The sequence below is a fragment of the Variovorax sp. Root318D1 genome (genome assembly GCF_001424835.1).
GTDB lineage: Bacteria > Pseudomonadota > Gammaproteobacteria > Burkholderiales > Burkholderiaceae_C > Variovorax.
In genome coordinates this window covers 1-55784 of sequence record NZ_LMCQ01000023.1, presented here as the reverse complement: position 1 = coordinate 55784, position 55784 = coordinate 1, and the positions used below count along the sequence as shown (strand labels likewise).

The window sequence follows — 55784 nt, the reverse complement described above, 5'->3', positions numbered from 1 at the left end:
GCAGCGCGGGCCGCCAGGTCTGCTTGCGCTCGGGCCGGTGGTCGGCCTCGGCGGCAGGCACCACCACCTGCTGCGGTCCGAGCCGCACGCTGAGCCGCTCGACCATCTCGTGCAGCTTGTCGCCCTTGCGGTTGTCCTCGGGCAGGAAGCTGGTGCTGGCGCCGGCCCACGGATCGGTTTCGAGCGTGCGCAACCGGAGCCAGCTGACAGGCGCTGCGAGCGTGGTGAGGGCGAGCTTTTCGGACAGCAGCCGGCGCAGGTGCGCCATGTCCTGCGTGGGCTCGGCCGTGCGCACGGTGACCTGCTGGTGCGGCGGCAGGTTGACGCCGTTGAAGCGCTTGAGATCGAGCGTCCATTGCAGCTCGAGCGCACGGGCGCCGCGCTGGCGGGCACGCAGCCAGATCTGCAGCGCCGAGAGCAGGCGGTTGGCCGACCACATCAGCTCGGGCGCGGTCTCGGCCAGCGCGGGCAGTTCCAGCTTCTGCTCGAACACGTCGGGCAGAGTGAGCCAGCTGTGGCTTTCGGGACGCAGGCCCCAGGCGGTGTCGAGCGCTTCGCGCAGCACCGCGCCAAAGCGCCGCGTGAGTCCCCCGCGCGGCAGGGCCGCCACCTCGCCCCAGGTGCGGCAGCCGAGCCGCGCGAGCAGGTCGAGGTGATCGCGCGCGGCGCTCAAGGTGTCCAGCGGCAGCCCGGCCGGAATGTCCTTGGGCCGGTCTTCGTTGTGCTCGAACAGGCGCAGCCGGGCCAGCGCGACCAGGCTCGTGGCGCCCTGCGCGCCCAGCATGCGCACGTCGGGCGCGGGGTTGGAGGCGACCAGCTGGCGCATCAGCTGAAGCCGCCCGCCCCACAGGCGCTCGCAGGCCGAGACCTCGAGCATCAGCGCTTCGTCCTGCCAGGCGACGTGCGGCGTGTAGTGCAGCGCCCACCAGCCCAGTGCTTCAGACGTGGGCAGGGCCGGCGCTTCAGGCGCGTCGGTTTCAGGCAACCACCGCAATGCGATCCAGTGCATTGGGACCTCCCTTCCACACGTCGATGCGCACCACCGTGGCCGACGACGACGCTTCACCCATCGGCACCGCCGTGCCCTGCTGCTGCAGCCGCAGCTTGCGGCGCAGCCGCGCGGCGGCCAGCAAAGCGGCCATGCGCTCGTTGCGCGCAGGCAGCATCACCGGCGCGGCGAGCGGCGGGCCGCGGCGCTTCAGGATGCGCAGCTCGATCTGCGAGCTGTCGGCCTCGCAGCTTTCCACCTGGAGCCGCAGCCGTGCAGGCGAAGCGCCCTGTGCGGCCGATTCGGGCCGGCAGACGAAAAGCAGCACCTCGTGCTGGGCGGCCGCCAACTGCAGCCGCCGCAGTTCGCCCACCCGCGCCTGCGGCAGCCAGGCCAGCACGGCCGCCACGTCCGCACAGCGCAGCGCCTGCTCGCAAGCCCACAGCCGCGCGGACGCAGCCTCGCTCCGGACCCACATCAGCGCTTCCACTGGCAGGCCTTGCGCCGCCAGCGACGGCCCGCAAGGCTCATAGGGCGCACCGATCAGCACCACCGGCCCGCCGCGCGCCTGGACCGCCTGCCCCAGGGCGGGCAGCAGCAGCCGCCAGACATGCGCCTCGGGCGTGCCTTGCAGCAGCTCCGTCATGGCGCCGACCGGCCAGCCGCCGCCCGGCAACTCCGCGTCCAGCGCGGCGTGGCCGGTGGCGACGACCTGCGCGTCGGCCAGGCCGAGCTCGTCGGCGTGCCAGACGCCACGGCCGGCGGCAGCGGAAAAGGAGTCGAGGAAAGGAAGGCCCATGATGCAACTGTTAACTGTACTTTTATACAGTATTTTGTGGGCCGCAACAACGCAGAAACCAAATACCGGTTTACCTCATGGGCACCCGCCCCTTAAGATCAGTCATTAACAATTTGTGACCATGAAATACACAAAGATTCACCTGCTGGCTTCGGCCCTGGCCGCCTTCGTTGTCGGACTCTCGCCTGCCGCGCAGGCGCAAACCAAGCCGCTCCTGATCGGCCAGACCTATGTGCAGACGGGGCCGCTGGCGTCCCTCTCGCCCGAGCCCGTGATGGGCGTGCGCGCCATGCTCAACGCACTGAATGCGAATGGCGGCATCAACGGACGGCCGGTCGAACTGCGCCAGCTCGACGATGCCTACGACCCTGCCAAGGGCGCCGAGAACGTCAAGACCTTCGTCAAGGAAGGCGCCGTCGGCATCCTCATGCCCATTGGCACCTCGTCGTCGGTCGGGGCCCTGAAGGCGGCCAACGAACTCAAGATCCCGGTGATCGGCCCTTACACCGGCGCAGGCCCGGTGACCAAATTTTCCGAATACAACTTCCCGGTACGCATCAGCTTCGACGAGGAGTACAGCCGCATCGTGAACCACCTGTTCACCATCGGCCTCTCGCGCATTGCCTTCGCGCACAACGACAACCCCGGCGCGCGTTCGGCGCTGGAAAGCACGCAGAAGTTCATCGCCGAACGCGGCGAGAAAATGGCGGGCAGCGTGGCCATCAAGAACGACGGCTCCGACGCCGCCGAACGCGCAGCGGAACTGGCCAAGCTCAAGCCCAAGGCGGTGGTGCTGGCGGTCACCAACGACGTGGCGGCCAAGTTCATCACGGCCTACCGCGCAGCGGGCGGCGAGACGGCCTTCTATTCGTTCTCGTTCCTGAACGGGCAGAAGCTGTTCCAGGACATCAAGAAAGACGCGGCCGGCGTGGTCATTTCACAGGTCGTGCCCTACCCCTGGAACAGCGCGATGCCGCTGATTGCCGAATACCAGGCGGCCATGAAGAAAATCGGCGCGACCGAATTCAGCTATGCCAGCCTCGAGGGCTACGTGGCGGCCAAGGTCATGGTCGAGGGGCTGAAGCGCGCAGGGCCGAACCCCACGCCGGATTCGCTCCAGAAGGGCCTCGAGTCGTTCAAGACGCTCGACATCGGCGGCATTGCCGTGTCGTACCGGCCCGGCGAGCACCGCGGCCTCACGTTCTCCGAGCTGTCGATGCTCAAGGCCGACGGGCGCTACCTGCGCTGAAGCCTTCCGGACGGCGCCTTTCCTGGCGCAGAATTTCGTTCGTGACGACGACGTCCTTCATGAACGAACCCCAGCGCCCCGCCTTCACGCGCGCCCAGTTGCTCAGGCTGGGCGCCGCACTTTGCGCCGGTGCCGCGCTCCCTTCGTTCGCACAGCAACAAGGCAGGCCCGCGATGACGAAGATGAGCACCCGTCCCATTCCCTCCACGCAGGAAGCCCTGCCCGTGGTCGGCTGCGGCACCTGGATCGGCTTCGACCACCGGCCCGGCACCGACGAATACAAGCGCCTGCCCGGTGTGCTCGATGCCCTCTTCGCGGCCGGCGGCAAGGTGATCGACAGCTCGCCGATGTACGGCCGCTCCGAAGAAACCACGGGCGAACTGCTGGCCGCATCGAAGCAGCGCGAGAACAGGGAGGCCTTTCTCGCCACCAAGGTCTGGACCTCGGGCCGCGAAGCCGGCATTGCGCAAATGGAGCAGTCGTTCGCGCGGCTGCGAACACAGCGCATCGACCTGATGCAGGTGCACAACCTCGTCGACTGGAAAACCCAACTTGCCACGCTGCGGGGCTGGAAGGACAAGGGCCGCGTGCGCTACATCGGCATCACGCACTACACCGCCTCGGCCTACGGCGAAGTGGAGGCGGTGCTGCGCGCCGAGAAGCTCGACTTCGTGCAGATCAACTACTCACTGGACGCGCGCGAGGCCGAGCAACGCCTGCTGCCCCTTGCGGCCGAACGCGGCGTGGCGGTGATCGTCAACATGCCCTTCGGCGGCGGCGGCCTGCTGCGCCGGCTGCGGGACCAGCCGCTGCCCGCATGGGCCGGCGAGATCGGCTGCACGAGCTGGGCGCAGGTGCTGCTGAAGTTCGTGCTGAGCCACCCGGCCGTGACCTGCGCCATTCCCGGCACCAGCCGCGCCGAGCACATGGCCGATAACGCCGCGGCGGGTGCGGGGGAGTTTCCGGATGCGGGGTTCTGGCGCAGAAATGCGGGGTCGATCGGGCTCTCGTAGCAGAAGCCCCGACACTCAACCCAGAAACCGAAGCATCCGCCGATTGAATTCATCCGCGCGCTCGTACTGCGCCCAGTGCCCTGCCCCGTCAATCACCACGCCTTCGCGCTGCGGATGGCCGGCGGTGAGTTGCGCCACCAGCGGACGCGGATCGGCGGTGACGTCGTACTCGCCCCAGAGCAGCAATTGCGGTCCGCCGAGCATATCGAGCGCGGCCTGCAGCCCGCCCGCCTGCGAGACGTCCTTGCTGCGAAAACGCGTGCCGTGGCAGGAGATGTCGTGAATCTCGAAGGCCAGTGGATCGATGGCGGCCTTGTCGTGCAGCATGAGCGCGCCGAGGTTGTGCAGCAGCGCGGCGCGCTCCTCCTCACGATTTGGCGCGGCGCGCCAGTTGATCATCTCGACAGACATGCGGCGCATCGTGCCGTGGCCTCCGCTGCCCACGAGCGCCAGGCGCCGGATGGCGCCGCGCCGCACCGCAAAGCGCGCGGCGGTGAGTCCGCCGAATGAGAAGCCGCCAAGGTCGATGGGCGTGCCCGCGCCGATCAGCTGGTCGAGCGATCCGCCCAACGCGTCGAGCAGCGGACCGAGCGGGTCGTCGCCGGGCACTGCGCGCGGCGGCGCATCGGAATCGTTGAAGCCCGGCATGTCGGGCAGCCACAGCGTGTGCCGGGCCGAGAGCGCCTCGACGTTGCGCAGCCAGTGCATCCAGCTGCCGTGGCCGCCGTGCAGCAGCACCAGCGGCGGCTGGGCGCTTTTTTCCGCACCGAAGCGGCGCCAGCAGACGCGAACGCCGCCGTGCACCACGTCATGGCGCGTGCCGCTCGCGGCGATGCGTTCGATCAAGAGGCGGGCTTCAGTATCGGAATCGGGATCGGAAATGGAAGGCATCGCCCGATTCTGCCAACCCGCCGCCTTTTCAGCTGGCGGCAGCGCCGAAGCGGTAGCTCGATACCACCAGCCCGCCCATGAAATCGTCTTCGTGATAGACCAGTTCGCCGGGTTCCTGCTCGGCTGCGCCGACGGCCACCATCAGCGGAATCAGGTGCTCCTCACGCGGATGCGCGATGCGAGCCGAAGGGGCCGAGGCCCATTCCCGCAGCCGCTGCACGCGCTCCTCGGGTGCCGCTTGCACGGCGGTGTCGTCGAGCCAGTCGCCGAACGCCTTGGAAACGCCGTGCGCCTGCGGGCCGAAGTTGCGCAGGTTGTGATAGCTGAGGCCGCTGCCGACGATGAGCACGTTTTCACCCCGCAAAGGCGCGAGCGCGCGGCCGAGTGCCAGGTGCTCCGCCGGATCGAGACCGCGCCTGAGCGACAGCTGCACCACCGGCACGTTCGCATCGGGATACATCGCCTTCATGGGCGAGAACATGCCATGGTCGAAGCCGCGTTCAGGGTCGATGGTCGCGGGCAGCCCGGCGGCGGCAAGGAGCGACTGCACGCGCTGCGCGAGTTCGGGCGAGCCGGGCGCGTCGTAGCGCACTTCATAGGTGTGGGCGGGAAAGCCGCCGTAGTCGTAGATCATGGGCGGGCGCGGGTTGCCCTGCACGGTGAAGACGGGTGCTTCCCAATGGGCCGACACCATCAGGATGGCGCCCGGCGTGCGGCCGATCTGGCGCGGCATGTCGGCCAGCGAGGCGGCCAGCTGGTCGTAGACGCCGCCCATCTCCTTCTTCATCCAGGGCCAGGGGCCGCCGCCATGGGAGATGAAATATGTGGGCAGGCGCGAGGTGTTGTCGTCGTGGGTCAAGTCGATGCTCCTTGAAAGCGTTGCATCGACTGTAGACATTTCCCACCAGGAAATCGACAGGCTAGGATGCATCGATCCGTTTCTTCTGAGGAAAGCATGATGGACCGCCTGACCAGCCTGCGCGTGTTTCGAGAGGTCGTCGAATCGGGCAGCTTCGTGGCCGCGGCCGAGCGGCTGTCGATATCGCCGCCAATGGCGAGCAAGCACGTGGCGCAGCTCGAAAAATCGCTCGGTGCGCGGCTCTTGCACCGCTCGAGCCGCCACCTGAGCCTGACCGAAGCGGGCACCGCCTGGTACGACCAGAGCCGGCGAGCGCTCGACCTGCTCGATGCAGCCGAGGCGGCCATCGGCCAGAAAAGCGAGGCGCCGCGCGGCCAACTCAAGGTGAGCGCGCCGGTGTGGTGTGCCACGCCGCGCTTCGCGCGCGTGCTGGCCGACTACCGCGAGCGCTATCCCGAAGTGCTGATCGACATTCACCTGGAAAACCGCAAGGTCGACCTCGCAGCCGACGGCTACGACCTCGCGCTGCGCGCCACGCAGGAGCCCTCCCCTGCGCTGATTGCGCGGCCGCTGTGCCGCGTGCCCTTTCACCTGGCGGGCACGCCCACCTACCTGCGGCGCATGGGTGGCAGCCCCGCGCTGCCGGCCGACGTGGCCCGACTCGGTGCCATCGTGCCGAGCTACGTGAACCTCGACAACCTTTCGCTGAAGGGGCCCGGTGGGCGCATGTTTGCGCTGCGGCTCACGCCGGCAATGCGGTCGGACGACACCACGCTCACCTTGCATGCGGTGCGGGCGGACATGGGCATTGCGTTCCTGCCCGAATGGCTGATCGACGACGACCTGACGGCGGGCCGGCTGGTGCGGCTGCTGCCCGACCACGCCCCGCATCCGGTCACGCTGTTTGCGGTGTACACCAGCCGCCAGTACATGGCGCCCAAGCTGCGCAGCTTCATCGACTTCCTGGGAGAGCGGCTGGGCGACCAGCCGCCTTCCACCGCCGCAAAGCGCACCCTTTCGGCGCAAGGACATGCCACACCGGGCTAAAGTCTCCAAATCCGACTGGAGACCGCCCGCCTTGTTCCGCTTCTTCGAAAAACTGCTCCATCCCTACCCCGCCGCCGAACCGGCGCCGCCCCCGTCGGGCCTCTTCGCCTTCCTGTGGGCCTGCACCCAGGGCCTGCGCCTCAAGATGGCGGCCATGGCGGCGCTCACGGCCGCCATCTCGACCTTCGAGGCGCTGCTGTTTGCGGTGCTCGGGCGCATCGTCGACTGGCTCGGCGGCCAGGTGCCGTCACGGCTGTGGGCGGAGCGCGGCGACACGCTGATGTGGCTGGCCGCCCTGCTGATCATCAGCATCGGCGTGGTCGCGCTGCAGACCATCGTCAAGCATCAGACGCTGGCGGTGAACCTGCCCATGCGCCTGCGCTGGAACTTTCACCGCGTGATGCTTGGCCAGAGCATGGCCTTCTACCAGGACGAGTTCGCGGGCCGCATCACGGCCAAGGTGATGCAGACCGCGCTCGCCGTGCGCGATACCCTCTTCGTGCTGGCCGACGTGGTGGTGGCCATGGGCGTGTACGTGGCGACCATCATCGTGCTGGTAAGCGTTCTCGATATCCAGCTTGTGCTGCCCTTCATCGTCTGGCTGGTGCTGTATGCCGCCTCGCTGATGTACTTCGTACCGCGCCTGGGCAAGGTGGGCAAGGCGCAGGCCGATGCGCGTGCGCTGATGACCGGCCGCGTGACCGATGCCTACACCAACATCGCCACCGTCAAGCTGTTCTCTCACACGCAGCGCGAGGCCGGCTTTGCGCGCGAGGCGATGCGCGAGTTCATGTACACGGGCTATGGGCAGATGCGGCTGGTGAGCGCGTTCGAGATCGTCAACCACACGCTGAGCATGGGCCTCACGGCGGGCATGGCCGGCACCGCGCTGTGGCTCTGGTCGAACGGCACGGTGGGCGTGGGCGCGGTGGCCGCGGCCACCGCCATGGCGCTGCGCCTGCAGGGCATGTCGCATTGGATCATGTGGGAGATGACCAGCCTGTTCGAGAACATCGGCACCGTGCAGGACGGCATGAAGACGCTGTCGCGCCCGCGCACCGTGCTCGACACGCCCGATGCCCGTGTGCTCGAAGTGCCGCGCGGCGAAGTGCGCTTCGAGCACGCGAGCTTCCGCTATGCGGATGCGGGCCGCCGCGTCATCGACGACCTGAACCTGGTGGTGAGGCCCGGCGAGAAGATCGGTTTGGTCGGCCGCTCGGGCGCTGGCAAGTCGACGCTGGTGAACCTGCTGCTGCGCTTTCATGACCTGGAGAGCGGCCGCATCCTGGTCGACGGGCAGGACATTGCGCACGTGACGCAGGATTCGCTGCGCAGCCACATCGGCATGGTCACGCAGGACACCTCGCTCATGCACCGCTCGGTGGCCGACAACATCGCCTACGGCCGGCCTGATGCCACGCAGGACCAGATCGAAGCCGCCGCCAAACGCGCCGAGGCGCACGACTTCATCCAGACGCTGGGCGATGCCAGCGGCCGGCGCGGCTACGAAGCGCATGTGGGCGAGCGCGGCGTCAAGCTCTCGGGCGGCCAGCGGCAACGCGTGGCCATTGCGCGCGTGATGCTGAAAGACGCGCCGATCCTGCTGCTCGACGAGGCCACCAGCGCGCTCGACTCCGAGGTGGAGGCCGCCATCCAGCAGAGCCTCTACCGGCTGATGGAAGGCAAGACCGTGATTGCCATCGCGCACCGCCTGTCGACCATCGCCGCGATGGACCGGCTCATCGTGCTCGACGAAGGCCGCGTGGTGGAAGAAGGCGACCACCGCTCGCTCATGGCGCAAGGTGGGCTGTACGCGCGGCTGTGGGCGCACCAGAGCGGCGGCTTTCTGGGCGATTCGCTCGAAGAAGAAGACGAGGCGCTGCGGGCCTGAGCGCAGCCTAGTTGGGCAAGGCGCCGGCCTCGTACAACGCTGCGAACTCCGCACTCGGCGAGATCGGTTTGACGATGTCGATCAGCACACCGTTCGGGTCGCTGGTGATGAAGTGGCGCTGGCCGAAGTCTTCATCGCGCAACGCAAGAAGAATCGGCAGGCCCGCCGCCGCCAACCGGTCGTGAACCGCATCGGGGTCGTCCACCTCGAAGTTGAGCAGCAGGCCGCCCGCCACCTGGCCGCGCGCGGGTGCTGGAATGGTCTCGTGCCGGCCGTCGAGCACGGCAAGGTTCACAGACGGGTTCTCTGCCAACTGCAGGTGCACGTACCACTCGCTCGTGAACAGCGGCGTGAAGCCGAAATGCGCCTGGTAGAAGCTGGCCGTTCCGGCCACGTCGTTGGTCATGATCACCGGGTAGTAGCTTGTCACTTTCATAGCGTCGGTCCTTTCAATTAACATACAGACTGCATGTATTGTTGATGTTAATCTACAAACAGTCTGTATGTAAATGCCAAAACCAATCGCCGACTCTCATTCCAGAACCAACCGCGAACGCACGGAAGCCACGCGCCTTGCGCTGATCGACGCTGCGCGCGCGCTGTTCGTCAGCAAGGGTTACGGTGAAACCTCGACGCCCGAGATTGCTGTTGCCGCTGGTATCACGCGTGGCGCGCTGTATCACCACTTCGTGGACAAGCGCGACCTGTTCAGGCAGGTGCTGGTGCGCGAAGCCGAAACCGTGGCGGCCGACATCGAAGTGGCCACGCCAGGGCAGTTGACGCCGCGCGAGGCCCTGCTGCAAGGCAGCAAGGCCTACTTGGACGCGATGGCCGCGCCCGGCCGCACGCGGCTTCTGCTCATCGAAGGGCCCGCAGTGCTGGGCCTGGAAGAAATCATGGCCATCGACGAAGCGACCTCGGCGAATTCGCTGCGCCAGGGGCTGGAGAAAGCCAGGCCGGGCAAGGCAGATGTGTCCCTGGCCGCGCTCGCCCGGCTGCTCTCGGCGACCTTCGACAGGGCGGCACTGGAGCTCGATGCCGGCGCCGATCCGAAAGAAATCCATTCGGCCATGCGCTGGCTGCTCGAGCAGGCGCTGGGCCCCGAGCCGCGCCGCAAGTCCCCGGTTTGAGGCTCTGAACGAGGCGCGCCGGCGCGGCACATGCGGTCGCCCGGGTCTTCGCGAGTCCTACAGCACAGGCCGCCCCTCGCCGACAGCAACCCGCCCGCCCGGGCGCGATGCTGAAGCTGTCGTCATCAACGAGGAGTCATCCCGTGAGTTCAATCATTTACATCGTCGGTCTGATCGTGGTTGTCGTGGCCGTGCTTTCGTTCTTCGGCCTTCGCTGAGACCGGGCACGCGTTTTCGACTCGTACGCTGAACAAAAGCGGGGCCGTGTGTGCGGCCCCGTTTCTCATGGGGCCTTCGCAGCGCGCCGGGCATAATTTGCGCGCCCTGATCACCACGGGGCGCCACCAGCGAAGGGACCCTGTTGACCAACACCGCGTTGCGCGAATCTGCTTTTCCGGACGCGGTAGTCACCGAGGCGATCCGATGGACCGAGGAGAAAGGTCCACTCGACGATGCACAGGCCATGCGCATCGCCACTTCCCGCACACCCGACGAGCACGCACGCATCACGGTGCGCGCGCTCCAACTGGGCGAACGCATCGGGCTGCAATCCGAATTGGCACGCGCGCGCCAATGGGGCCCCTGGGTGTTGCTCGGCCTTGTGGCGTTGGTGGTCGTTGCAGGCCTGGGCCTCGCGGGCAACGTGGTCGGCGGTGGCGAGCGGCACATCAATGTGATCGTCGCGCTCGTGAGCCTGCTTGGCATTCACCTTCTCGCACTACTGCTCTGGCTTGCCGGCCTGTGGCTGCCGCTCGGCTCGTTCAATATAAGCTCGCTCGGATGGATATGGCTCTCGCTTACCGCCCGCGTGGCCGGGGGAAAGCGCGGCCAGGCACCCGTGCTGTTGCGCGCGGCCACCGAGCTGCTGACGCGCGCGAAGCTGCTGCCATGGGCCTTCGGTCTCGTGAGTCACGGCATCTGGTCGCTCTCATTCGCCGTGGTGGTGGCCGCGCTGCTGTTCGCGCTGGCATTCCGCAGCTACACGCTGAGCTGGGAGACGACGATCCTCGATCCGGACTTCTTCGTACGGGCCGTGCAGGTGCTGGGCTGGGCGCCGGCGCAGTTCGGCTTTCCGGTTCCCGACGCGGACATCGTGCGCTCGGCCGCTCCCGGTGCCGCGGGCCAACGCACGTGGGCGCTGTGGCTCACAGGGTGCATCGTCGTGTACGGGCTGCTGCCGCGGCTTGCGCTCGTGCTGCTGAGCGCGGTGGTGTGGCTCCGGCGCCGGGCCGCACTGCAGCCTGACTGGAGTGCACCGTACTACCGCAAGCTGAAGGCGCGCTTCGCCGCGTTGGCGCCGCCCGCCATCGTCGATGCCGACCCGGGGCGGACACCGGGCATTCCGCCAGGCGGGCTGGCGCCTTCACAGTTGCGGGACACGCTGTTCGTCGTCGGCTTCGAACTGCCTTCAGATGCGCCGTGGCCGCCTGAAGGCCTGCACGCCGAGCCGGCCACCGAAATTCAACGCATCGACGGCAGTGCACCCGCGCGCCGCGCTCTGCTCGGCCGGTTGGCAGAAGCTCGGCCGCGCACCGTGTTGCTCGTGTGCCATGCCGCATCGAGCCCCGACCGCGGCACCGAACGCTTCCTGCGCGATCTGCTGGCCCATTGCGGCGAATGCAGGCTGTGGCTTACCGATGCAGCGAAGGACGCCGCCGATGGGGACGCATCGCAGCGCTGGATCGACTGGCTGCAGGGCACCGGCTTGCCGCGCGTGGCGGCCACACACAGGCTCGAAGAAGCAATGCAGGGCATCAGCGCCACCATATGACGACCCAGCAAGCCATCCGCATTGCCGTAGTCGGCCACACCAACGCGGGCAAGACCTCGTTGCTGCGCACGCTGACGCGGCGCGCCAGCTTCGGCGAAGTGTCGCAGCGCCCCGGCACCACGCGCCACGTGGAGTCGGTCGATCTCGAAGTGAACGGCCAGCCCGCCGTGCGCTTCTTCGACACGCCGGGGCTGGAAGATGCGGTGGCGCTTCGCGAGCACCTGGCTGGGCTCGATCCGCAGGCCACCCCGCCCGAGCGCATTCGCCTGTTCCTGCAGGGGCCCGAAGCGCATGGCGTGTTCGAGCAAGAGGCCAAGGTGCTGCGCACCATGCTCGAGATCGATGCGGCCTTTCTCGTCATCGACGTGCGCGAGCCGGTGCTGCCCAAGTTCCGCGACGAGATCGAGCTGCTCAACTCGTGCGCTCGGCCGGTGATGCCGGTGCTGAACTTCGTGCGCGACGCGGCGAGCCGCGAAGCGGCCTGGAGAGAACTGCTCTCGGCCTACGCCCTGCACGTGCAGGTGAGCTTCGACGCCGCCGCGCCTTTCGTGGGCGCGGAGCGCGAGCTGTACAACGATCTTTCCACTCTGCTGCGCGACCGGCGCGAGCTGCTGCGCAACGTCGTGGATGCATTGACCGCCGAAGCCGCCGAACGCCGCCGCGCGGCCTGCACGCGCATTGCCGGGTTGCTGATCGACGCCGCCGCATTGCGCCGCAGCATGCCGGCCGAAGAGTTCGCCGACACGGCACGCCGGAAGGCTTTCGTCGCAGCGCTTCAGAAAGACGTTTTCGACAAGGCGCAGCGATGCACCGACGACCTGCTGGCGCTCTACGGATTTCGCCAGGACGATGCCGGCGAGGCGCCTTTGCCGCTCATCGAAGGCCGATGGACGCTGGATTTCTTCAGCCCTGAAGCCATGAAGGAAGCAGGTCTCCGGCTCGGCAAGGGCGCGGTGATCGGCGCGGCCGTGGGCGTGGTGGCAGACCTCGCGGTGGCCGGCATTTCGCTCGGCACGGGTGCCGCGGTGGGCGGCGCCATCGGCGGCGCGGTGTCGCAGGGCTGGGGCCCCTTCGGGCGCAAGCTGGCGAACAAGCTGCGCAACGTGCACGAGCTCACGGTCGAAGACGGCGTGCTCTTTGCGCTGGTGGCATGGCAGCTGAAACTCGCGCGGGCACTGGAGCGGCGCGGCCATGCCGCCACCGGGCGCATTGCGGCCGAGTCGAGTGCCACTCCGGATGCACCGACACGCGCCACGGCCGCCGCCGTGCGCGCGGCAAGGCCCGCGCGCAGCCATCCGGAATGGGAATCGGCTGGTGTGGCGACGCGTTCCTTCTGGCGCCCCGCGCCGCAGCGCGATGCGCTCGCGGCCGATATCGCACACACGCTGCTGGACGCCTTCGAGACCTGAGCGTCCCGGCGGTCACCGCGCCGTCACGAGGCAACCCTAGCATCCGCTGGCCTTTGCCTCCACAACCAAGACTGCAACCCCGACGCGATGTACCCCGGCGAACGGCTCAATGGCTATACCCATCTCTTGGGCCTGGTGTTCGCCCTTGTGGCCATGGTCCTGCTGCTTGCCAAGACCGTGCCCACCGGCGACCCCGCGCGGATTGCCGGCGCGCTGGTGTTCTCGCTCTCCGCGGTGGCGCTGTATGCGGCATCCACGCTGTTCCACAGCACGCGGGGGCCTCGCAAGCGCCTTTGGGAAAAGGCCGACCACTGTGCCATCTACCTGCTGATCGGGGGTACCTACACGCCGTTCGCACTGGTCACTTTGAATGGCTTGTGGGGCTGGCTGCTGCTTGCCGCCGTATGGAGCGCCGCGCTTTTCGGCATAAGCCGCGAGCTGTTGCAGGGCAAGGGCGCGGCAACCAAGCCGGCGTTGACGCTCTACATCGGCATGGGCTGGCTCGGCGTGCTGGCGGCCGTGCCACTGGCCGCTCGGCTCGAGAGCGGCGGACTGGCCTGGCTTTTGGCCGGCAGCGTGCTCTATACCGTGGGCACGGTGTTCTACCGGAACCGGCGGGGCTTCAGGCATGCGCACGGGACCTGGCACCTGTTCGTTCTTGCGGGCACCGCGAGCCACTTCGTGTCCGTAGGCTGCTTCGTGCTCTGACGACAGCGGTCGGCCCGGCCTTACTTCAAGGGCCTCAGGCGCGTGTTGCCGTATCTCCCAAGGCAACACGTCCCAAGAGATGTGCAAAATGCGCCCATGCCAAATATCGCCACCATCCTCAAAGCCGAGATTTCCCGTGTTGCCCGTAAGGAGGTGCGCACAGAGATCGAAACGCTGAAAAAAGCATCCACGCACCATCGTGCCTCGATTGCCGCATTGCGCCGGCAGGTCGAGAAACTGGAAAAGGAATTGCGGCGCGCCACCAAAGTGTCAACGCGCGTCTCGCCCCAAGGCGATGCGGACGAAACTGGCGATTCCGGACCGGCCCGCCGTTTCAGCGCCAGCCGCCTGGCAACGCACCGCGAGAAGCTCGGCCTTTCGGCGGCCGCCTACGGCAAGCTGGTAGGCGTCACCGGCCAGACCATCTACAAATGGGAACAGGGCAAGGCCCGACCCCGCAAGGCGCAGCTCGAAGGACTGGCATCGGTTCGCGGACTGCGGCCGCGTGAAGCGGCGGAGCAGCTGGGCGCGGACTAAAAACGCTTCAGGCCCCGCATTCCCATGTCCAACCTCATCGTGCACGGCGGCACGCCGCTTCGCGGCCGCATCACCCCTTCCGCCAACAAGAACGCCGTGCTGCCTGTGCTGTGCGCCACGCTGCTCACCAACGAGCCGCTGCGCCTGCATGGCGTGCCGGACATCACCGACGTACGCAAGATCCTCGACATCTTTCGCAGCCTGGGCAGCGAGGCGCGGATGGACCACGCCACCGGCACGCTTGATCTGCACCACCGCGAAACGGCTTTTGACGCCGCGCGCGACCGCCTGCCGGAGGAAATGCGTTCGTCGATCATGCTGGTGCCCCCGCTGCTCGCGCGCTTCGGTATTGCGCGGCTCGAGGACAACGTCAAGGGCTGCACGCTGGGCGTGCGCGAGATCGATCCGCACGTCGACGTGTTCCGCCGCTTCGGCGGGCAGGTGGAGCGTGCCAGCGGCTCGCTCCTGGTTCGGTGCGACGGGCCGCTGACCCCCACCGAGCACTGGCTCGACTACGCATCCGTCACCACGACCGAGAACTTCGTGCTGTGCGCGGCGGCGGCCAAAGGCACCTCCACGCTCACCAACGCGGCTTCCGAGCCGCACGTGCAGGAGTTCTGCCGCTTCATGGCCATGCTGGGCGTGCGCATCGAAGGCATCGGTACTTCGCGGCTCACGGTGCATGGCGGCAATGCGATGCGCGGCGGGGAGTTCCGCTTCGACGAAGACTTTCACGAGATCACCACCTTTCTGGCATTGGGCGCCATCACGGGCGGCGACGTGGTGGTGCGCAACAGCGCGCCCGACAACTTTCCGCTGATCGACCGCACCTTCGCCAAGTTCGGCGTCACCATCGCGCACGAAGACGGCTGGTCGCGCGCCAGCTGCGCCGGTCCGCTGAAGGTGCAGACGCCTTTCACCAGCAACGTGCTCACCAAGGTGGAGGCTGCGCCCTGGCCCTACTTTCCGGTCGACCTGCTTCCGATCTTCATTGCGCTGGGCGTTCGGGCCCAGGGCAATGCGATGTTCTGGAACAAGGTCTACGACGGTGCCCTGGGATGGACCGGCGAACTGTCGAAGTTCGGCGCCCACGTCTTCTCGTCGGACCCGCACCGGCTCATCAGCTTCGGCGGCAGCCCGCTGACGCCAGCCGTGGTCGAGAGCCCCTACATCATCCGCGTGGCAATTGCGCTCTTCATGGTGGCGGCCAGCATCGAGGGCCGTTCCGAAATCCGCAATGCCACACCCATCCGCCGGGCCCATCCCCGCTTCGCCGAAAACCTGCGCAGCCTGGGCGCGCAGGTGGAGTGGACCAGCGAAGAGTGAGCGCCGGGCTCAGGCCCTGAGCGCATTCACGGCAATGCGCGCCGCCGATGCGATGACGTCGTTCCGGCCCTCCGCATCCTTTTGCGTCGGAAACGTCAGGTAGACCGCCAGCACCAGCGGCGCGCCAACCGGCGGCCACAGCACGCCCGTGTCGTTCACGGTGCCGTAGGAGCCCGCGCCCGTCTTGTCGCCCACCTTCCAGTCGGCCGGAACGCCGGCGCGAATTCGCGTGGCGCCGGTGGTGTTGCCCAACAGCCAGGTTTCGAGCTGGCTGCGTTTCGCCGCACCAAGGGCGTCGCCCAGCACCAGCCGCTGCAGGCTCGCAGCCATGGCCTCGGGCGTCGTGGTGTCGCGCGGATCGCCCGGGATCGCACTGTTGAGTTCGGTTTCCCAGCGGTCCAGCCTGAAGGCCTGGTCGCCGATGGAGCGCGCATAGGCAGTCACCGCGGAAGGGCCGCCGAGAATCTTCATCAGCAGGTTGGCCGCGGCGTTGTCGCTGTATTGAATGGTGGCGGCGCACATTGCGGAGACCGTCATGCCCTGCCCCAGGTATTTTTCGGTGATGGGCGAATGGGGCAGGATGTCGCCCTTGCCATAGCTCACGCGCCGCTCCAGCAGGCTGCCGTCGCGGGTGCTGCGATCGAGGATGGCCGCGGCCAGCATGGTCTTGAAGGTGCTGCACAGCGGAAAGCGCTCGGCTGCGCGGTGCTGCACGCGCGCGCCGGTGGCGGTGTCGAGCGCCGCCACGCCGAGCCGCCCGCCCACGCTGCTTTCGAGCGCTGCGAGCTCTGCCTCGGCCGATGCGGCCTGCGGCCCTTTTGCGGACCATGCACTACAGGCGCTGGCCAGGGGGAGTGCGGAAGCGGCAAGCAGAACGGTGCGGCGATGGACAAGGGATTTCATGGGTTGGTTGGCAGAGTGGATGGAACGAAAGTGATCGTAGGAGCGCCGCCGCGCCGGCTCCAGCGCCAGGCGGTGCAGCCGCGTCTCGCCTGTATCCGGTGTAACCACAAGACCTGTGAACCGGCACAAGCCGGCGATGCGGCAACTTCCGGCCCAGCCTTGCGGAGTCGGATGGCGACTACAGGAAAGCGGCCCGGCTTGCGTTAAGGTGCGGAGCATTCGCCGACTCCGAAGCACGCCCATGACCACCCCTCCCCCCGCACCGGCCCGCAAGCATTTCTCGATGATCCGCGGCTTTCACCTGGCCGACGTATTCACGCTAGGCAACGCGGCCTGCGGTGTTGGGGCCGTGTTCCTTGCCATGGCCTTCATGGCCAGCCAGTCGGTCGCGCAATTCTTCTGGGCGGCGGCGCTCGCGCCCGCGGCCTTCGTGTTCGACGTGTTCGACGGCCGCATTGCGCGCTGGCGGCAGACGCACTCCGCCCTGGGGCGCGAGCTCGATTCGCTGGCCGACGTGATTTCGTTTGGCGTAGCGCCCGCCGCGCTGGCCTTTGCCGCGGGCCTGGACGGCGGCTGGGACTGCGTGCTGCTGATCTATTTCGTCTGCTGCGGCGTGAGCCGGCTCGCGCGCTACAACGTCACGGCCGAGGCGCTTTCCGCAGGCGCCGACAAGGTGAAGTACTTCGAAGGTACGCCCATTCCGACCAGCGTGGTGCTGGTGGGCGTGCTGGCCCTTGCAGCCTGGCAAGGCCGCATCGGGGACGCGGTGTGGGGCGGCGCCTGGGTGATCGGCCCATGGGAGCTGCATCCGCTCACCCTGCTCTTTGCGCTGTCGGGCACGCTGATGATCAGCAAGACATTGCGCATTCCCAAGTTCTGACCGGCGCCGCTGCCGATCAATCAAAGGAGGCTCCTCATGAAGTTGTATTTCGATCCACACAGCCGTGCGCAGGTCGCGAAATGGATGCTCGAAGAAGCCGGCGTGGACTACGAGATCGTGCCGACCCTCATCCGCGAGAAGGCGCACAAGAAACCCGAGTACCTGAAGATCAATCCCTCCGGCAAGCTGCCGGCGTTGGTCGATGGCCGCACCCGCGTCTTCGAGAACGCGGCCATCTGCATGTACGTGGCCGAGAAGTTTCCAGAGGCCAGGCTGGCGCCATCCGTGGGCTCGCCCGACCGCGGCCGCTACCTGTCGCTGATGGTCTATTCCACGGCGCAGCTCGAGCCCTCGATGGGCGACAGCCTGCTGGGGCTGCGCAGCAACAACAGCGCGCGCGGCTGGACCGATTTCGAGCAGGCCAAGGATGCGGTGGAGCGCGAACTGGGCTATGGCCCCTATCTCTTCGGCGCGCAGTTCACTGCCGCCGACGTGATGATCGGCTCCATGTTCATCTGGCACCGCGCATTCGGCGGCCGCTCCAACCGGCCGAAGATCGATGCCTACATCGACCGTCTGCAGGCCCGCCCCAAGGGCATGAAGTTCAGTTGAACCACACCCTCATGTCACAGGCACCTTTTCCCCACGGCGCGACCGCCGGGCTCGACCAGTTGGTCCACATTGCCGCCGAGCAGCCGCTCTCGCCGGCCTGCGACCACTTCTACTTTCTGCGCCATGGCCAGACCGGCCGCAATGCGCAGCGCATCTTCCAGGCCGTGGACGAACCGCTGAGCGAGCTCGGGCTGCAGCAGGCAGCCCGCGCAGCCCAGCTGCTGGCGGGGGAGCCGATCCGCACCATCGTCTGCAGCGATGCGCGGCGCGCACACGACACGGCACATACCGTGGCCGCAGTGCTTCGCCTCGCACCAACGCCGCAGGCCGCACTGCGCGAACGCAATTTCGGCGCGCTCATCGGCACCTCGTCGGCCAATATCGACTGGGCTTGCGAACCCGAAGGCGGCGAAACCCTCGCGCAGTTCGTGGCGCGCAAACGGCTTGCACTCAATGCGGCGCTGGCAGAGCCGGCACCGGTGCTGGTGGTAGCCCATGGCGGCACCCTCTATGCACTGGCCGCGCTGATCGGTGTGCCCATCGACCTCGCCCTGCTTGGCAATGCGCAGCCATTGCGTTTCTCGCGGAGCGGCCCCACATGGACCGTAACGCCGCTGCTGCGGCATGCCGACGGCGATTCCGCCCTGGCCTGACAAAGCCCGGGCGCGTACCGTTCGGCGTTCACCCCCACACCGACCGCCATGGAATTCAAGGACTACTACAGCGCACTGGGGATCGACCGCACCGCGTCCGACGACGACGTGCGCAAGGCCTACCGCAAGCTTGCGCGCAAGTACCACCCCGACGTCAGCAAGGAAGCCGACGCCGAGAAGCGCATGCGCGACATCAACGAAGCCAACGACGTGCTGCGCGACAAGGAAAAGCGCGCCGCCTACGACGCACTGGCCGACCGCGTAGCGCGCGGCGGCCGCCCCGAAGGCGACTTCCAGCCGCCGCCAGGCTGGGACACGGGTTTCGAATTTCACCGCGGCCCGAACCAGGGCCCGGCCGACCACGCGGACTTCAGCGAGTTCTTCTCGTCGCTCTTCGGCGAGGCCGAGCGGCGCGGCGCGGCCAGGCGCAACTACCGCGCCCGCGGCGAAGACCATCACGCGGCCATCGAGATCTCGCTCGAGGACGCACTCAACGGCGCCGAGCGCGAGATCACGCTGCGCTCGCAAGAAATCGACGCGCAGGGCCGCCCGTCGTTCAAGACGCGCACGCTCAGCGTCAAGATCCCGGCCGGCATGCATCCGGGGCAGTTCATCCGTCTTGCCGGACAGGGCATGCCCGGCCACGGCGGCGAGCCGGCCGGCGACCTGTACCTTGAGGTGCGCATCGCGCCGCACAGGCTCTATCGCGTCGAGGAACGCGACATCTACATGACGCTGCCCGTTACACCGACCGAGGCCGCGCTCGGCGCGCAAGTGAAGGTGCCCGTTCCCACCGGCGGCGCGGTCGAGGTGACCGTGCCGCCCAATGCGCGCAGCGGCCTCAAGCTCAGGCTCAAGGGCCGCGGGCTTGGCGGCAAGCAGCCCGGCGACCTGTACCTGCTGCTGGAAATTGCCCTGCCCCCCGCCACCGCGGAGGCCACGCGCAAGGCCTATGAGCAGCTCGCGCAAGCGTCGGCTTCGTTCAACCCACGCCAGCATCTGGGAGTGTGAGCATGGCGACCGTATCCGTCACAACCGCCATCAGCGCGTCGCAGCCGCTTGCCGCGAGCGAGCTGGCCCATGCCTGCGGCGCTGACACCGAATGGGTGGTGCAACTCGTCGAAGTGGGCATCGTGCAGATCACCACCGCCGAAGCGCCACCCGAGCGGTGGCAGTTCTCCAGCGCCGACCTGCAATGCGCCCTGGAAGCGCGCAGGCTCGAACGCGACTTTGGCGTGGGCCTGGACGCAGCGGCGCTGATTCTCGACTTGCAGCACGAGGTGCGGCGGCTGAAAGCAGTGATCCGCGCGCACGGCTTGCGCTAGCCGGAAGCGCCTCAGCCGGCTTTGCCGCGCGCGGCCTTCTTCTGGCTTTCGGCGCGCGGCGCGTTTGCCGCGGCGGGCGCGTTGCTGCCATTCAGCTGATCGACCCAGAGCAACGTGTCGACGTACGACATGAACCGGTTCAGATATTCGGGTGAGAGCTCATGCATCAGCTTCAGCGACCGATGCACGAGGTGATGCGAGTTGAGTGGGCCGGCGTTGTCCGGTACCTTCGCCAATGATTGTGTCAGCCGCCGGTCGGCACTGAGCCGCGACCAGGTGCTCCTGAAATACCGGAGCGTCTTCAGTTCGGGAGCGGGCGCGGCATCGGTTGTCGCAGTCAGCCCTTCCGCTAGCAGCGGCGACTGCCGCGCAATGTGCTCGACGAGTTCGGCGAGCGGCCCGCGAGCAGGCGGGGCCGGCAACTTCGAGCCCGTATTTGGCGGCGCCGTGGGAACAACGCCCGCGCTCTTTTCAAGATTCTCGCGATACGCCGCGAGCAGGCTATTCACCTTGTCATCGAGGATGCGCCGCGCATCGCCCTGGTGCTCGGTCGCGCGTCTGGCCATCGCCTCGATGAAACGAAAGCGCACCGGGTCCACGCGATGCTCGCCGCGCGCACGCCACGCATCGAGCATCGCCATGGGATCGTCCATGACGCTACTCACGGGCCTTCGCGCCGGTGCCGGTCTGCTGCCGGGGCGTGGGCGCCATTTCGACGCGCCGGTTCTTTGCGCGTCCTTCGGCATCGGCATTGGACGCCACCGCCTGCTCCGACCCGAAGGCCGCGGCAAACACCGATGACGAGGGAATGCCTTCTTCGATCAAGGCGCGCGTCACCGTCAGGGCGCGCTGGGCCGACAGCTCCCAGTTGTCCGTGAACGGCCGGTTGCCTTCCTTCGTCTGCCGCATCTGGCGGTCGTCGGTGAAGCCGCTCACCATCAGCACCTCGTCACGCGCGCGGAGGTAGGCGGCCACGGGTGCAGCCAGGCTCTTGAGCACTTGCCGGCCTTCGGGCTGCAGATCGGCCGAGTTGAAGGCAAACAGCACGCTGCCGCTGATGCCGATGCGCCCGTTGGTGAGCGTGACCCTGCCAGCCGCGAGCGGCCCTGCCAGCGCCTGCTCGAGCGCCTCCCGGCGCTGCGTCTCGGCCTGGCGCTGCTGCACCTCGGCCTGCAGCTTTGCCGCGAGGTCCAGCTGCATGCCGAGCGCGCCCACCAGGATCAGCACGAAGGCGCCGACGAGCCCCGACATCAGGTCGCCGAAGACCGCCCACACCGGCACGCTCGGCTCCAGGCCGGCGTCGAGGTCGTCCCGCATCACGCTTCGCTCGCCACGGCCTGCTGCCGGCCGGCAATCTGCTGCAGGTCTTCGACGATCTGCTTCTGCGACATGATGCTGAGGTCGATGACCTCCCTCGCCTGCGCAACGTAATACGCCAGCTGCTCATCGCTGCGTGCAATGGACTTGCCGAGCGCGCCTTCGACGCGCTGCAGATGGGCCACCAACTTGTCGTTCGATTCGCTGAACAGCTGCACGGCAAGACCGAAGGCTTCGCCGAGGCTGGCCACTTCGACGGCGCTGCCGGTGATCTGCGCGGCGACGCCGGCCATCTTTCCGGTTTCCGCCTCGACCTTGTCGGTGAAGCGGCTGCCGACGCGCTCCAGCACATCGGCCGACGCGCCGACCAGCGCATCGACTGCCGAGCGCTGCTCCGTGGAGGCGTGGTTCACGGCGTCGAGCAGCGTTCCCAGTGTTTCCATGATGCGGCTGCGTTCTTCCAGCATCGCGTTGTCGCGGGCCATGCTGTCAGAAAGCTTCTGGCGCAACTCGGCCACAACTTCGGCCGCCACGCGCGGCGCGTCGGACGCGGCCTGCAGGAGCTGGGCGATTTCGGCCACCGTGGTCTTCGCGTGGGCTTCGGCCTGCGCCGACATGTCGCGGGCGGTTTGCGCCAGGGTCTCGAAAAGCTGTTGCTGCTGGCCCGCCGTGTGCGCGCCGGCCTGCTGCCACTCCTGCTGCAATGATGTGGCCATGGCCGCCAGCGCCTGCGTCCAGGCCGACAGGCGCTGCTCGTCGCGCGCCGCCATCTGCGTCTGAAGATCGGCATGCGCCTGGTCCACGGTGCGCAGCAGCGATGCCGCGTTCTGCTCGAAGCCTGCGGCTGCGGAGGCGAGGGACTGGTGCGTGTCTTCCGACAGCTTTTCGCTCACGCGCTGATGCTGTGCGAGCGCACTGCCCCAGGTTTCGGACACGCTGCCCACCGTGCCCTCGAGCCGGGCGGAAACGGCTTCGACCAGCGATGCCGAACGTTGCTCGAACGTCTCGGCAAAGCGCTCATGCGATGCGCTCAAGTCTTTGGCCAGCGCGCCGGATGTGCGCTCATGCTCGGCAAGCGCGGCCTTCCAGGTGTCGGCCACGCTGGTCGTCGTAGCTTCGAAACGACTCGAAAGCCCATCGAGCTGCTGCTGCACCGTGCGTGCGACGGTGTCGTGCAAGGAAGCCGTCTCGCGCGCGATGCCGGCCATGGTGGCTTCGACGACCGGCTGGATCGTGGCGCCGGCGATGCGGGCGCTTTCGGTCAGGCTCTGTTTCAGCGACTGGTCGACCGAGGAAGCCAGGCCGGCGTACACGGCCTCGGCCTGGGTGTGGAAGTGCGCCTGGCCGGTGACGAGCCGCTCGTTCAAGGCCTGGGCCTGGCGCTCCATCGTGGCCATCATCGCCTGCAGCTGGTCGACGAGCCGGGGCATCAGCTGAGCCTGCTGCTCCAGCAACTGGAACGATGCCTCTCTCCGATGGGTCTCCGAGTAGATGCGCAACGTAGTCGCGATCTTGCTGTCGAGCGCTTGCCCGGCCTGCAGCCGTTCGCGCCGGCACAGGGCCGAGGCAAGGCCGAGCATCGCCGAGGCGGCCACGCCGGCCACCGAAGTGCCAAACGCCAGCCCCAGGCCCTTGACTGGGGCTGACAACGAAGCGCGGATGGCCGGCAGGTCGGTCGCCGTCTCCAGCGCCAGCCCGGTGCCGTTGAGCGTGACCACCATGCCGAGGAATGTGCCCAGCATGCCCAGCAGCACCAGCAGTCCGGCCAGGTAGGGCGTGAGCGCGGGGCCGGGCAAGCCGACACGCTCGCCTTCGATGCGCAGGCGCACCGCGTTGCGCAGCGTTGGATGCAGTTGGCCGAGCCATGCGCCCAAGTCCGCCGGAGCGGCCGACAAGTTGGCCACGGCGCGGCTCAAGGTGAACGTTGCCTGCTGGAACCGGTGCAGCTCCAGCGCACCCATGATGTAGAACGCGCCGACGATCATCGTGACGATGAGCGCCAAGGGATGCGACCCGGCGTAGCCCGCGCCAACCCAGCACACGACGGCCAGGCCCGCGGCAAAAGCAGCGTAGTGAAGAAATCTATTCATTGGCACTCTGGTTGCCTCGTGCGAAGGGCTTCGAGCAGCCCATCGATTGGTTGAAATCGGAAATCCAGTTCGGCGAGCAGCACGGTCTTCATGTCCTTGCGGAAAACGTGCAGCCACTCGCCGGCCTGGGGTTCGCCGGCGGGCTCGGCTGTCGTCGACGTGCCGTTCCCGCTCAAGCGGTTGAAATGTTTTTCGAGCAATGCGGGCACGCCGGCCAAAAGGCTGTGCTCGCGCGCAGCCAGTACCTGCTCCATGACCACGTCCACTGCCGCCAGCCTTGCCATGGCCGGGGACCTGGCCGCCAGCGTCGTCCGCAAGCGCCCGCGCAACGGGCCGATGCCGGCTTCCATGGCCTGCTGTAGCGCAAGGTAGCGGCGGCGCAGCGGCGCGAAGTCGGTTGCGGCCATGACCACGCCGTCTTCTGCGATCGCATTGGCCAGCGCAGTCCGCGCACGGGCGCATTCCCGCTCCTCGGAACCGGCGGGAGCCCGCAGCCGCGAAGAAGCGACCGCCGGAACGCCGTCCAGCGCCGCGGAAAGCGAAATGGCATCGGTCCAGCCGAACCATTGGCTCAATCGGTCCGCGGTGGCTTGCGTGGGTTCGCGCACGCCTGCGTCGGCCAGTCGGGAAAGCAGGCGCACCAGCGCCGAACCGTTGAAAACTGTGCGCTGTGAAACGTGCGCCATACCGCCAGAACGAAAAACCTGGCAGTCTACACTGGCCACCCCTCCCGGGAGCCCCGGCCGAGCACCCCCGCCCGAGTGAAACTTCCAGTAACGCAGCGGCGGTTACGGCGCGTTTTCGGCCAGCCGCCGCGGCGACCGTCCAGCCCGTGCACGCTTCGGCAGCGTCTTCAACGCGGCGTGGCGTGGCGTGGCGTGGCGTAAGTCCTAAGCCCTACAAGCGCATACCGCGTGCAGACTCGTCCATGCCGGCCCCATGGCCGGAAAAGCTCGAGGAGCGGCATGGCCATGCTGGATCGGATCGCTTGTCACCGCTGCGGACGCGTCAGCCTGCACGCTGATGCGCCATGTCCGGCCTGCGGTGCCGCGCCGGTGGCAAGCCCCGCGGTGGCGGGCGCCACCGAGCCCTTCGTGGGGCGCCGCGGCGAACTGCAGCTGGCGCACGATGCGCTCGGCGGGGCACTGGCCGGGCGCGGCCGCGTGATGATGGTCAGCGGCGAGGCTGGCATCGGCAAGACCCGGCTGGCGCAGGAAGTGGCAACGCTGGCCCTGCGGCGCGGCATGCTCACCCTGTGGGGCCGCTGCCTCGAGGAACCTGGTGCGCCGCCCTTCTTGCCCTGGACACGCGCCATGCAGGCCTGCCTGCGGGCCTGCCGCGACGAGCGCCTGCCAGCGCTGCTCGGGCGGGACGCCGCGGCGGCCGTCGAAATTGCACCCGAACTCGCCGAGCGGCTGCCCCCGGGCACCGCGGTGCCAGCCATCGGCGAAGGCGACCAGGCGCGCTTTCGCCTGTTTGCCGCAGTGGCGCATTTCTGGCGCCAGGTAGCCACGCTGCGGCCGCTGCTCCTTATTCTGGACAACCTGCACTGGGCCGATGCCTCGTCGCTGCGGCTCCTGGCTTTCATCGCGCAAGAACTCAGCGAGAGCCGCATCCTGCTGCTCGGCTCCTACCGCGAGGCGGATCTGTCGCGCCAGCACCCGTTGGCAACCACGCTGGCCGAACTGTTGAATACACGGCAGTTCTGTCGGCTGCCGCTCCCGGGCCTGAGCCTGGAAGAAACCGAGCGGATGGTGGCCGCGGCCAGCGCCGTGACGCCGCCGCCCGCGGTGATTGCAACCATGCACCGCCGCACCGAAGGCAATCCGCTGTACCTGGTGGAGACGCTGCGCTTCTTGCAGCAGGGCCCCCAAGGCAACGACCCGCATGCCGCCGCGGCGCTGGTCGAAACCGTGCCGAGCGGCATTCGCGCGGTGATCGGCCAGCGGCTCAACCGGCTCTCGGCGCCCTGCTGCACGCTGCTGGCGATTGCCGCTTGCATCGGCCGCGACTTCGACCTGCCTCTCCTGGCCGAACTGGCCGGCGCCGACAGCGAGGCCGAACTGCTCGGCAGGCTCGATGAAGCGCTGTCGCACCGGATCATCGAGCGGGTACCACAGGGGGCGCAGTACCAGTTCAGCCACGTGCTGATCCGTGAAGTGCTCTACGACGAGCTGCCCGCGGCACGGCGCGTCGAGCTGCATGGGCGAATTGCCGAATCGCTCGAGGCGCGCCACGCCGCCGATCCCGACGCGGTGCTGGCGCCGCTGGCCTACCACGCGGCCGCAGCGTTGCCTGTGGGCAGCCCGGCGCGCGCGCTGGAGATCGCGCAGCGCGCCGCCGCGCGGGCCGTTGCGGTGATGGCCTACGAGGAGGCCTTGCGCTGCTATCGGCTCGCGTTGCAGCTGCAGGAGCGCTGGCTGCCGGCCGAGCGCGCGCGGCATGGCGAACTGCTGCTGGCGCTGGGCGCGGTGCAGATGCATGCCGGCGAGAACGATGCAGCTGCCGCCACCTTCCTGGAAGCCGCCACGCTGGCGCGCGCGCTCGGCGACGCCGAGCTGTTCGCGCGGGCGGCGCTCGGCTTCGAGGACAACGGCTGGCGCATCAGCCGCCCGGGCGAAGAGGCGGCCGCCTTGCTCGAAGAGGCGCTCACGGCGGCCGATCGCTTCGATGCCGCGCTGCGGGTCGACCTGCTGGCCGCGCTGTGCCGCGCCTGCATCTTTTGCGGCCGGCAGCCTGAAGCCAACGCGGCGCAGCGCAGCGCCGTGGCGTTGGCGCGCCAACTGGCCATGCCGCAGCCTCTGTTCAAGGCGTTGGCCGCGATCGTGCCGGCGCGCGGCGATCCCGAGCAGCTCGACGAGCGACTGCGCTGCGCAGGCGAGGCCTTGGACGTGGCCGAACGTGCAGGCCACCTCGAATGGGTGGATGCTCTCACCGGCTGGTACTTTGGCGACTTGGTCGAGAAGGGCGCGCTCGATGCGGCGCGCTCGCTGGCGCAGGTGCACTCGCGAGTGGCGGATGCAATCCGCCAGCCCTTCATGCAAGCCATGGGCCTGGCCAGCCTCACGCTGCTGGCCGCGTACGAAGGCCGCTTCGCGGATTCCGAACGGCTGGCCGGCGAGACCTTCACGCTCGGGCAGCGCTTCCTGTCGAACCATGCGCAGGGTGCCTACAGCCTGCAGATCTTTTTGCTGCGGCGTCAGCAGGGCCGGCTCGGCGAGGTGCTGCCGGTGCTGCGCGGGCTGGTCGGCAGCGTGCCGCGCAACAGCCTGTGGCAGCCCGGCCTCGCGCTGATCTGTGCCGAGCTCGATCTGCACGAGCCCGCCCGCGAGGCTTATGAAGCGCTGGCGGCCGATGGCTTCAAAGGCATTGCGCGTGATGGCATGTGGCTCACCAACATCGTCTTTGCCGCCGAGGTCTGCGCCCGCCTTGGCGACGTGCCGCGCGCGGCCACGCTCTATCAGCTGCTCGCGCCGTATGCCGGTCGCAACGTGGTCACCGGCACCAACATCGCCTGCTTCGGCGCTGTGGACCGCTACCGCGGCATGCTCGCCGCACTGGCGAAAGACGACGAGAGCGCCGCCGCTCATTTCGCGGCTGCGGCCGCGCTCGACGAGCAAGGCGGCAGCCGGCCCTGGCTCGCGCACAGCCGCTTCGAATGGGCGCGGTGGCTGTTCCGGCGCGGCGGCGACGAGGCCGCCGCAAGATCGCATCTGGAAGCGGCGCTTTCGATCGGCCGCGAACTTGGCATGGCCGGCCTCGCCCGCCGCTGCGAGGCGCTGCAGCGCGAGCTCGAAGGCGCCGCTCAATCACCCGCGGCGCCCGAAGGCTTGAGCCCGCGCGAAGTCGACGTGCTGCGGCTGCTCAGTGCCGGCCACAGCAACCAGGCAATTGCGCAGCGGCTGTTCATCAGCCCGCACACGGTGGCCCACCACGTGCGCCACATCCTCTCCAAGACCGACTGCCGAAGCCGCACCGAAGCCGCGGCCTGGGCCCACCGCCATCGCGTGGCGTCCGAAGGCTCGACGGTCTCCGCTGCTGGCCGGTAGCCACTGGCCGCACGCGGCCCAAATGGTCAATTCGGGCGATGCGCGGCCGCGCCGGCCGTCCTATGGTCTGTCCCAGGCCCGGCGCCGCCGGGTCGGCAATCCAGAAGGAGTCTCGTATGCCCGCAACCCTCTATGAACGGCTCGGCGGTGGGGAGCGCATTCAGCGGCTCGTGACTGACGTCGTCGAGAACCACTACAACAACCCGCTGATTCGTGCCCGCTTCGCGAACAGCAACCGCCCCGAGGTCGAGCGTCACGTGTTCGAGTTTCTCTGTGCCGGCAGCGGAGGCCCGCAGTGCTACACCGGCAAGGACCTGGTGACCGCGCACAAGGGAATGAACATCAACGAGCAGGAGCTGGTCGCCGCCATCGACGACATCCTTGCCGCGATGTCCAAGAACGGGTACGACCAGGCTGAGAAGAACGAGGTGGTCGCCATTCTTTATTCATTGAAGGGCGATGTGGTGCGGCTGTAGACGACTGCCGCGCTCTTGCCCGCGCCCCGGCGGCGTTTCGCCGGTGACCCCGAAAGGAAAGACCATGACACGCCAACCATTTGCTGCCTGGGCGATCGGTGCCACCCTGATAGCGGCCATCGCGACGAGTTGGGCCCAGACCCCCGACCATCGGATGATTTCGCCCGCCGACTTGAAATGGGCCGACGTTCCCTCACTGCCGCCGGGCGCAAAGCTCGCGGTGCTCGAAGGGCCGATGAGCGAGGCCGTGCCGTTCACGGTGCGCATCAGGGTGCCCGCCAACTACCGGATTCCGCCGCACTGGCACCCGGCCGTCGAGCGGGTGACCGTGCTCTCGGGCACCTTCCACATGGGCCTGGGCGACAAGCTCGACATGCAAAAGTCGATGCCCGTGACCGCGGGCGGCATGATGATCCTGCAGGCCAAGACGCCGCACTTTGCATGGACCCAGGAGGAAACCGTGGTGCAGCTTCACGGCACCGGGCCCTGGGGCGTCACCTACGTCAATCCAGCGGACGACCCGCGGTCGAAGTAAGCCGACGGGAGCGAAGAACGAGCGGCGCAATGCCGCTCGCTGTACGTTCAGACCGTCGCCGCTCAGGCCGTCGCGGCGGCCTCGGCCTGCACCGCTGGCGGGCGCAGTTCGTCGACCTCGATCACCACGTCGGCCGGCAACCCGTTGCGCTGCGCCGCCTCGCGGATCATCTCGGCGCTGGGCGCCTCGTACAGGCAGTAGGTCTTCTTCTTGTCGGCGCTCAAGAACGAATACAGCCAGCGGACCCCGACGTCGTCGTTGATGCGCATGATGCTGGCCGCGCCCTCGGGCGAGACCTCAAGTGCTTCGGCAAAGGTGCGTTCGATCAGATAGAGAGGCATGGCAACTCCTTCGTTCGGATGAGGCTGCCATCGTAGGACGGACAGGCGCCGAGCGGCCCCAAGTGTTTCCCCCGCCTGGCCGTTCGTACTAACCTGCCGCCTACCCACCCCGTGGCGCCAAAAGCAAAAAGCCGGACGGCGCTTTGGCACCGTCCGGCTTTTTGTTTGTTGCCGGGAGCAAGCGGCCGTTGCCGCTCTTCCCTGCCTGCCTGGATTACAGGCCGGCTTGGCGCGTGAAGCTGCGAGCTTGCGAAGGGATCACGCTGTCTGCGAAGGCTTCGCGGCGCAGGTTCTGGCCGGGTGCGTGCGCAGCGGCAACGGCTTCGTTGCGAACTTCAGCGCGGTCGGTCGAAGCCAGCACGGGAGCCACGACGGCCGAAGCAGCGTCGCTGTAGGCGTTGCCTTCGCGGGCGGCGGCTGCGGCTTGGGGGGCCACGTCGGCGCGGCTGTAGCCGGCGCTGAGGGGCTGCACGCCTTCATAGGTCTCTGCGTGGGCGCCAGCGGCGGCGAGCAGGGAGAGAGCGGCGGCGGCGAGGATGTTCGAGGTCTTCATTTCAATTTCCTTCTTGATCGGGCTTTGGATGCCTCGAAGTTTGCACCTCAATTACCAGGGAAAACCCTAGCCAATCGAATCGCAGTGTTCATGAAATTGAAACAATGGCAGGGAACTTTCTGAACGGGACGGCTAAAGTGCTCATCTCGTTGAGGTAATTCGACCCGCCCGCCCATCACGCCGCGTACTTTTTCTCAAGCTCGTCGAGCCCGGGCTTGCCGACCAAGCGCTGCCGTTCGGCAAACGAAACCACGAGCGATGGGTCTTCGTCGAGGCGGCGAGTATCGCGCAGCACAGTCAATGCACGTTGCATGCCAGCCACCGCGCCCTGCAATGCGGCATTGGCGTACAGCACCAGCCCATAGCCCAGCGCACCGAGCTCTTCGGCGCCGAAAGTCGGCGTCTTGCCGCCGATCACCATGTTCATGAGCTGTGGCTTGCCCAAGCGCCTCGGCAAGGCGCGCACCTCGTCGGCCAAGGTCACGGCCTCGACGAAAAGAATGTCGGCGCCCGCCTCGCTGAACTGCTGCGCGCGTTCGATGGCCGCCTCGAAGCCGTGCACGGCCGCCGCGTCGGTGCGGGCCATGACGAGCATGTCGGCGTCGGTGCGCGCATCGACCGCCGCCTTGATCTTGCCCAGCATTTCGGCCGTGTCGATCACCGCCTTGCCCGCGAAATGGCCGCAGCGCTTGGGGCTGACCTGGTCTTCGAGCTGGATGCAGTCGGCCCCTGCCCGCTCGAGCACGCGCACCGCATGCCGCACGTTGAGTGCGTTGCCAAAGCCCGTGTCGGCATCGACCAGCAGCGGAAGGTTCACGGCATCGCGGATGCGTGCGGTGTGCTCCGCGATGTCGTGCAGCCCCATGAAGGCCTGGTCAGGCAGCCCGAAGTGCATGTTGGTGACCCCGGCGCCGGTCACGTAGATGGCTTCGAAGCCCAGGTCTTCGATCACGCGGGCCGACAGCGCATTGAATGCGCCCGGCACCAGCACGCCGCGGCGCGCCTCGGCCAGGCGGCGCAGGGTTTTCTTCGGGGATTCGATGTTCGTGCGCATCGGATCAAGCGGCATAGAGGTCGACATACTCGTGCACCGGCATGGCCTCGAGCTTCTTCGCATCGAGCGACACATCGAGGATGGCCTGCTGCTGCTTGTGTGCGAAGCGGCGTGCGAGGTTGGTGCGGAACTTGGCTTCGAGCAGCGGAATGCCCTCAGCCCGACGGCGCTTGTGGCCGATGGGGTATTCGACGATTACTTCGGCAAAACTGGTGCCGTCCTTGAACTCCACGGTCAGCGCGTTGGCGATGCTGCGCTTCTCGGGGTCGTGATAGGCGGCCGTGAAGCGCGGATCTTCCACGCACACGATCTTGCTCCGCAGCGCATCGATGCGCGGATCGCTCGCCACGCCGTCTTCGTAGTCGGCGGCCGTGAGGCGGCCGAAGATCATCGGCACCGCCACCATGTACTGGATGCAGTGGTCGCGGTCGGCCGGGTTATCGAGCGGACCCTTCTTGTCGATGATGCGGATGCAAGCCTCGTGCGTTCGGATGGTCACGCGCTCGATGTCGTCCACCGCCTTGCCGGCGCGGTTCAGCTGCGCATGCAGCGCCATGCCCGCCTCCACCGCCGTCTGGCTGTGGAACTCGGCCGGGAAGCTGATCTTGAACAGCACGTTCTCCATCACGTAGGTGCCGTACGGCCGCTGGAACTTGAAAGGCTGCCCCTTGAACAGCACGTCGTAGAAGCCCCAGGTCTTGGCGCTGAGCACGCTCGGGTAGCCCATCTCGCCGGTCTTCGCGATCAGCGCGAGGCGCACCGCGCGGCTCGTGGCATCGCCCGCAGCCCAGCTTTTCCGGCTGCCGGTGTTGGGCGCATGGCGGTAGGTGCGCAGGCTCTGCCCGTCGACCCATGCGAGCGATACGGCATTGACGATCTCGTCGCGCGAAAGGCCCATCAGGCGCGCCACCACTGCGGTCGAGGCCACCTTGACCAGCACCACATGGTCGAGCCCCACCTTGTTGAACGAATTCTCCAGCGCCAGGCAGCCCTGGATCTCGTGCGCCTGGATCAGCGCCGTGAGCACGTCGCGCATCACGAGCGGCTTGCGTCCCGCGGCCACCGCATTGCGGCTGAGCCAGTCGGCCGTGGCAAGAATGCCGCCGAGGTTGTCGCTCGGATGGCCCCATTCCGCGGCAAGCCAGGTGTCGTTGAAATCGAGCCAGCGGATCATGGTGCCGATGTTGAAGGCGGCCTGGATCGGGTCGAGCTGGTGCGGCGTGCCGGGCACCTTGGCGCCGTGCGGCACCACAGTGCCGGGCACAACCGGGCCCAGCAGCTTGGTGCAGGCCGGGTACTCGAGCGCCTCCAGGCCGCAACCGAGCGTGTCGATCAGGCAGTGGCGGGCGGTTTCATAGGCGAGCGCACTGGTGAGCTGCTGGTGCGCGAGCACGTAGTCGACGATGTCGACCAGCACCTGGTCGGGTTCGGGGCGGACGTTGCTGATGTGAGCGGACATGATTTTTCTATGACGGTAGACAGGAAGGATTTTTTCAGCGGCGATCAGAAATCGGCACGAAGATCAGGTCTTCCGGGCCGGTGTAGTTGGCGCTGGGCCGAATGATCTTGTTGTCCTGCCGCTGCTCGATGATGTGCGCGGCCCAGCCACTGGTGCGCGCAATCACGAAGAGCGGCGTGAACATGGCCGTGGGCACGCCGAGCATGTGATAGCTCACGGCGCTGAACCAGTCGAGGTTCGGGAACATCTTCTTTGCGTCCCACATCACGGCCTCGAGCCGCTCGGCAATGTCGTACATGCGGGTGGAGCCGGCCTCGTCGGAAAGTTTTTTCGCCACGCGCTTGATGACCACGTTGCGCGGGTCCGACACGGTGTAGACCGGGTGGCCGAAGCCGATGACGACTTCCTTCGCTTCCACGCGGCGGCGGATGTCCGCCTCGGCTTCGTCGGGCGTGTCGTAGCGCTTCTGGATCTCGAAGGCCACCTCGTTGGCGCCGCCGTGCTTCGGTCCACGCAGCGCGCCGATGGCGCCGGTGATGGCCGAATAGACATCGGAGCCCGTGCCCGCCACCACGCGCGCAGTGAAGGTCGAGGCGTTGAACTCGTGCTCCGCATAGAGGTTGAGCGAAGTGTGCATGGCACGCTCCCAACTCGCCGATGGCACCCGGCCATGCAGCAGATGCAGGAAGTGCGCGCCGATCGAATCGTCGTCGGTCTCGACCTCGATGCGCCGCCCCTGCGTCGACCAGTGGTACCAGTAGAGCAGCATCGAGCCGAGCGAGGCCATCAGCCGGTCGGCAATGTCGCGTGCGCCGGGCAGCGAATGGTCGTCTTTCTCTGGCAGCACACAGCCGAGCGCCGAGACGCCGGTGCGCATCACGTCCATCGGATGCGCACTGGCGGGCAGTCGCTCCAGCGCCTCCTTCACGCTCGCAGGCAGGCCGCGCATCGCTTTCAGGCGGCTCTTGTAGGCGCGCAGTTCGGAGGCGTTGGGCAGCTTGCCATGCACCAGCAGGTGCGCGATCTCCTCGAACTCGCAGACGTCGGCGATGTCGAGGATGTCGTAGCCGCGGTAGTGCAGGTCGTTGCCGGTGCGCCCCACGGTGCACAGCGCGGTGTTGCCCGCGGTCACCCCCGAAAGCGCAACGGATTTCTTCGGCTTGAAGCCGGCGGCGGGCGCGTTGTCTGTCAGCAATGTCATACCGTCTCCTCGAATGTTTGTTGATGAAGGTGCGGCGGGCTTGCCAGCCGCACCGGCCGTCCGGCGGCGTCCACCGCCACCATCTCGAATTCGCCGTCGAGCACGCGCGTGAGCGCCTCGGTGGCCACGTCCTGCACGCTGCCGGCCACGCGCACGGTGAGCGAACTGCGGCCCACGCGCGCGACCTCCGTTTCGAGCACGAGCGTGCTGCCGAGGCGCACCGGCGTATGGAACAGCACTTCGCCGCAGCGCGCCATCACCACGTCGCCGTGCGCGAAGCTGCGGCCCGCCAAAAAGGCCGCCTTCGAGAGCAGCTGCAGCGCCTGCCCGCCGAACAAGGTGCCGTAGTGGTTGGTGTGCTCGGGGAACACCACCTCGATCAGTCGGACTGTGCCGCGTGCGTTTTGCATATTCGCAATTTACGCAACATCGTGACCATAATGAAGGCCTGAATTGGCGAATGATTGCAAATGGATCGCTCGCGATTTGCGAATCTTGCGAAGAACGGATCAACGATGAAGAAGACCTTCATGGGTGTGCGCCTGCGCAGCCTGCGCGAAGAGCGCGGCCTGAGCCAGCTTGCGCTCGCGCAGCAGCTCGGCCTGTCGCCCAGCTACCTGAACCAGATCGAGCAGAACCAGCGTCCGCTCACCGTGCCGGTGCTGCTGCGCCTGCACGCCACGCTGGGTGTCGACATCCAGGCCTTCTCGGAGGATGAAGAGGCGCGCCTCGTGGCCAGCCTGCGCGAGGCGCTGGCCGACAACCCCGGCGGCGATGCCGTCGCGCTCGCCGAGCTGCGCGAAGTGGCCACGCAGATGCCGGCCGTCGGCCGCGCCCTGGTGGCGCTGCACCAGCGGCACCGCGATGCGATGGAACGGCTCGAAGCACTGGCAGCCGAGCTCGGCGACGGCCGCGGCGATCTCGCGCGCCTGCCGCAGACGCGGCCGATGCCTTTTGAAGAGGTGCGCGACTTCTTCTTTGCGCACCAGAACCACATCGCACCGCTCGACGATGCCGCCGAGGCCCTCTCCGCGCAATGGCGGCTGCGCGAGGGCAACCCCGGTGACCGGCTCGCGCACCGGCTTCTCGAAGCACATGGCGTGCAGGTGATACCGGCCGAAGACGACGAAGGCGGTGCGCAACGCCGCTACGACCCAGTCACGCGGGTGCTGCGGCTCTCGCGCTACCTAGAGCCGGGTCAGCATGCCTTCCAGCTCGCAACGCAGCTCGCGTACTTTGAACTTGGCAACATGATCGACAAGCTCGTCGCCGAAGCTCCGCTGTCGAGCGACACCGCGCGTTCGCTCGCGCGCATCGGCCTGGCCAACTACTTTGCTGCCGCCCTGCTGTTGCCCTACGGCGTTTTTCTCGAAGCGGCCGAGCAGCTGCGCTACGACATCGACCAGCTCGCGCGGCGCTTCGGCGTGGGCTTCGAGACCATCTGCCACCGGCTGAGTTCGCTGCAGCGGCCCGAGGCGCGTGGCGTGCCCTTCTTTCTGATTCGCGTCGACCGGGCGGGCAACATCTCCAAGCGACAGTCGGCCACGCACTTTCACTTTTCAAAGACCGGCGGCACCTGTCCGCTGTGGAACGTGTACGAAGCCTTTGCGCAGCCCGGCCGCGTGCTCACTCAACTAGCGCGCATGCCCGACGGCCGCGCCTACCTCTGGATCGCGCGCACCGTGTCGCACGGCTACCGTGGCTACGGCTCGCCCAACAAGACTTTCTCCATCGGCCTCGGCTGCGACATCAGCCACGCGACGCGGCTCGTCTACTCCAAGGGCATGGACCTGCGCGACCCTGATGTGCCCACCCCCATCGGCGCCGGCTGCAAGGTGTGCGAGCGAGAGGCCTGCCCGCAGCGCGCGTTCCCGTTCGTAGGCCGTCCGCTCGACGTGGACGAGAACCAGAGCCGCTTCATGCCCTATGCGGTGGCGCCTGACAGGTACGCCACTGCGCGCGCGGCGGTCAAGAACGCGGCCAGCCGCGCACCAGCGTCCGGATCGCCACGGCGCCGCTCGCCTTGACCTCGGCGCGGTAGGTGCCCACCAGCGCTTCCCGCTCAGCCGCGGCGCGCGGATCGTTGCGCCAGGCCAGCAAGGCGGCCACGTCCGCATCCGGCAGGGCAGCGAGCAGCGCTTGCGTGACCTGCTTTTCGAACTCGCGCGCCACGATCAGCAGGTTGCGCGGACGCGGCGACGTGACGCCGCGCGACCACAGCGTGTCGACGGCCATGTCGAGCGTGCGATCCGGCAAGGAAGTGAACTGGCTCGCATTGCCGCGCGCCAGTTGCTTGACCACGGAGCTCAACAGCAGCTGACTCGAAAAGTCGACTTCACGCACGTCGGCGACGGCCATGCGCTCGAGCAACTCCGTGCGTGCGGGATCGGCCGGCTTCGCGCGCTCGCGATTGAAGAACTCCAGCTTGCTCGCGTCGTCCATCGCGGCGTAGTCGGCGCGCAGTTTCGAGAAGCGGGCCACCGCGGCCTGCACCTGCGGTCCCGGCGCCGCACCGCCCTTGCCGGCAGCAGCCACTTCCTGCTGGATTGCAGCCACCGAAGCCGCCACGTCGAAGGACCGAGCAGCTGCTGCGTCCAATGCCTGCAGCGCCTTGTCTGCAATGGCTTGGTCAGGAGGCTCCAGCAGCTGGCGCGCATCGCGCGACACGGCGCCCGGCGCATAGGCCGCCTGATAGCGCGCCTGCACGCCTTCGAACTGCATCAGGGTCTGGGCACGATCTTGCGCCCAACCCATGACGGGTGCGAGCAATAACGACAGGAGAAGAGCGGGCGCGAGAAAGAAGCGTCTCGGTGAAACTGAAAGGGCAAGCATGCGCCATTATTGATTGGCGCTTGCCATGGCCGCCCTCTCCCGCCCCTGGCTTCAGGCGGCTGCCAGTTCCTTGCGCAGCAGCTTCGCAGCTGTCACCATGTTGGACAGCGCCGCCTCCGTCTCCGGCCACCCACGGGTTTTCAGCCCGCAATCAGGGTTGATCCAGAGGTTCTCGAGCGGCACCACGCCGGCAGCCTTGCGCATCAGGCGCACGATCTCGTCCACCGAGGGCACGCGCGGCGAATGAATGTCGTACACGCCGGGTCCGATCTCGTTCGGGTAGCGGAATCCGCCCGCATCGTTCTCGCCACCCAATCCGCCGAACGCGCGCAACAGCTCCATGTCGGAGCGGCTGGTCTCGATGGTGATCACGTCAGCGTCCATGGCCGCGATCTCCGGCAGGATGTCATTGAACTCCGAATAGCACATGTGGGTGTGGATCTGCGTCTGGTCGTGGACGCCCGAGGCGCTGATGCGGAAGGCGCGCGTGGCCGACTTCAGGTAGGCCGGCCAGCCGGCGCGGCGCAGCGGCAGACCTTCGCGGATTGCGGGCTCGTCGATCTGGATGATGCCGATACCGGCGGCCTCCAGGTCCACCACCTCGTCGCGGATCGCCCAGGCAATCTGCTCGCAGGTGGTGCTGCGCGGCTGGTCGTTGCGAACGAACGACCATTGCAGGATGGTGACCGGCCCGGTCAGCATGCCCTTCATCGGCAGCTTGGTGAGGCTTTGCGCATAGGCGGTCCACTCGACGGTCATGGGCGCGGGGCGTGCCACGTCGCCGAAGATGACCGGCGGCTTGACGCAGCGCGAGCCATACGACTGCACCCAGCCGTTGGCGGTGAAGGCAAAGCCGTCGAGCTGTTCGCCGAAGTATTCGACCATGTCGTTGCGCTCGGCCTCGCCGTGGACCAGCACGTCGATGCCCAGTTCTTCCTGCTTGCGCACGGCCAGCGCGATTTCAGCGCGCATCTTGTCGCTGTAGCCCGCCGCATCAAGCTCGCCGCGCTTGAAAGCGGCACGCGCCGCGCGGATCTCCTTGGTCTGCGGGAACGAGCCGATGGTGGTGGTGGGCAGCGCGGGGAATGCGAAGCGCGCGCGCTGCACCAGCTGCCGCTGACCGAATGCGGACCTGCGCTGATCATCCCCGGCCACGCTGCGTGCCAGCCGCAGCGCCACGTCGGCGCGGTGCACGCGCGGGCTGCTGCGCCGTGCGGCCACGGCGGCGCGCGCGGCCTTGAGTTCTTCGGCCACCGAGCCTTCGCGGCCGTCGAGCACGGCACGCAGCACGCGCAGCTCGTCGAGCTTCTCGACCGCAAAGGCGAGCCATGACTTGAGTTCCGCATCGAGCTTGCTTTCGGCCTCGAGGCTGAACGGCACATGCAGCAGCGAGCATGAAGGCGCGATCCACAGCTCGCCTCGGTTCTTGTCGACCACGGGGCGCAAGGTGGCCAGCGCCGCGTCGGGGTCGGTGCGCCAGATGTTGCGGCCGTCGACGATGCCGACGGACAGCACCTTGTGGGCCGAGAGCCAGTCGGCCACGCCGGTCAGATCCTGCGGCGCGCGCACTGCGTCCACGTGCACGCCGGCCACCGGCAGCTGGCAGGCCAGGCGCAGGTTGTCCGAGAGTGGCGAGAAGTACGTGGCCAGCAGCAGCTTGGGCGCGCTGCGAGCCAGCTGCCAGTAGGCGCGCTCGAAGGCGTTACGCCAGCCATCGGGCAGGTCCAGGCCGAGGATGGGCTCGTCGATCTGCACCCATTCCACGCCCTGCTGCTTGAGGCGGTTCAGCACCTCTTCATACACGGGCAGCAATGCGTCGAGCAGCGAGAAGCGGTCGAAGCCGGCTTCTTTTTCCTTGCCGAGGTACAGAAAACTCAGCGGCCCGAGCAGCACGGCCTTGACCGGATGCCCGGCCTGCTGCGCGTGTGCCACTTCGTCGAACAGCCGCGTCGATGCGAGCTTGAACTGCGTGGCCGCGGTGAACTCCGGCACGAGGTAGTGATAGTTGGTGTCGAACCACTTGGTCATCTCGAGTGCGAAGGTGCCTTCGCTGCCGTGGTTGCAGCTGACATCGTGCACGTGGCCAGCTTCATCTTCCACGCCACGCGCCATCTTGAAGTAGCGCGACAGCTCGGGCTCGTCGCCCTTGAAGCCGAAGCGCTCCGGTTCGCAGCCCAGCAGTTGAATGTGGTTGGCCACGTGGTCGTAGTAAGCAAAGTCGCCCACGGTCACGTAGTCGAGGCCCGCGTCGCGCTGGGCCTGCCAGTGGCGCTCGCGCAGCTGTTCGCCGACAGCTTCGAGCGCGGCGCGGTCGATCTCGCCGCGCCAGTGCTTTTCGAGTGCGAACTTGAGTTCCCGGTTGGCGCCCATGCGCGGAAAGCCGAGGGTGTGGATGCGGGTGGTCATTGCAGGTATTCCGGTCGCTGTATCTTGAGAATCCGCAATGGTCGGGCTTTGAGGAATATGATTCAAACGAAACGTTTTGCCCTTTCACTTGAAATTCATTCATGTTGCAGTCAATCCTCGAGATACGCCATTTGCGCACGCTCGTTGCGCTGCGCGACACCGGCAGCCTGGTGCGCGCGGCGCAGTTGCTCAACCTCACGCAATCGGCGCTGTCGCACCAGATCAAGCTGCTCGAAGACCGCTACGGCGCGCAGCTCTACGAGCGCAAATCGGTGCCGCCGCAGTTCAGCACCACCGGGCTGCGGCTCTTGCAGCTGGCCGACACCGCGCTGCCGCTGGTGGAAGAAGCCGAGCGCGACGTGGCGCGGCTTGCCTTGGGACGCAGCGGGCAGCTGCGCATCGTGGTCGAGTGCCACACCTGCTTCGACTGGCTGATGCCGGCCATGGACGCCTTCCGCCAGCGCTGGCCGGAGATCGAATTGGACATCGTCTCGGGCTTTCACCCCGACCCGATCGCGCTGGTGATGCAGAACCGCGCCGAGGTGGCGATCGTCTCCGAAGAAGACCCGGACGAGACGGTGGACTACCACGCGCTGTTCCGCTTCGAAATCGTCGCGCTGCTGGCCAACGACCATGCGCTCGCGGCCAAGACGCATCTCACGGCGCGCCATTTTGCCGACCAGACGCTCATCACCTACCCCGTGCCGGACGAGATGCTCGACATCGTGCGCCAGGTGCTGGCACCGGCCGGCGTGGAGCCCGCGCACCGGCGCACGACCGAGCTCACGGTGGCGATGCTGCAATTGGTGGCGAGCGGCCGCGGCGTGGCAACCCTGCCGCTGTGGGCGGTGCAGAACTACCTGGACCGCGGCTACGTGACCGCACGGCGCGTGGGCAGCAAGGGCTTGACGGGGCGTCTCTACATGGCCTGCACGCAGGGCACTTCCGGCCAGCCGTGGCTGGCGGACTTCGTGCGCATCACGCGCGAGAGCTGCTTCAAGAGTTTGCCCGGCATCGAGCTTCTGTGACGCGGAGGCCGCGGCCGCAGGGTACAGTCGGGAATGAACCCACACACGCCCAGCGCCCCCAGTCCGCTCGAAACGGCTCCCGCCGAGATCACGGAGACTCAGGCGTTCACACGCGCGTGGGTCGTGTTCCTGCTGCTGTTCTTGGGCGTGCTGGCCCTTCTGTGGGCCAGCGACGCGCTGTTCGGCTAGAAGCTGGAAGCCAGGACTAAGCTTTCTGCACCAGCTTCAGCACGCTCGAGAAATCGAGCGCGCCATGGCCCGCGAGACTGTGCGCCGCATAGAGGCTACGTGCCAGCCCGCCCAGGGGCGTGGCGGCACGAACCGCAGTGGCGTTTTCTTGCGCGAGGCCCAGGTCCTTGAGCATCAGGTCGGTTCCGAAGCCGCCCGCGTAGTTCTTCGATGCCGGTGCTGCCTCCATGACGCCGGGCATCGGGTTGTACTTTTCGAGCACCCAGTTGCCGCCGGAGCTGCGCCGCATGATTTCGGACAGCACCTTGGGGTCGAGCCCGTTGGCAACGCCCAGCGCCAGCGCTTCGGAGGTGCCGATCATCAGAATGCCGAGCAGCATGTTGTTGCAGATCTTCGCGGTCTGGCCCGCACCGATGCCGCCCGCATGGAAGATGTTGGCGCCCATCTTCTCGAGCACCGGACGTGCGCGGTCGAGGTCGTCGGTTTCGCCGCCGACCATGAAGGTCAGCGTGCCGGCAATCGCGCCGCCCGTGCCGCCGGAAACCGGCGCATCGATCATTGCAATGCCCTTGGCAGCGGCCGCTTCGGCCACCTTGCGCGAGGTAGCGGCCGCGATGGTGCTGCTGTCGACCACGAGGGCGCCGGCGCGAATGCTGTCGAGCAGCGCCGGCTTGCCCGCGCTGCCGAGAAACAGGCCTTCCACGTGCACGCTGGCCGGGAGCATGCTGATGACCACGTCCGCATCGGTCACCGATTCGGCAGCGGTCGCGGCAATGGGCAGGCCTTCGGCCGCGTATTTCCTGCAGGCTTCCTCGGAAAGGTCGAAGGCCTTGAGCGTGTAGCCTGCCTTCCGCAGGTTCATTGCCATGGGGCCGCCCATGTGGCCGAGGCCGATGAATGCGATTTTCATTTGCTTGTCTCCGTTGTATTTGTAGAAGAAGCTCAGGCCAGCGCAGCCAGTTCCGCCGGCATTTCTCCGCGCGGACGCAAGTGGTCATCGATGAACGCGGGCGTGATCTCTTCGATGGTGGCGGGGCTCCAGCGTGGATTGCGGTCCTTGTCGATCAGCACCGCGCGGATGCCCTCGGCAAAGTCCTTGTGCGCGCAGAAGCCCAGCGAGGCCCAGTATTCGAGCCGGAACACCTCGGCCAGCGACATGCGGTGCACGCGCTGCCAAAGCTCGAAGCTCAGCGCAGCCGAGCTCGGGGCGCCCTTCATGAATGTCTTGGACGCGGACTGCAGCCACGGGTCGTCGCTCTGCAGGTTGCGCAGGCGCTTCGCGATGTCGAGCAGGTCGTCGCCGGCCATCAGCGCATTGATGGTGTCGTAGTGCTCGCGCACCTTCGAGGCCGGCATCGCGGCGCCCTCGCCGGCGCGCGCAAGAATGCGCGAGAGTTCGGCGCGGTCGGCCTTCTGCTCGCCGTGCCAGCGCGTTGCGGCAATTGCCTCGAGTACCTGGCCCTTGTGCTCATGCGGCACCAGCACGTCGGCCAGCCCGCAGAAGATGGCGTCGGCCGCATTGAGGTTGGCGGCCGTGAGCGCCAAGAACAGACCCGTGCGCCCCGGCGTGCGGCGGAGGAACCAGCTGCCGCCCACATCGGGATAGAGCCCGATGCTGATCTCGGGCATGGCGATGCGGCTCTGCACGGTGACCACGCGGTGCGAGCAGCCCGACATGAGGCCGACGCCGCCGCCCATCACGATGCCATGGCCCCAGCACAGGAATGGCTTGGGAAAGGTGTGGATCAGGTAATCGAGCTCGTACTCTTCGCGGAAGAAGTCTTCGGCGTAGGTGTTGCGCGCGGGGCCGCATTCGAGCAGCGTTTGATACAGCTGGCGCAGGTCGCCGCCGGCGCAGAAAGCCTTCTCGCCCGCGGCCTGCAGCAGCACGCCGACGATGCCATCGTCGGCCGCCCATTCGCGCAGCTTGGGCGTGAGCAGGCGCACCATGTCCACCGAGAGCGCGTTGAGCGAGGCCGGTGCATTGAGCGTGGCAACGCCGAAGCGCTGGCCGCCGGCGGTCTTGATTTCGTCGAAGAGAACTACGGAGTCGGTCATTGTCTTGAGAGGTTCTGGATGCGGGGTTTCAGCGGATGTCGCTGTCCCCTTCCAGTAATTTTCGCGCAACGATCACGCGCATGATCTCGTTGGTGCCTTCGAGAATCTGGTGCACGCGGGTATCGCGCACCAACCGCTCGAGCGGAAACTCGCTCAGGTAGCCATAGCCGCCGTGCAGCTGCAGTGCGTCGTTGCAGATGTTGAACCCCGCATCGGTCGCAAAGCGCTTGGCCATGGCGCAATAGGTGCTGGCATCGGCATGGCCCGCGTCGAGCTTGCTTGCCGCGAGCCGCACCATCTGCCGCGCCGCAACGAGTTCGGTTGCCATGTCGGCCAGCTTGAACTGCAGGGCCTGAAAGCTCGCGATCGGCTTGCCGAACTGCTGGCGTTCATGAAGATAGCGGCGCGCCGCATCGAGCGCGCCTTGCGCCGCACCCACCGAGCAGGTCGCGATGTTGATGCGCCCGCCATCGAGCCCCTTCATCGCAATGCGAAAGCCCTCGCCTTCCTTGCCCAACAGGTTCTGGGCCGGCACGCGCACGTTGTCGAAGTTGATGGTGCGCGTGGGCTGGCTGTTCCAGCCCATCTTGTGCTCCTTCTTGCCATAGCTCACACCCGGCGCGTCGGCCGGCACCGCAAAGGCCGAGATGCCGCCCGCGCCGCCGCCGCCCGTGCGCGCCATGAGCACCAGCACGTCGGTCGCGCCCGCGCCCGAGATGAAGGCCTTGCCACCGTTGATGACGTATTCGTGGCCTTGCAGCTCGGCGCGCGTCTTGAGCGAGCCCGCATCCGATCCGGCGCCCGGTTCGGTAAGGCAGTAGGAAGCGAGCTTGCGCCCGCTCGTCAAGTCTTCGCCCCATTGCTTCGCGACCGCATCGGTTGCCCACGTGCCGAGCATCCACGTCGCCATGTTGTGGATCGTGATGAAGGCCGTGGTCGATGGATCGACCGCGGCCATCTCCTCGAACACCAGCGCGGAATCGAGCCGCGGAAGCCCGAGGCCGCCGATGCGCTCGGGTGCGTAGAGCCCGCAGAAGCCCAATTCGCCGGCCTTGGCGATGGCCTCCTTCGGAAAGATGGCCTCGGCATCCCACTGCGCCGCATGGGGCGCGAACTCAGCCTGTGCAAAGTCGCGCGCACTCTGCGCGAAGGCGCGTTGCTCTTCGGAAAGTTCGAAGTCCATTCGCCCGGTTTCTTACTTGAGGCTGATGGTTGTATTCACACCGTGCGAAACGGTGCTGTCGTCGAACCAGCGTGCCGTCACGGTCTTGGTCTGCGTGTAGAACATGATGACCTGCTTGCCGTAGGGGCCCAGGTCGCCGAGCTTGGAAGCACGCGAACCGGTGAACGAGAACATTGGGACCGGCACCGGAATCGGCACGTTGATGCCGACCTGACCCACGTCGATGTCTTCCTGGAAGCGGCGCGCCGCGGCGCCCGACTGCGTGAAGATGGCCGTGCCGTTACCGTTCGGGTTGCTGTTGATCAGCTCGATGGCCTCGTCGATGTTCTCGGCATCGGCCACGCAGAGCACGGGCCCGAACACTTCCTGGTCATAGATCGTCATGCCGGGCTTCACGCCCGAGAAGATCGTCGGGCCGACGAAGTTGCCCTTCTCGTAGCCGGGCACGGTGGGCTTGCGGCCATCAAGCTCGAGCTTGGCGCCGTCGGCCACGCCGCGTTCGATGAGGCCGTTGACGCGCTCAAAAGCAGCGCACGAAACCAGCGGGCCCACGTCCACGCCCTTCTCGGTGCCGGCACCGATCTTCAGCGTCTTGGCCTTCTCGATGAGCTCGGGCACCCAGTTGCGCGCCTCGCCCACCAGTACCGCCACCGACACTGCCATGCAGCGCTGGCCTGCCGCTCCGAAGCTCGCGCCCGCCAGTGCGTTGAGCGTCTGCTCCTTGTTGGCGTCAGGCATCACGATGGCGTGGTTCTTCGCACCCATCATGCATTGCGCACGCTTGCCGGCCAGCGTGGCGCGGTTGTAGACATGCGTGCCGACCTTGGTCGAGCCGACGAAGCTGATCGCCTTGATGTCCTTGTGGTCGCAGATGCCGTTGACGATGGCCTCGCCGCCGTGCACCACGTTCAGCACGCCGGGCGGAATACCGGCTTCGAGCGCCAGCTCGCAAAGGCGCATGGTCACCATCGGGTCTTGCTCGGAAGGCTTCAGCACGAAGGTGTTGCCGGTGACGATGGCCATCGGGAACATCCACAGCGGAATCATGGCCGGGAAGTTGAACGGCGTGATGCCGGCGCACACGCCCAGCGGCTGCAGCAGCGTGTAGGTGTCGACCCCGTTGGCCACGTTGTTGGCCAGCTCGCCGAGCTGCAGGTTGCCGATGTTCGATGCGTGCTCGACCACCTCGAGGCCGCGGAACACATCGCCCTCGGCGTCGGGCAGCGTCTTCCCCTGCTCGGCCGTGAGGATGGCGGCCAGCTCGCCCATGTTCTCGCGAATGAGCTGCTGGTACTTGAGGAAGATGCGGGCGCGCGCGCCGATGGGCGTCTTGCGCCAGGTCTTGAAGGCGTCCTTGGCGGAGGCCACGGCGGCGTCGAGCTCGGCCTGCGTGGCAAAGGGCACGCGGGCCAGCACCTCTTGCGTGGCCGGATTGACGATGTCGCGCCATTCGGTGGTCTTCGATTCGACGAACTTGCCGCCGATCAACAGCTTGACGGTGGCGACCTGGGTCTTGGGGGTGGTGGTGGCGTCCATGGGGTTTTGTCTCCTGTGAATACGGGGCCTGCATGGCAGGTTCAAGTCGCATCCTAGCTTTGCAGATTTGCCATGACAATAGACAAATACGCGCCATCGCTTTGCAAAAATGCAGAGCCCCGCCAAGGAGACGAAGCACATGGACTGGGACAACCTTCGCTATTTTCTGGAACTGGCCCGTTCGGGCACGCTGATGAGCGCGGCGCGCCGGCTCGAGGTCGACCACACCACGGTGGCCCGGCGCATCCAGGCGCTCGAAAAGGAAGTGGGCGCGCCGCTTTTCTCGCGCGAAGCGGGCGGCCACCGGCTCACCGAAGCGGGCCGCAAGCTGCAGCCGCAGGTCGAGGCCATGGAGAGCGCGTTCCGGGCGGTGGAAAGCACCGCGCCGGCCTCGCAGGAGGGCCTGTCGGGGCTGATCCGCATCGGCGCGACCGAAGGCTTCGGCACCGTGGTGCTGGCGCCGCAGCTTGCGCGCTTTGCGCAGCAGCATCCCAAGCTCACCATCGACCTGCTGGCGATGCCGCGGCTGGTGCATCTGTCGCGCCGCGAAGCCGACATCGTGATTTCGCTGGAGCGGCCGGCACGCGGTGCCGTGGTCGTGACCAAGCTCACCGATTACACGCTGCGGCTCTATGCGTCGACGGCGTACCTGGCAGCGCACAAGCCCATCAAGACGCGCGAAGACCTGCGCGGCCATACCTTCATCAGCTACGTGGACGACCTGCTCTTCAGCAAGGAACTGCAATACCTGGACGAGCTGCACCGGCCCGACGCCTTTGCGCTGCGCAGCACCAGCGTGCTCGCACAGCACCAGGCGGTGGCGGCAGGCGCGGGCATCGCGGTGCTTCCGGCCTTCGTGGCCGAGCGGGATCCGGCGCTCCGCCCGGTGCTGGAAGGCCAGGCAAATTTCACGCGCACGTTCTGGATGTCAATGCCGGTCGAGACCAAGCACCTGGTGCGCATGCAGGCCGTGTGGAGCTTCCTGCGCGAGACGGCGCAGGCCCAGCAGCCGCTGTTGCTGTTGCTGTTGCCGCAGAATGCGGAAGAATCCGAAGACAGGCACGGCGCGCCGCCACGGTCGCCGCGCCCACGCAAGCAGGGTTTGTAGCCACCAGGAGATCGCATGCCACGCCATCGTCCCGCAAGGCTCGAACACATCGCAGGCATCGGCGTCGACCGCATGGGCGCCATTGCCGACGATGCGGACGGGCCGCCCTTTCTCCGCCTCGAAAACCTCGACGTCGATATTCCGCCGGACCCCGAGGCTATCGCGCGCACCGTGCGCGCCGCTTCGGAAGATGCGGACAACAGCTACCTGCCCTTCGTCGGCCAGTCGCGCCTGCGCGAGGTTGCCGCGCGGCATGTGTCGGCACTTTCCGGTGTGACGTACAGCGCGCGCAACTGCGTGATCTCCGCGGGCGGCCTCTCGGGCATCCTCAACGCGCTGCTCGCGACGGTCGAGGTCGGCGACGAGGTGCTGGTGACCGACCCGACCTACGCGGGCCTGCTCAATCGCATCCGGCTCGCAGGTGGGACGCCGAAGTACGTGCCCTTCGTCTTCACGCCCGGCGGTGAATGGAAGCTCGATCGCGCAGCGCTGCAAGCCGCCATCGGCCCGCGCGTGCGCGTGATCCTGCTGATGTCGCCCTCGATGCCGACCGGCGGCTACTTGGGCGAAGACGACTGGCGCGCCATTGCCGCGCTGTGCGTGCAGCACGACCTCACGCTCATCCTCGACACCGCGATGGAGCGGCTTCTGTTCGACGGCCGCCGGGTGATTCATCCTGCTGGTCTTCCCGGCATGGCGGAGCGCACGATCACCGTGGGCTCGTCGGCCAAGGAGCTGCGCATGATCGGCTGGCGCGTCGGCTGGACCGTCGCACCCGAGGTGTACATGCCCGACCTGGTGGCCGTGTCGCTCGCCAATGTGGTCGTGCCGGTGGGCATTGCGCAGGATGCGGTGGCGACGGCGCTGGAGCAGTCCGCGCACACGCTCGCACCTTTCGTATCCGAACTGGAACGCCGGCGCGATACCGTGCTGGACGAACTCAAAGGCCTGCCCGTCGGTGTGCCGGCCGGCGGCTGGTCGCTGCTGCTGCGAACCAGCGACTTCGGCATCGATGGGCAGACACTGTCGCAGCGTCTCTTGAAGGCACGCGTCTGCGCGACAGCGATGCAGGGCTGGGGCCAGACGCACGGCGCGCAATACCTGCGTTTCGTGTTCTCCAACGAACCGGTCGAGCGCCTGCGCGGGCTCGGCGACACGGTGCGGGCCGCGCTGGGCGCTTGAGCCCGGCGCGAAAAGACGGTGCCTCCCCCAACGACAAGGGCCGCGAGAGCGGCCCTTGTCGATGTCGTCGCAGTGCGAACGGCCTACTGGATCAGCTTGGCGCCGGTCTTGGCCTGCAGCGTATCGAAGCTCACGCCGGGCGCAAGCTCGACCACCTTGAGGCCTTCAGGCACCACGTCCATCACGGCCAGGTCGGTGATGATGCGGTCGACCACGCCCACGCCCGTCAGCGGCAGGGTGCACTTCTCGAGGATCTTGAGGTCCTCGGTGCCGTCCTTCTTCTTGGCCACGTGCTCCATCAGCACGATGACGCGCTTCACGCCGGCCACCAGGTCCATGGCGCCGCCCATGCCCTTCACCATCTTGCCGGGGATCATCCAGTTGGCGAGGTCGCCCTGCACGCTGACCTGCATCGCGCCGAGGATCGAGAGGTTGATCTTGCCGCCGCGGATCATCGCGAAGCTGTCGTGGCTGCCGAAGATGGCCGAGCCCGGCAGCGTGGTGACGGTCTGCTTGCCGGCGTTGATCAGGTCGGCGTCGACCTGGTCTTCGGTCGGGAACGGGCCGATGCCCAGCATGCCGTTCTCGCTTTGCAGCCACACTTCCTTGTCGCCGACGAAGTTGGCCACCAGCGTGGGAATGCCGATGCCCAGGTTCACGTAGAAGCCGTCTTCGAGCTCTTGCGCCGCGCGCGCGGCCATTTGGTCTTGGGTCCAGGGCATCTCAGGCTCCTTTGTTGTTCTTGACGGGGGCGGGCACTTCGCTGCCGGCGGCGGCCTGCGCAATGGCGGCCTGGGCTTCGACCTTGGCGGCCGCTGCGTCAGCCGGCGCGGCCACGCTCACGGTGCGCTTCTCGATGCGCTTCTCGGGCTTGGCGTTCAGCACGATGCGGTGCACGTAGATGCCCGGCAGGTGAATGTCGTCAGGGGCCAGCTCGCCCACTTCGACGATCTTCTCGACTTCGACGATGCAGATCTTGCCGGCCATGGCGGCGGCGGGGTTGAAATTGCGCGCCGTGAGGCGGAAGCGCAGGTTGCCCGACTTGTCGGCCACGTGGGCCTTGACCAGCGCCACGTCGGGCACCAGCGAGCGTTCCATGACGTAGGTTTCGCCGTCGAACTCGCGCAGTTCCTTGCCCTCGGCCACTTGCGTGCCGACGCCGGTCTTGGTGAAGAAGGCCGGAATGCCCGCGCCGCCCGCGCGCAGCTTTTCGGCCAGCGTGCCTTGCGGCGTGAATTCGAGCTGCAGTTCGCCCGCGAGGTACTGGCGCTCGAACTCCTTGTTCTCGCCCACGTACGACGCGATCATTTTCTTGATCTGCCGGGTTTCGAGCAGCTTGCCGAGGCCGAAGCCGTCGACGCCCGCGTTGTTGGAGATGCAGGTGAGATCTTTGACGCCGGAGTCGTGCAGCGCATCGATCAGCGCCTCGGGAATGCCGCACAGGCCGAAGCCGCCGACCGCGAGCGTCTGCCCGTCGGCCACGACCCCCTTGAGTGCCGCGTCTGCGGAGGGATAAATCTTGTTCACTCGGGCTCCTTGATGGATGGTGGAGAGTTGGCGAAAGCGTTGCGAGAGAGCCTTGAACGATACTACGTAGTCGCATACGTAGTATTTCGTAATGGTGACCCCCGATGCAGGAGATCGATTACCGGCTGGCCTTTGAGCATGCCCCCGTGGGCATGGTGGTTTCGCGCAACCGCACCATCGTGGCCTGCAACGAGCGGGTGTGCGAGATTTTTGGTGCAACGCCCTCTGCATTGGTCGGGCATTCGTTCAGCATTCTCTACCCGAGCGTGGTCGAGTTCGAGCGCATCGGCAAGCGCATGGAGCCGTTCCTCAACGCCAGCGGCCGCTATGCCGACAACCGCATGATGAAGCGCCTGGGCGGCCTGCACGGCGCCATTGCCGGCGAAACCTTCTGGTGCCACGTCACCGGCCACGCCATGAACCGCGCCGCGCCGCACGAAGCCGGCATCTGGACCTTCGAAGACCTGGGCTCGCGCCGCGCGGTCAAGGCCGAGCTCACGCCGCGCGAGCGCGAGGTGGCGGCGCAGGTGATGCGCGGGCTCACGTCCAAGGAGATCGGCAAAGCGCTGGGCATCAGCCACCGCACGGTGGAACTGCACCGCGCGCGACTGATGCGCAAGTACGCGGCGGCGACCACGGCGGAGCTGGTGCAGAAGCTGATTGCGGGCTAGCAGCGTCAGCTGGCATGTGGTGCTGCGGGTATGTCCGCCGCTTGGGCCACCTTCTCCAGTTGCCGTTGGCGCTCGGCGATGGCCAACTCCTTGGCTTTGGCATCGCCATACTTTGCGATCGAAAACAGCTTGGACTGCGTAACGCGTCCGACGCGAGTGCGAGCAGACCAGGCGCGAGGCTTTCCGCGCCGGTTGTTCAGGAGATGCACGCCGGCAAAGCCCGAGGTGTTGCTCTTGTTGGTTGGCCCGGTGCTTGGCACCGGCCAAGGTATCGGCTCGATCACGACTGGCTCCGGCAAACCGGCGTGCTGCTCCAACAGCTGGCGCCCCCCGGCATCCAGCAACCCGAAGACAACGCCGCGCATCTGCGTCAGCTGCCGCTCGCGTTCTCGGATGGCCATGTCCCTTGCACGCTCGCCGTAGCGGCTGACGCTGAACGCCTTTTGCAGCCTCTTGTCGGGTGCGCACTGCGTATGGGCAGTCCAGAACAAGGGCTGACCATCGGCGTCACGACGGCAGAAGATGCCTGAAAGTTCCTCTTTGGTGTCCGCCCGTGCGCGCTGCGCCAGTTCTCGCCGGCTCAAGGCCGGATAGGTTGCCACGATCCGGTCTCGCCAGGCTTGAGCAGCCGCGAGTCCGGCTTCTTCGCCATGCACGCTGAACATGAAGGCTTTTCGATGGCGTTGTCCATCGCGCACGATGCAGACGTCCCAGCGGTCTTTGGCGCGCAGGATGCCGTACATGGCCGGAGTATTTGGCACGCCAAGGGGCATGGAGAATCAGAAGCTTGAGTTGAAGTTGAAGCCGAGCACGGCCGAGAGCAAAGGCCGTGGTTCTAGTTGTTTGCCGGACTCGCCCACTGCTGGCAGCGAAAGAGACGGTCGTGTGACCTAACAGCGCTTCATTCTCTTCTGCTCGCGATCATCATTTGGTCGTCCTATCAGCCCACGGTTTCCTGGTTGCTTCATCTGCCAGGACGTTGGCACTTTCGAAGAATTGCTTGGCAGCGAAAAAGCAAATAGCCTGCTGTGGCCCTAGCAACGCAGGGTCTAGGTTGGGTGGACCTTTTTCCTCCTCTTTGGCCAGCCATGAGTTCATGCAGCTCCGCTGCACTAACGCGGTCCGCTCGCGCAAAGTCACATCGAACACTGCGCGACTTTCACGTAGAGATCCATCGGGATTCAGATGAGACGCGGACCAACGAACTCCGGCACGCCCAAACACCTCCCAGTGAAACTGGCATACGGCCTTCGCGACATCATCCTGTCTGATCGACTTCAAGCAACGGTCAATGATCACTTGCGAAGCTTTCTTTTCTGCAGCAGCAACGGGCGAAACCTGCCTCGCAGGACCAGTGCAGGCAGACGTTGCCATGAGGATTCCCAAACCGACCAAACTGACACCTGCGTTCCAAACAAGCCGGGAGAACCGGAGCTCCGGTCTGCAGGTGAATCTCGGATCGAGATCCATCAGAAGCTCGCATTCAGGTTGAACCCGAGCGTGACCTTGGCCGTGCGATACCCCTCCGGCTTGCTGATCGGCGCCCCCATGAACAAGTCATAGCTGAGCTTGCTCCACTGCCCCCGCACACCGATCACCGCCCCGGCCAGATTGCGGCCCAGCAGGTCCGCGGTCGAACGTCCACCGACATGCCCGTAGTCGGCGCCGACATACAGCTCCGCCCCGCTCTGCCCCATGGCCCAGCCGATGTCGTTGCGGATCAGCCAGCCGCGCTCGCCCATCAGGCTGGTCTCGCCATCGAAGCCGCGCACCGTGTAGCGCCCGCCGATGGCGAAACGGTCCTGCGGCGTCAGCGGCGTGCGGTTCCACTGCGCACGCACCAGGCCCGAATAGCGCAGCTTCTGGTCGCCCAGCTTGAACGGCGCATTCAGACTCACCTCGGCCGTGTACAGCCGCATGCGCGAGGTGCCTTCGCCGAACTGCTCCTCCGGCGCCGCGATGGACCCCAAGCCGCCCGTGCCGTGCTTGTAGGCCAGCGTGCCTTCCAGCGTCGCGTCGCCGATGAACTCCTTGTGGTTCAGCCCGAGCTCCCAGCCGCCCACCACGCGGTGCTGCACCTCGACCTCGGTGTCGTCCACGAAGTTGCGCGACTCCCTGCGGAAGCCCTTCAGCGCCAAGGTCGTCTTGCGGCGCTGGTCGCGGTAGATCAAGCGGGAGAGCTTGACTTCGGCGTTGTTGGTCTTGCCGGCATAGACGTAGTCCTGGCTCAGCCCCGCCACGCTTTGGTGGTACTGGCTGTTGGAGGCGGTGACCCCCAGCATCCAGTAGCCGTACGGCAGCGAGTAGTGCACCGTCTGGCCCTCGGTGCCGTAGCTCGGCTCCGAAAGGAAGTGGTTGTTGATGCTGTGGTTGGCGCTGACATAGAACAGGTCGTTCAGGCCCAAGGGGTTGTCGATGGAGACGGTGGCGCCGGCCTGGTAGCGGCCGGTGGCCTCGGTGCCGCTGTCGTCCAGGCTCAGGGTGAGGCGCCACTTCTTGGCCTGCACGTACTTGACCACCAGGTCGCTGTCGCCGGGCCGGGCGTTCGCGGCCGTCGAGGGTTCGATCTGGATGTCGGCCTCGGCCGTGGGAGCGCGCTTGAGGTTCTCCAGCCCCTGCTCGATGTCGCGCAGGTTCAAGAGATCGCCCGGCCGTGCGGGGATGGCGGAGCCCAGCAAGGCGCCACGCCCCAGCAGCGTGGCCGAGGCATCGGGCGTGGTCCGGATGGCCGCGATGCGCCCGGGCACCAGCGACAGGGTCAGGGTGCCGCTGGACAGGTCCTGCGGCGCAGCCAGCACGCGGGTGGTGACGAAGCCGCGCGCGATGACGGCCTGCTGGGCGCGGGCCAGGACCACGTTGACGCCCGCGGTGCCTAGGCAGCGGCCGAGCGGCGCATCGTTGCCTTCGGGACCCGACAGGTCAGCGACAGCCCACCGGAAGGCCTCGGCCTGCTCGCCGACCAGCAGCACGTGGTCGATCCGAAAGCACGGGGCTTCGGAAGCCGGGATCCGCTGGGTGGGCGCGGGCGGGGCCGCCTGCAGGCGCTGGTCGACCGTGCGCTCGTTCTGCTCGCGCAGGGCGCGTTCGCGTTCCTGCTGGCGTTGTTGTTCGACGAAGGGCTGGGGGGTGGTCGGGGACTGCTGCGCAATCGCCAACAACGAAGAGGTGGCCAAAGCCAGGCCCACGGCCACGGCCATGCGCGTGCGCCGAGGCACGCCGGTGAAATGGCAGCTCATGTCAGCGCCTGAATTCGACGGTGCGGACGGCGGACGGCTTGCCCGAGAAGCCGCTCACGGCGCCATCGGCGCCAAAGAGGATGTCCACCGGTTCGTCTTCCTGCGTCGTCCAGTAGCGCCAGCTGCTGGCGTTCAGGTCCTTGGTGTCGTTGCGCGAGGGGTAGCTCAGCGCCATCAGCACCTGGGGGCGGGTCATGCCGGGCACGACCTTGGCGGCGTAGACGGCCTTCTGCACCTCGGGGCTCCAGCTGCCGAGCGCCACCCGGGGGTCGGTGGGCACCACGATCTGGCGNCATGCCGGGCACGACCTTGGCGGCGTAGACGGCCTTCTGCACCTCGGGGCTCCAGCTGCCGAGCGCCACCCGGGGGTCGGTGGGCACCACGATCTGGCGTGCCCAGCGCAAGGCGTCCTCCTTGCTGCGGGCGGCATCGTCGCGCAGGGAGACGTAGTCGGCGCCGATGGTGCCGCAGAAGTAGCTGTCGCGCTTCATGGTGTCGAGCACCACCGGTTCACCGGCCGGCACGATAGGGCCGCCGAGCATGTTGGTGCTGGAGACCCAGCCGTAGTCGGGGCGCAGGTTGCAGCAGGTGTAGCCGGTGATGGGCTGGGGGAGCTTGGTGGCGCAGCCGGACAGAAACACGCAAGCGACCACCGCGATGGCAGCGGCGGCATACGGCAAAAAAGGGTGTGACAGCTTCATTCTCATTTTTCTATCGAACTTCGTGGCCTCAGAACCGGCCACTGTCCTTGGGGTTGTGCACGACCTGGATCAGCACATCGGGGGTGTAGGACTTGGTACGGGAGATTTCGGCGATCTCTCCGCCTGCCGCGCCGGCGAAGACGAGAACGCCCTGTCCCTTGTAGGCGAGGTAATGGCGCCATCGGTCCGTTCCGTTGAAAGTGGGAATCCAGGCCTTGCCGGTGTTGTTCACCGTTTCTGCGTTCGGCTTGCCCATGACCTTGAGGGCGTCTGCGTAGCTCATGCTGATGCGAAGCTGCGCAATTGCAGTGCCCGGCACAGGCTGGCCGACGACGGTTCGCTCTTCGTCCTCTTCTGCTGCAACCAGGGCACGCCGAGTGGGCTCGTACAAGGGCGCGGTTCGGCAGGCTGCGAGCGCGACACAGGCAAACACCGCGGCGCAGATTGACTGATATTTCATTCTTCACTTTCACGCGACTCATCGCGAACTTTCAGGCGCCAATCGACGAATCATGAATTTTTATATGCGTCAAATATTGTATTGACAAATACTTGATTCACCTGCTCAGACATTGCCTCCCAGCGCATTAGATTATTGGCCGCCAATAAATCAGTTAGTCTCTTCGTGGCCGAAAATTGAATTCCCATCCATATTTCCGGTCGCCCATCTGGAGAAGAATTTTCATAAATCAATTCTAATGAACCGAGGGAGTCATTGCCTTCAATCAACTCACCCCCCACTCGAAATCTCGATGAACCCGCAGCGAAGGTTGACGCGTAAAAATCTCGTGACAGCGCTCACCCATAGACCGTTTTCATTTACTCCCTGCCCTCCACCAATCTCCGGAAGCATGAACACGGCAGAAATATCTTCCAACCCTAGGTATATGAGTGTCCTTTGATATTCGAGGGCCAATTCTTGATCTTTGTTCATTTTGAATCTCGGCGCAAAAACTTCCATTGGGGACTACGCCAAGCGAGTAAGCCAGTCAAGACTCCTTGGAAACTTTGGCCACCACAAGCAACCATTCGGACCAAATGGCTGAGTCCGCAGGTATGCCGTCTCCAAGCAATTGCATGCTCCCCAAAAGCGCTCCGATGTCATCTGCACCGGTCCGCTCATAGTAGGCTTGCAAAAAATTAAACATCGCTCGATATGCTTGGGAAGGATTCAGTTCATTGCTGGGCATATTGTTACTTTCCTGGACGAATTGGTGATGATAGCCCTGTATTTGGATCCATTGTTCGCGGAGGGTTGTTTATTCCGCCATTGATAATTCTGCCACCGCGACTCTGCACCCAGACTTGGTTTCCATTCGAATCCAAGGATGCATGCCAACTATTTCCCCATTTATCCGTACCAAGATCATTTCTTGGATTATTGGCAACATCTTCAAGCAATTGACGATTGGTTGGCGTGTCTCGCAGGTGACCATCTGCTTCTCGAAAAATATGCCGAGCATTTCGCTCATCGATTTGCTTTTCATTCTGATTTTTATCGCCGTCGGGTGGCGGACTCGCTCCATTTGGAGGCGTTCCATAGGTATCGGCCCCATTGCCTCCGGTTGGCCCCGTCCCGTCTCCTCCTCCGCCTCCAGTCGCAGCATTCACAGTCGACTGCATGATCCCTTGCACGAATTGATACACTAAGAAAAGCGATCCAGACTGGGGCGTGATTAGTTCTCCAAGGCTCGACAAATTCGGCGGGATCAACAATCCGTTGTTGGGATCTTGCTGCAATCCCCCTGCCGCGATCCCTGAGCCAGCGGCGGCTCCTCCTACAGCACCACCGGTGGCCGGATTGACCGGCGGGAAAAAGAACTGCATGTTCTGCAGGTTCGGGTCTTGCTCCTGCACGACCTGATCACCGGCGGACGCGGCGTTGCGCACAACCTTCTCCGCTGCGTTTAGGAAGTTTTCCAGTCCTTGCAAACCTGCGCGTTGCTGCTCCGTAAGAGAGGGATCACTGCGGATCTGTTCGATCTCGTTGCGCGCCTGCTGCGCAGGGGTCAGCGGCTGCGAACCTGGGCTGGTCGGCGCGGGTGTAAAAAACCCCTCCAACGCGTCGAGTGCCGCAAGCACGGCCACTGGTCCCAACTGGATCAACTGGCCCGACGCCGTGGAGGTGATCGTCACCTGCGCCCCAATCTCCCGCATGGCTCGCTCGCGGTCGGTCATGCGCAGTCCGTTGGTGCTGTCCACCCCGGTGCGTACCGCCGTATTGCCCGCAAACCCCGAAATCCCGCTTTGCGTGAGGCTCGAGCGATTGACATCATTGCTCCCGATGCCGACGTTGCCCGAACTCGTCCCCGAGGTGCTGGTGCTGAAGTTGACGCTGTACCCACTGCCTTGGAAGGTGTCGTGGTTGACCAGATCGGTCGTCGTCAAACTGCCTGTCGCGAAGCTGTTCCTGCCTGCATTGACTGCCGCATCGGTGCTGCTGATCACGCCGCCCACGAGGTTGGTATTGCCCGCCACGTTGACGCCGAAACCGCCGTCACCCGCAAGGAATCCGCTCTGTTGCGTCGCACTCGCGAAATTGCCATCCCCGCGCATGTTGTTGGCATAGACGCTCACGCTGCTGTCGCCGTAACAATACCAAGCGCAGATGGTGGCGTTGAAGCCACCGCCACTGTTCTGGCTGTGATAGGTGCTGGTGTCCTGGAGGGTCTCGATGTGCAAGTTGCCGCCCACGTCGGCATTGATGCGGTTTCCCGAAACTGTGGCACCTCGAACAATGGTGTCGCCACCGCTGGTGATATTCACTTGCTGGCCCGCATGGATGGTGGTGTTTGTCCACGTGCCATCGGTCCCGTTGTCCCGGCCGCTCTGACTGCCGGCCGCCACCTCGATCGTCAGGCCGTTGCTTTCCCCGAACGTGAAGCCCACGCCGATGCTGGCGTTGCTGCTGTGGCTGGTGGAACTCTGCTCTCTGGAATTGGCTGCGGCGTCCAGCGTGATGCTGTTGTCCGCCGCGAGACTCACGTTCTTTCCGCCAGTAATCTCGCTGCCGCGTATGAGGATGTTGGAGTCTCGCCCACCACCGGTGGCGGTGATGGCA

53 protein-coding genes and 1 pseudogene (1 of these 54 running past the window's edge) are annotated in these 55784 nt (G+C 66.5%); 24 read left to right on the top strand and 30 right to left on the bottom strand.

The genetic code is table 11. From position 1 onward, the window contains the following. Together ASC78_RS21265 and imuA are read right to left on the bottom strand one after the other, a co-directional pair. A protein-coding gene (locus ASC78_RS21265; RefSeq protein ID WP_055805895.1) for a Y-family DNA polymerase crosses the window boundary here: on the bottom strand, window positions 1–1009 show its 5' portion. The gene continues 341 nt to the left of window position 1, outside the view; the window shows 1009 of its 1350 coding nt (coding positions 1–1009); it begins with the start codon at window positions 1007–1009; the stop codon falls past the left edge of the window. Further along, window positions 978–1787 (bottom strand): translesion DNA synthesis-associated protein ImuA, encoded by an 810-nt coding sequence (imuA, locus tag ASC78_RS21260; RefSeq protein WP_055805892.1) that lies wholly within the window; start codon window positions 1785–1787, stop codon window positions 978–980. Before imuA ends, ASC78_RS21265 begins: the two co-directional genes overlap by 32 nt. A 121-nt stretch (window positions 1788–1908) precedes the next feature. On the opposite strand from imuA, the gene ASC78_RS21255 reads away from it, so the two are divergent. Next, complete coding sequence (locus ASC78_RS21255; RefSeq protein WP_055805889.1) at window positions 1909–3036, top strand: ABC transporter substrate-binding protein; 1128 nt, start codon at window positions 1909–1911, stop codon at window positions 3034–3036. A 59-nt stretch (window positions 3037–3095) separates the two neighbouring features. After that, the gene (locus tag ASC78_RS21250) at window positions 3096–4049 is read left to right on the top strand and encodes an aldo/keto reductase (RefSeq protein WP_055805887.1); all 954 of its coding nucleotides are present in this window, start codon (window positions 3096–3098) and stop codon (window positions 4047–4049) included. Between the two features lie 15 nt (window positions 4050–4064). On the opposite strand, the gene ASC78_RS21245 is transcribed toward ASC78_RS21250, so the two are convergent. Together ASC78_RS21245 and ASC78_RS21240 are read right to left on the bottom strand one after the other, a co-directional pair. Beyond that, on the bottom strand, window positions 4065–4940 hold the full coding sequence (locus tag ASC78_RS21245; RefSeq protein WP_055805884.1) for an alpha/beta fold hydrolase: 876 nt from the start codon (window positions 4938–4940) through the stop codon (window positions 4065–4067). Window positions 4941–4968: 28 nt separating this feature from the next. After that, a complete protein-coding gene (locus tag ASC78_RS21240; RefSeq protein WP_055805880.1) occupies window positions 4969–5799 on the bottom strand; it encodes a DODA-type extradiol aromatic ring-opening family dioxygenase in 831 nt (276 codons plus the stop codon). A 99-nt stretch (window positions 5800–5898) separates the two neighbouring features. Between ASC78_RS21240 and ASC78_RS21235 the strand changes: the two genes are divergently transcribed. Next, window positions 5899–6846 (top strand): LysR family transcriptional regulator, encoded by a 948-nt coding sequence (locus tag ASC78_RS21235; protein ID WP_055806721.1) that lies wholly within the window; start codon window positions 5899–5901, stop codon window positions 6844–6846. After that, window positions 6830–8737 (top strand): ABC transporter ATP-binding protein, encoded by a 1908-nt coding sequence (locus ASC78_RS21230; protein WP_055805876.1) that lies wholly within the window; start codon window positions 6830–6832, stop codon window positions 8735–8737. Before ASC78_RS21235 ends, ASC78_RS21230 begins: the two co-directional genes overlap by 17 nt. A 7-nt stretch (window positions 8738–8744) precedes the next feature. Here ASC78_RS21230 and ASC78_RS21225 read toward each other — a convergent pair whose 3' ends face one another. Beyond that, entirely contained in the window at window positions 8745–9173 is a 429-nt protein-coding gene (locus tag ASC78_RS21225; RefSeq protein WP_055805873.1) for a VOC family protein, read from the bottom strand. Window positions 9174–9246: 73 nt separating this feature from the next. On the opposite strand from ASC78_RS21225, the gene ASC78_RS21220 reads away from it, so the two are divergent. The 6 genes from ASC78_RS21220 (at window position 9247) to ASC78_RS21195 (ending at window position 15618) form a co-directional block, all read left to right on the top strand. After that, entirely contained in the window at window positions 9247–9867 is a 621-nt protein-coding gene (locus ASC78_RS21220; protein WP_055805869.1) for a TetR/AcrR family transcriptional regulator, read from the top strand. A 361-nt stretch (window positions 9868–10228) separates the two neighbouring features. Beyond that, on the top strand, window positions 10229–11638 hold the full coding sequence (locus tag ASC78_RS21215; protein ID WP_055805866.1) for a DUF2868 domain-containing protein: 1410 nt from the start codon (window positions 10229–10231) through the stop codon (window positions 11636–11638). Continuing rightward, window positions 11635–13047: a GTPase/DUF3482 domain-containing protein gene (locus tag ASC78_RS21210; protein WP_055805864.1), complete on the top strand. Its 1413-nt coding sequence runs from the start codon at window positions 11635–11637 to the stop codon at window positions 13045–13047. The genes ASC78_RS21215 and ASC78_RS21210 overlap by 4 nt, the downstream gene beginning before the upstream one ends. An 87-nt stretch (window positions 13048–13134) precedes the next feature. Then, window positions 13135–13755 carry a PAQR family membrane homeostasis protein TrhA gene (trhA, locus tag ASC78_RS21205; protein ID WP_055805862.1) on the top strand — a complete coding sequence of 207 codons (621 nt, stop codon included), beginning with the start codon at window positions 13135–13137 and terminating at the stop codon, window positions 13753–13755. A gap of 96 nt (window positions 13756–13851) precedes the next feature. Then, window positions 13852–14292, top strand: a complete 441-nt coding sequence (locus ASC78_RS21200; protein WP_055806719.1) for a helix-turn-helix domain-containing protein — start codon at window positions 13852–13854, stop codon at window positions 14290–14292. A 24-nt stretch (window positions 14293–14316) separates the two neighbouring features. Then, window positions 14317–15618, top strand: a complete 1302-nt coding sequence (locus ASC78_RS21195) for a UDP-N-acetylglucosamine 1-carboxyvinyltransferase (protein ID WP_055805859.1) — start codon at window positions 14317–14319, stop codon at window positions 15616–15618. A 9-nt stretch (window positions 15619–15627) separates the two neighbouring features. Here ASC78_RS21195 and bla read toward each other — a convergent pair whose 3' ends face one another. After that, on the bottom strand, window positions 15628–16521 hold the full coding sequence (bla, locus tag ASC78_RS21190) for a class A beta-lactamase (RefSeq protein ID WP_055805856.1): 894 nt from the start codon (window positions 16519–16521) through the stop codon (window positions 15628–15630). A 241-nt stretch (window positions 16522–16762) separates the two neighbouring features. On the opposite strand from bla, the gene ASC78_RS21185 reads away from it, so the two are divergent. From ASC78_RS21185 to ASC78_RS21165, 5 genes are read left to right on the top strand one after another with little or no spacing between them, the layout of a single operon-like run. Continuing rightward, entirely contained in the window at window positions 16763–17401 is a 639-nt protein-coding gene (locus tag ASC78_RS21185; RefSeq protein WP_055805853.1) for a CDP-alcohol phosphatidyltransferase family protein, read from the top strand. Window positions 17402–17437: 36 nt separating this feature from the next. After that, window positions 17438–18013, top strand: a complete 576-nt coding sequence (locus ASC78_RS21180) for a glutathione S-transferase family protein (RefSeq protein ID WP_055805851.1) — start codon at window positions 17438–17440, stop codon at window positions 18011–18013. A gap of 11 nt (window positions 18014–18024) precedes the next feature. Further along, window positions 18025–18666 (top strand): histidine phosphatase family protein, encoded by a 642-nt coding sequence (locus tag ASC78_RS21175; protein ID WP_055805847.1) that lies wholly within the window; start codon window positions 18025–18027, stop codon window positions 18664–18666. A 48-nt stretch (window positions 18667–18714) separates the two neighbouring features. After that, window positions 18715–19677 (top strand): DnaJ C-terminal domain-containing protein, encoded by a 963-nt coding sequence (locus ASC78_RS21170; protein WP_055805844.1) that lies wholly within the window; start codon window positions 18715–18717, stop codon window positions 19675–19677. Between the two features lie 2 nt (window positions 19678–19679). Then, window positions 19680–19991 (top strand): chaperone modulator CbpM, encoded by a 312-nt coding sequence (locus tag ASC78_RS21165; RefSeq protein WP_055805841.1) that lies wholly within the window; start codon window positions 19680–19682, stop codon window positions 19989–19991. A gap of 11 nt (window positions 19992–20002) precedes the next feature. Here the strand turns inward: ASC78_RS21165 and ASC78_RS21160 are convergent, their stop codons facing one another. Genes ASC78_RS21160 through ASC78_RS21145 form a run of 4 tightly spaced genes read right to left on the bottom strand, consistent with a single transcriptional unit; the run spans window position 20003 to window position 24084 of the window. Next, window positions 20003–20644: a DUF2894 domain-containing protein gene (locus tag ASC78_RS21160; RefSeq protein ID WP_082517618.1), complete on the bottom strand. Its 642-nt coding sequence runs from the start codon at window positions 20642–20644 to the stop codon at window positions 20003–20005. Between the two features lie 4 nt (window positions 20645–20648). Continuing rightward, window positions 20649–21308, bottom strand: coding sequence for an OmpA family protein (locus tag ASC78_RS21155; protein ID WP_055805838.1), 660 nt, complete (start codon window positions 21306–21308; stop codon window positions 20649–20651). Next, on the bottom strand, window positions 21308–23398 hold the full coding sequence (locus ASC78_RS21150) for a DUF802 domain-containing protein (protein ID WP_055805835.1): 2091 nt from the start codon (window positions 23396–23398) through the stop codon (window positions 21308–21310). Before ASC78_RS21150 ends, ASC78_RS21155 begins: the two co-directional genes overlap by 1 nt. After that, window positions 23395–24084, bottom strand: a complete 690-nt coding sequence (locus tag ASC78_RS21145) for a DUF3348 domain-containing protein (RefSeq protein ID WP_055805832.1) — start codon at window positions 24082–24084, stop codon at window positions 23395–23397. Before ASC78_RS21145 ends, ASC78_RS21150 begins: the two co-directional genes overlap by 4 nt. A 285-nt stretch (window positions 24085–24369) precedes the next feature. On the opposite strand from ASC78_RS21145, the gene ASC78_RS21140 reads away from it, so the two are divergent. From ASC78_RS21140 to ASC78_RS21130, 3 genes are all read left to right on the top strand, one after another. Further along, window positions 24370–27447 carry a helix-turn-helix transcriptional regulator gene (locus ASC78_RS21140; RefSeq protein WP_235505163.1) on the top strand — a complete coding sequence of 1026 codons (3078 nt, stop codon included), beginning with the start codon at window positions 24370–24372 and terminating at the stop codon, window positions 27445–27447. A 116-nt stretch (window positions 27448–27563) separates the two neighbouring features. Next, on the top strand, window positions 27564–27923 hold the full coding sequence (locus tag ASC78_RS21135) for a group I truncated hemoglobin (RefSeq protein ID WP_055805827.1): 360 nt from the start codon (window positions 27564–27566) through the stop codon (window positions 27921–27923). Window positions 27924–27987: 64 nt separating this feature from the next. Next, window positions 27988–28458, top strand: a complete 471-nt coding sequence (locus ASC78_RS21130) for a cupin domain-containing protein (RefSeq protein WP_055805823.1) — start codon at window positions 27988–27990, stop codon at window positions 28456–28458. 62 nt (window positions 28459–28520) lie between these two features. Here ASC78_RS21130 and ASC78_RS21125 read toward each other — a convergent pair whose 3' ends face one another. From ASC78_RS21125 to ASC78_RS21100, 6 genes are all read right to left on the bottom strand, one after another. Further along, a complete protein-coding gene (locus ASC78_RS21125) occupies window positions 28521–28799 on the bottom strand; it encodes a DUF4242 domain-containing protein (protein ID WP_055805820.1) in 279 nt (92 codons plus the stop codon). Window positions 28800–29013: 214 nt separating this feature from the next. Continuing rightward, window positions 29014–29352, bottom strand: coding sequence for a hypothetical protein (locus ASC78_RS21120; protein WP_055805818.1), 339 nt, complete (start codon window positions 29350–29352; stop codon window positions 29014–29016). 175 nt (window positions 29353–29527) lie between these two features. After that, a complete protein-coding gene (locus ASC78_RS21115; protein ID WP_200934345.1) occupies window positions 29528–30406 on the bottom strand; it encodes an isocitrate lyase/PEP mutase family protein in 879 nt (292 codons plus the stop codon). 4 nt (window positions 30407–30410) lie between these two features. Further along, the gene (locus tag ASC78_RS21110) at window positions 30411–31865 is read right to left on the bottom strand and encodes a bifunctional 2-methylcitrate dehydratase/aconitate hydratase (protein WP_055805815.1); all 1455 of its coding nucleotides are present in this window, start codon (window positions 31863–31865) and stop codon (window positions 30411–30413) included. Between the two features lie 34 nt (window positions 31866–31899). Further along, complete coding sequence (prpC, locus tag ASC78_RS21105; RefSeq protein ID WP_055805812.1) at window positions 31900–33066, bottom strand: bifunctional 2-methylcitrate synthase/citrate synthase; 1167 nt, start codon at window positions 33064–33066, stop codon at window positions 31900–31902. Next, the gene (locus ASC78_RS21100; RefSeq protein ID WP_055805809.1) at window positions 33063–33476 is read right to left on the bottom strand and encodes an acyl-CoA thioesterase; all 414 of its coding nucleotides are present in this window, start codon (window positions 33474–33476) and stop codon (window positions 33063–33065) included. Before ASC78_RS21100 ends, prpC begins: the two co-directional genes overlap by 4 nt. Window positions 33477–33581: 105 nt before the next feature. On the opposite strand from ASC78_RS21100, the gene ASC78_RS21095 reads away from it, so the two are divergent. After that, the gene (locus ASC78_RS21095; protein WP_055805807.1) at window positions 33582–35093 is read left to right on the top strand and encodes a short-chain fatty acyl-CoA regulator family protein; all 1512 of its coding nucleotides are present in this window, start codon (window positions 33582–33584) and stop codon (window positions 35091–35093) included. Here the strand turns inward: ASC78_RS21095 and ASC78_RS21090 are convergent. Both ASC78_RS21090 and metE read right to left on the bottom strand, forming a co-directional pair. Then, on the bottom strand, window positions 35035–35820 hold the full coding sequence (locus tag ASC78_RS21090) for a hypothetical protein (RefSeq protein ID WP_235505162.1): 786 nt from the start codon (window positions 35818–35820) through the stop codon (window positions 35035–35037). The two genes, ASC78_RS21095 and ASC78_RS21090, sit on opposite strands and share 59 nt — an antisense overlap. Before the next feature lie 129 nt (window positions 35821–35949). Further along, the gene (metE, locus tag ASC78_RS21085; RefSeq protein ID WP_055805801.1) at window positions 35950–38304 is read right to left on the bottom strand and encodes a 5-methyltetrahydropteroyltriglutamate--homocysteine S-methyltransferase; all 2355 of its coding nucleotides are present in this window, start codon (window positions 38302–38304) and stop codon (window positions 35950–35952) included. A 101-nt stretch (window positions 38305–38405) separates the two neighbouring features. On the opposite strand from metE, the gene ASC78_RS21080 reads away from it, so the two are divergent. Next, window positions 38406–39332 (top strand): LysR family transcriptional regulator, encoded by a 927-nt coding sequence (locus ASC78_RS21080; protein WP_055805798.1) that lies wholly within the window; start codon window positions 38406–38408, stop codon window positions 39330–39332. 33 nt (window positions 39333–39365) lie between these two features. Further along, window positions 39366–39521 carry a hypothetical protein gene (locus ASC78_RS27750; protein WP_200934344.1) on the top strand — a complete coding sequence of 52 codons (156 nt, stop codon included), beginning with the start codon at window positions 39366–39368 and terminating at the stop codon, window positions 39519–39521. Window positions 39522–39537: 16 nt separating this feature from the next. On the opposite strand, the gene mmsB is transcribed toward ASC78_RS27750, so the two are convergent. Genes mmsB through ASC78_RS21060 form a run of 4 tightly spaced genes read right to left on the bottom strand, consistent with a single transcriptional unit; the run spans window position 39538 to window position 44298 of the window. Continuing rightward, complete coding sequence (gene mmsB / locus ASC78_RS21075) at window positions 39538–40431, bottom strand: 3-hydroxyisobutyrate dehydrogenase (RefSeq protein ID WP_055805795.1); 894 nt, start codon at window positions 40429–40431, stop codon at window positions 39538–39540. A gap of 32 nt (window positions 40432–40463) precedes the next feature. Continuing rightward, entirely contained in the window at window positions 40464–41579 is a 1116-nt protein-coding gene (locus ASC78_RS21070) for an enoyl-CoA hydratase/isomerase family protein (RefSeq protein WP_055805793.1), read from the bottom strand. Between the two features lie 28 nt (window positions 41580–41607). Further along, window positions 41608–42762, bottom strand: coding sequence for an acyl-CoA dehydrogenase family protein (locus ASC78_RS21065; RefSeq protein WP_055805789.1), 1155 nt, complete (start codon window positions 42760–42762; stop codon window positions 41608–41610). A gap of 12 nt (window positions 42763–42774) precedes the next feature. Further along, window positions 42775–44298: a CoA-acylating methylmalonate-semialdehyde dehydrogenase gene (locus tag ASC78_RS21060; protein WP_055805786.1), complete on the bottom strand. Its 1524-nt coding sequence runs from the start codon at window positions 44296–44298 to the stop codon at window positions 42775–42777. 139 nt (window positions 44299–44437) lie between these two features. Here ASC78_RS21060 and ASC78_RS21055 point away from each other — a divergent pair, with 139 nt between their 5' ends. Both ASC78_RS21055 and ASC78_RS21050 read left to right on the top strand, forming a co-directional pair. Next, window positions 44438–45406 carry a LysR family transcriptional regulator gene (locus ASC78_RS21055; protein WP_055806710.1) on the top strand — a complete coding sequence of 323 codons (969 nt, stop codon included), beginning with the start codon at window positions 44438–44440 and terminating at the stop codon, window positions 45404–45406. A 15-nt stretch (window positions 45407–45421) separates the two neighbouring features. Next, window positions 45422–46588, top strand: a complete 1167-nt coding sequence (locus ASC78_RS21050) for a pyridoxal phosphate-dependent aminotransferase (protein ID WP_055805783.1) — start codon at window positions 45422–45424, stop codon at window positions 46586–46588. A gap of 83 nt (window positions 46589–46671) precedes the next feature. Here the strand turns inward: ASC78_RS21050 and ASC78_RS21045 are convergent, their stop codons facing one another. After that, window positions 46672–47310 carry a 3-oxoacid CoA-transferase subunit B gene (locus ASC78_RS21045; protein ID WP_055805780.1) on the bottom strand — a complete coding sequence of 213 codons (639 nt, stop codon included), beginning with the start codon at window positions 47308–47310 and terminating at the stop codon, window positions 46672–46674. A 1-nt stretch (window position 47311) separates the two neighbouring features. After that, window positions 47312–48115 carry a CoA transferase subunit A gene (locus tag ASC78_RS21040; RefSeq protein WP_055805777.1) on the bottom strand — a complete coding sequence of 268 codons (804 nt, stop codon included), beginning with the start codon at window positions 48113–48115 and terminating at the stop codon, window positions 47312–47314. Between the two features lie 104 nt (window positions 48116–48219). On the opposite strand from ASC78_RS21040, the gene ASC78_RS21035 reads away from it, so the two are divergent. Beyond that, window positions 48220–48786, top strand: a complete 567-nt coding sequence (locus tag ASC78_RS21035) for a LuxR C-terminal-related transcriptional regulator (RefSeq protein WP_055805775.1) — start codon at window positions 48220–48222, stop codon at window positions 48784–48786. A 5-nt stretch (window positions 48787–48791) separates the two neighbouring features. On the opposite strand, the gene ASC78_RS21030 is transcribed toward ASC78_RS21035, so the two are convergent. The 6 genes and pseudogenes from ASC78_RS21030 to ASC78_RS27210 form a co-directional block, all read right to left on the bottom strand. Beyond that, window positions 48792–49529 (bottom strand): AP2 domain-containing protein, encoded by a 738-nt coding sequence (locus tag ASC78_RS21030; RefSeq protein ID WP_055805772.1) that lies wholly within the window; start codon window positions 49527–49529, stop codon window positions 48792–48794. A gap of 726 nt (window positions 49530–50255) precedes the next feature. Beyond that, on the bottom strand, window positions 50256–51983 hold the full coding sequence (locus ASC78_RS21025; protein ID WP_055806706.1) for a ShlB/FhaC/HecB family hemolysin secretion/activation protein: 1728 nt from the start codon (window positions 51981–51983) through the stop codon (window positions 50256–50258). A 332-nt stretch (window positions 51984–52315) separates the two neighbouring features. After that, window positions 52316–52723, bottom strand: a pseudogene (locus ASC78_RS28115) (hypothetical protein); the annotation flags it as partial. A 28-nt stretch (window positions 52724–52751) separates the two neighbouring features. Then, a complete protein-coding gene (locus tag ASC78_RS21015; protein ID WP_055805767.1) occupies window positions 52752–53183 on the bottom strand; it encodes a hypothetical protein in 432 nt (143 codons plus the stop codon). A 529-nt stretch (window positions 53184–53712) separates the two neighbouring features. After that, window positions 53713–53913, bottom strand: a complete 201-nt coding sequence (locus tag ASC78_RS21010; protein ID WP_055805764.1) for a hypothetical protein — start codon at window positions 53911–53913, stop codon at window positions 53713–53715. Between the two features lie 4 nt (window positions 53914–53917). Beyond that, the coding region (locus ASC78_RS27210; protein WP_200934343.1) for a hemagglutinin repeat-containing protein at window positions 53918–55784 on the bottom strand (1867 nt) is incomplete at its 5' end.

Coding starts and splice junctions, on each gene's coding strand:
- imuA (WP_055805892.1), bottom strand. CDS start 1,787: ATGGGCCTTCCTTTCCTCGACTCCTTTTCCGCTGCCGCCGGCCGTGGC.
- ASC78_RS21255 (WP_055805889.1), top strand. CDS start 1,909: ATGAAATACACAAAGATTCACCTGCTGGCTTCGGCCCTGGCCGCCTTC.
- ASC78_RS21250 (WP_055805887.1), top strand. CDS start 3,096: ATGAACGAACCCCAGCGCCCCGCCTTCACGCGCGCCCAGTTGCTCAGG.
- ASC78_RS21245 (WP_055805884.1), bottom strand. CDS start 4,940: ATGCCTTCCATTTCCGATCCCGATTCCGATACTGAAGCCCGCCTCTTG.
- ASC78_RS21235 (WP_055806721.1), top strand. CDS start 5,899: ATGGACCGCCTGACCAGCCTGCGCGTGTTTCGAGAGGTCGTCGAATCG.
- ASC78_RS21230 (WP_055805876.1), top strand. CDS start 6,830: ATGCCACACCGGGCTAAAGTCTCCAAATCCGACTGGAGACCGCCCGCC.
- ASC78_RS21225 (WP_055805873.1), bottom strand. CDS start 9,173: ATGAAAGTGACAAGCTACTACCCGGTGATCATGACCAACGACGTGGCC.
- ASC78_RS21220 (WP_055805869.1), top strand. CDS start 9,247: ATGCCAAAACCAATCGCCGACTCTCATTCCAGAACCAACCGCGAACGC.
- ASC78_RS21210 (WP_055805864.1), top strand. CDS start 11,635: ATGACGACCCAGCAAGCCATCCGCATTGCCGTAGTCGGCCACACCAAC.
- trhA (WP_055805862.1), top strand. CDS start 13,135: ATGTACCCCGGCGAACGGCTCAATGGCTATACCCATCTCTTGGGCCTG.
- ASC78_RS21200 (WP_055806719.1), top strand. CDS start 13,852: ATGCCAAATATCGCCACCATCCTCAAAGCCGAGATTTCCCGTGTTGCC.
- ASC78_RS21195 (WP_055805859.1), top strand. CDS start 14,317: ATGTCCAACCTCATCGTGCACGGCGGCACGCCGCTTCGCGGCCGCATC.
- bla (WP_055805856.1), bottom strand. CDS start 16,521: ATGAAATCCCTTGTCCATCGCCGCACCGTTCTGCTTGCCGCTTCCGCA.
- ASC78_RS21185 (WP_055805853.1), top strand. CDS start 16,763: ATGACCACCCCTCCCCCCGCACCGGCCCGCAAGCATTTCTCGATGATC.
- ASC78_RS21180 (WP_055805851.1), top strand. CDS start 17,438: ATGAAGTTGTATTTCGATCCACACAGCCGTGCGCAGGTCGCGAAATGG.
- ASC78_RS21175 (WP_055805847.1), top strand. CDS start 18,025: ATGTCACAGGCACCTTTTCCCCACGGCGCGACCGCCGGGCTCGACCAG.
- ASC78_RS21170 (WP_055805844.1), top strand. CDS start 18,715: ATGGAATTCAAGGACTACTACAGCGCACTGGGGATCGACCGCACCGCG.
- ASC78_RS21165 (WP_055805841.1), top strand. CDS start 19,680: ATGGCGACCGTATCCGTCACAACCGCCATCAGCGCGTCGCAGCCGCTT.
- ASC78_RS21160 (WP_082517618.1), bottom strand. CDS start 20,644: ATGGACGATCCCATGGCGATGCTCGATGCGTGGCGTGCGCGCGGCGAG.
- ASC78_RS21155 (WP_055805838.1), bottom strand. CDS start 21,308: ATGCGGGACGACCTCGACGCCGGCCTGGAGCCGAGCGTGCCGGTGTGG.
- ASC78_RS21150 (WP_055805835.1), bottom strand. CDS start 23,398: ATGAATAGATTTCTTCACTACGCTGCTTTTGCCGCGGGCCTGGCCGTC.
- ASC78_RS21145 (WP_055805832.1), bottom strand. CDS start 24,084: ATGGCGCACGTTTCACAGCGCACAGTTTTCAACGGTTCGGCGCTGGTG.
- ASC78_RS21140 (WP_235505163.1), top strand. CDS start 24,370: ATGCTGGATCGGATCGCTTGTCACCGCTGCGGACGCGTCAGCCTGCAC.
- ASC78_RS21135 (WP_055805827.1), top strand. CDS start 27,564: ATGCCCGCAACCCTCTATGAACGGCTCGGCGGTGGGGAGCGCATTCAG.
- ASC78_RS21130 (WP_055805823.1), top strand. CDS start 27,988: ATGACACGCCAACCATTTGCTGCCTGGGCGATCGGTGCCACCCTGATA.
- ASC78_RS21125 (WP_055805820.1), bottom strand. CDS start 28,799: ATGCCTCTCTATCTGATCGAACGCACCTTTGCCGAAGCACTTGAGGTC.
- ASC78_RS21120 (WP_055805818.1), bottom strand. CDS start 29,352: ATGAAGACCTCGAACATCCTCGCCGCCGCCGCTCTCTCCCTGCTCGCC.
- ASC78_RS21115 (WP_200934345.1), bottom strand. CDS start 30,406: ATGCGCACGAACATCGAATCCCCGAAGAAAACCCTGCGCCGCCTGGCC.
- ASC78_RS21110 (WP_055805815.1), bottom strand. CDS start 31,865: ATGTCCGCTCACATCAGCAACGTCCGCCCCGAACCCGACCAGGTGCTG.
- prpC (WP_055805812.1), bottom strand. CDS start 33,066: ATGACATTGCTGACAGACAACGCGCCCGCCGCCGGCTTCAAGCCGAAG.
- ASC78_RS21100 (WP_055805809.1), bottom strand. CDS start 33,476: ATGCAAAACGCACGCGGCACAGTCCGACTGATCGAGGTGGTGTTCCCC.
- ASC78_RS21095 (WP_055805807.1), top strand. CDS start 33,582: ATGAAGAAGACCTTCATGGGTGTGCGCCTGCGCAGCCTGCGCGAAGAG.
- ASC78_RS21090 (WP_235505162.1), bottom strand. CDS start 35,820: ATGGGTTGGGCGCAAGATCGTGCCCAGACCCTGATGCAGTTCGAAGGC.
- metE (WP_055805801.1), bottom strand. CDS start 38,304: ATGACCACCCGCATCCACACCCTCGGCTTTCCGCGCATGGGCGCCAAC.
- ASC78_RS21080 (WP_055805798.1), top strand. CDS start 38,406: ATGTTGCAGTCAATCCTCGAGATACGCCATTTGCGCACGCTCGTTGCG.
- ASC78_RS27750 (WP_200934344.1), top strand. CDS start 39,366: ATGAACCCACACACGCCCAGCGCCCCCAGTCCGCTCGAAACGGCTCCC.
- mmsB (WP_055805795.1), bottom strand. CDS start 40,431: ATGAAAATCGCATTCATCGGCCTCGGCCACATGGGCGGCCCCATGGCA.
- ASC78_RS21070 (WP_055805793.1), bottom strand. CDS start 41,579: ATGACCGACTCCGTAGTTCTCTTCGACGAAATCAAGACCGCCGGCGGC.
- ASC78_RS21065 (WP_055805789.1), bottom strand. CDS start 42,762: ATGGACTTCGAACTTTCCGAAGAGCAACGCGCCTTCGCGCAGAGTGCG.
- ASC78_RS21060 (WP_055805786.1), bottom strand. CDS start 44,298: ATGGACGCCACCACCACCCCCAAGACCCAGGTCGCCACCGTCAAGCTG.
- ASC78_RS21055 (WP_055806710.1), top strand. CDS start 44,438: ATGGACTGGGACAACCTTCGCTATTTTCTGGAACTGGCCCGTTCGGGC.
- ASC78_RS21050 (WP_055805783.1), top strand. CDS start 45,422: ATGCCACGCCATCGTCCCGCAAGGCTCGAACACATCGCAGGCATCGGC.
- ASC78_RS21045 (WP_055805780.1), bottom strand. CDS start 47,310: ATGCCCTGGACCCAAGACCAAATGGCCGCGCGCGCGGCGCAAGAGCTC.
- ASC78_RS21035 (WP_055805775.1), top strand. CDS start 48,220: ATGCAGGAGATCGATTACCGGCTGGCCTTTGAGCATGCCCCCGTGGGC.
- ASC78_RS21030 (WP_055805772.1), bottom strand. CDS start 49,529: ATGTACGGCATCCTGCGCGCCAAAGACCGCTGGGACGTCTGCATCGTG.
- ASC78_RS21025 (WP_055806706.1), bottom strand. CDS start 51,983: ATGGCCGTGGCCGTGGGCCTGGCTTTGGCCACCTCTTCGTTGTTGGCG.
- ASC78_RS21015 (WP_055805767.1), bottom strand. CDS start 53,183: ATGAAATATCAGTCAATCTGCGCCGCGGTGTTTGCCTGTGTCGCGCTC.
- ASC78_RS21010 (WP_055805764.1), bottom strand. CDS start 53,913: ATGCCCAGCAATGAACTGAATCCTTCCCAAGCATATCGAGCGATGTTT.